Genomic DNA, 52,785 nt, shown 5'->3' on the forward strand with positions numbered 1-52,785 from the left:
AATTCGTTCAAAATTTTTCAATACACTGAAATTACAGATAAAAAGACGACTACCCGCTCGGCCGAAAAACACCTGGGGGACAAAACGGGTGGGGTGGACGGGATGACAGGGGGATTTGGGATTGCGGATAAATCGGGTCCGCCAACGATGCCAACAGGCATGGCCCGCTGAAAAAGGAAAAAGGGGCCAGGACCATCGGTCCTAACCCCTTGAAATTATGGAGCCAGCAGGGAGACTCGAACTCCCGACCTGCTGATTACGAATCAGCTGCTCTACCAACTGAGCTATGCTGGCAAATGTGAGGAAATGCTTGATACACGCGGGCTCCAGCAGCGTCAAGGGATTTTGACCATCGGTCGAACTCGAACGTTTACGGCCTGATACGCCCGCGTTTGGCGGTCAACAAACGACGCGATCGCGCCCCGGGGGACCGTGGCAAACCCGTTACCCCGACTCAGGAGCCGCCGCGCGGCGGCGCGTAGCGGTTGACGATGGGCAGACGCCAGTCCTTGCCGAAGGCGCGCGTCGTGATCTTCGGGCCGGGCGGACTCTGCCGGCGCTTGTACTCGTTGCGGTCCACAAGGCGCGTCACGCGGTCCACCACCGCCGGGTCCATGCCCGCCGCAACCATGGCCGACGGCGAAAGCCCGTCCTCCACATAGGCCGCCAGCACCGGATCCAGGGCGTCGTATTCCGGCAGGGAATCCGAATCCTTCTGGTTGGGACGCAGCTCCGCCGTGGGCGGCTTCACCAGCACCCGCGCCGGGATGAGGTCCCGGCCCGCCTGGACGTTGCGCCAGCGCGACAGGGCGTACACCAGCGTCTTCGGCACGTCCTTGATCACCGCGTAACCGCCGGCCGTGTCGCCGTAGAGCGTCGAATAGCCCACCCCCACCTCGGACTTGTTGCCCGTGGTCAGGACCAGGCGGCCGAACTTGTTGGACAGAGCCATCAGCAGCGTGCCCCGGATGCGCGGCTGGAGGTTCTCCTCGGTCACGTCGAAGGGACGGTCGCCGAAAAGCGGGGACAGCGCGCCGAGAAAGGACTTGAAGACCTCCTCGATGGCCACCACGTGGAATTCGATGCCAAGCGCCTCGGCCAGGGCCCTCGCGTCCTCCAGGCTGTCGTCCGAGGAAAAACGCGTGGGCATGGCCACGCCGAGCACGTTCTCCGGCCCCAGGGCGTCGGCGGCGATCACCGCCGTCAGCGACGAGTCGATGCCGCCGGAAAGCCCGATGGCCACGCCCGGAAACCCCGATTTGCGCACGTAGTCGCCCGTGCCGAGCACGAGCGCCCGGTAGACCTGCTCCAAGTCGCAAAGAACCGGCGGGACCGGTGCAGGGGCCAGCGCGGCCCGCACCGGCGCGCCCACGGCGGAAAGAAGCACCCGACGCGGACAGGCTTCCAGGGCCGGCTCCCACTTGCGGCAACGCGGATCGAGCAGCCGCCGACGCGTGGGCAGCCCCGGGTCGAGGTCGCACACCACCATGTCCTCGGCGAACTGCCGCCCCCGGGCCAGCAGCGTGCCGTCCGGGCCGAAGACCACGCTGTGGCCGTCGAAAACCAGCTCGTCCTGGCCGCCGACCATGTTGGCGTAGGCCACGAAAGCCCCGTTGTCCGTGGCCCGGGTGGAGAGCATCCGCTCCCGGGCCGCGCCCTTGCCCTGGTGGTAGGGCGAGGCGGAAATGTTGACGAGAAGGCGCGCCCCGCCTCCGTGGGCCTGCTCGGCCGGCGGGCCGCCGGGATACCAGATGTCCTCGCACACGCTCACGCCGAACACGAAGCCGTCGCGGTCGAAGACGCAGCTCCCCCGCCCGGCGGCGAAATAGCGGTTCTCATCGAAAACCCCGTAATTGGGCAGGTAGCGCTTGGCGACCACGGCGGCCACGGCCCCGTCGTGCGCGACCACGGCCGCGTTTTGCAGGTCGCCTTCCAGCCACGGGCAGCCGTACACGGCCGTGATGCCCCGGCAGCGCCCGGCGATGGTCCGGGCCCGCTCCATGCAGGCAGCCAAAAAATCGGGCTTGATGAGCAGGTCCTCGGGCGGATAGCCGGAAAGGACCATTTCCGGAAAGACCGCCAGGTCCGCCCCGGCCTGGCGCGCCGCCTCGAGGCCGGCCAGGACCTTGGCGGCGTTGCCGTCGACGTCTCCCACGGTGGGATTGAGCTGGCAAAGCATCACGCGAAAACCGGCCATGGCCGCCTCCTTTTCCCGCCCCAAATCGGCTGAATATCTAGCCCGTCTCGCCGCCGGCGGCAACCGCCGGATGCATCCGCCGAAGCGGGCCAGGCGGGCGTCGCGAAAGCCGGCGTCGTCATCGCGCCCCTCCGGCGCTTGAGCGACAGCCCGGGCCGGACTCGTCGGCGACTCTCCCCGCCACCGGCCCCGGACGGCGTGCCGGGGCCGGCCGGCACTTTCGGGCCGATCCTTCCGGCCGCCGGGACCGGACCTCTTGCCCACAAATCAATTGACAATGATTTTCATTATCGCTATAGACTGGCTCCAGCAAACCCGCCCGGCCGTCCGTGCCGGGCGAGAAGGAGCCGCCATGCTGTCTCATTCCTCGATTTCCTCGCGCCGCCAGGCCAAGGGCTGGGCCAAGAGCTTTTTCGGACCCTCGCGCCAAAACGCCGAAACGCCCGCCCGGCGCCAACCCTCGGAATTCGACCAACCCCCGGCCCCGCGAAGCCCGGAACCCGGAGAAACCAAATGAAACGCGACGCCCGGCGCGGCGCGCCCGCCGCCGGGGCACGGGAGACGCGGCCATGACCGACATGCGCTTTCCCTTCGGCGACGAAGCGGCCTGCATACGGACCCTGCTCGCCGGCTACGGCCTGCGGCCCGTGGCCGACCACAAGGGCCGCTGCTGCTACCAGGGCCGGGCCGTCTGGCGGGGCCGGCCCGTCATCTGCCGCATCGGCGCGGGCGACCTGTCGCGCCTGCCCGGGAGCCTCTACAAGGAGACCTGGAGCGGCTACTACGACGCGGCCGAGCCGGACAGCATGCTCTACGACGAGACCCACGCCAACATCCTGGCCTGCGTGAAAAGAGCGCTCGCGCCCGCGTCAAGGCCCTAAGGGAGGTCGGTTCGTCCCTGGGCGAGGGGCAGTTCCACGACGAAGGTCGTGCCCGCCTCGCTCGTGACGAAGCGTATCTCGCCGCGGTGGTCCTCGACGATGCGCTGGCACACGGCCAGGCCCAGGCCCGTGCCGGACTCCTTGGTGGTGCAGAAGGGGTCGAACACCCGGGCGCGCACGCTCTCGGGGATGCCGCCGCCGGTGTCGGCCACGGTGAGCCGGAACTTGCCGGCCACGGCTTCGGTGGCGACCACCAGCCGGCCGCCGGCCTCCATGGCCTCGGCCGCGTTCTTCATGAGGTTGAGCAGCACCTGCCGCATGCGGTCGGCGTCGTGGGGCACGGGCGGCAGGGACGTGTCGAGGCGGACCTCCGGCACGATCCCCCGGGCTTCCAGGGCCGGGCGCATCACGGCCAGGGAGCCGCGCACGGTTTCGTTGACGTCCCGGGCCTCGATGTGGGGCACGGCCGGGCGGGTGAAGTCGCGCACCTCGTTTAAAAGCGATTCCAGGCGTTTGGCTTCGGCCTCGATGATGGCCAGCTTCTCGGCGTCCTTGTCGTCCTCGGCCAGATGGCGCCGCACCTGGCCGGCGAAGCCGCCCATGAGCATGAGGGGATTTTTTATCTCGTGGGAGAGCCGGGCCGCCGCCTCGCCTATGGCCGCGAAGCGCTCGGAGCGGATGAGCTTCTCCTGGGCCCCGAGCAGCTCCCGGGCCGTCTTGTCCACCTCGCGGGAAAGGGTGGTGTTCCAGCGCAGGGCGAAATGCATCACCGTGGCGAAGCCCGCGAACACCATCAGCTCGAAAAGCCCCACCAGCAGCCACTGCCGCACCACCAGCCGGCCGATGAGCCCCTCGACCTCGTCCTGGGGCGCGGCCAGGGCCACGGCCCAGCGGTTGCCCGCGTCGCGGCCCGGATCCAGGGAGGCCGGGCAGAAGGCCGCGTACTTCTTGACCTCGCCGACCCGGCCCCGGTGCCAGCCCGACACGTACCAGTCCGTGCCCCGCTCGCCGGCCATGACCCGCTTCTCGATGAGCCAGCGCAGCCGCGACCAGTCGATGTCCGGGTTGCGCTCCCGGCGCGCGTCCAGGGAATCCCGGCCAATGAATTCGGTCTCGTAGTGGTCCAGGAAGACGCCCTTGTCGTCCAGGACCCAGGCGTAGCCGGTGCGGCCGGACTGCACGCCGTGGGCGTAGCGGGCGGCCACGGCCAGGGCGTCGGCCACGAGGATCAGCCCGCCCGGGCGGCCCTTGTCGCCGTCCAGGGAGACGGCCATGGGGAGCAGCCGACGACCGGCGAAAGAGCCTGCGGACGGCGTGAACGCCCGGCCCGTGGCCACGTGGCCGGGCCCGGCGGCCGCGGCCAGGACGTCGCCGCAGGCGGCCGGGCACAGGCCGGGGTCGTCCAGAGCCGTTCCGGAAGGATCGAAAAAGCGCGGCCGCGCCTCCCCCGGGGCCTGCACCCCGAGGGCGACCACGTTCCACCGGGCCAGGGGGCCGGAAACGGCCGGCGCGGGAAGCCGGGGTTTGCCGTCCGAGGCCGCGTCGCCCCAGCCCGCGGCCATGTCCTCGAGGCTCGTGCGCAGGAAGGCGAAGTGGTCGACGATGTCCTCGGCGATCTTCTGGGCCAGGAGCAGCTGCTGGGCGTTGAACTGCTCGGTGACCAGGGCCTCGACATCGGTCTTGGCCCGATACCCCATGCCGGCCACGGCCACGGTCAGCAGCGCGAACACCAGGCAGGCGACGAGGATGTGCTTGCGAGTCATCGGCCCTCCGATGCTCCTTCAAATAGCGGAATCCCCACGGCCGCGCAATGTGAGGTCGGGATCGCCGCAAGGCGAGGCGGTCGCGACGGTTTGGCGCTTTTCTTGCCTGAGGACTCCCAGCCAGGGTCGTCTCGGCAAAAATTTCCCATTGGAAAGGAAGACGCGCAGGCAAGGAGCAGGATCCATGACCGTCGCAACCATAGATACCTACACTCCCACCGCCATCTCGGCGCTGACCGCCACCCAGCTCAGAAGCCTTGGCGCGACAGGCTTTTCCTCCCTCGTCGAATCCCAGGTCGACGCCTTAAGCGCCTCCCAGCTCGCCGCCCTGACCACCTCACAGGCCGCCGCCCTGACCGTGGGCCAGATCGTCTACTTCAGCGCGGCACAGTTTTCCGCCCTGACCAAGACCCAGATCGCGGTCTTCACCCCGGACGAGATCGCTTCCCTGTCCCTGACCCAACTGGCCGGGCTCACGGCCGGCGACATCGCCGAACTGACCACCACCCAGGTCTCCAAGCTGTCCGCGACGCAGCTGGCCGCCCTGACCACCACCCAGGTACGGGGCATGACCTCCACCCAGGTCCGGACCCTTTCCGAGGACCAGGTCGCCGCCCTGTCCACCACGCAGCTCGCCGCCCTGTCCGCCACCCAGGTCAAGGCCCTGACCACGACCGGCGTCGCCGCGCTGAGCACCGACCAACTGGCGGCCATGACCACGACCCAGGTCGCCGCCCTGACCGCCTCCCAGATACGGGTCCTGTCCGAGGACCAGCTTGCCGCCCTGTCCGGCACCCAGATCGCGTGCCTCACGGGCACCGAGGTCGCGGCCCTGTCCACGACCCAGATCCAGCTGCTGTCCGCCAGCCAGCTCGCCGCCCTGTCCGCCACCCAGGTCAAGTCCCTCAACACGCTTTCCCTGGCCGGGCTGACCACCACCCAGATCCAGAGCCTGTCCACGACGCAGATCGCCGCCCTGACCGCCGCGCAGCTCAAAAGGTTCGACGGCGGCCAGGTTTCGGCCCTGAGCACGACCCAGATATCGGCCATGACCGGCGGCCAGTTGGCGGCCTTTTCCGCCACGGGCATCGACGCCCTCTCCGCCAGCCAGCTCGCCGTTCTGACCTCGACGCAGATCGCGTCGATCGGCGTGACCTTCATCAGCGCGCTCAACCAGACCCAGACCGCCTCCCTGTCCGCCGAACAGTTCCAGTCCCTGACCACGACGCAGATTCGCGGCCTGACCAGCACCGACGTCAGCGAACTGAATATGACCGACTTGGCCCTGCTGACGGAAACGCAGATCGCCGCCTTCACCAGCACCCAGGCCAAGGGACTGACCGAGGACCAGATCGCCGCCCTGACCACCACCCAGGTCGCGGCCCTGACCGTCACCGCGGTCACCCCCCTGGTGGACACCCAGCTCGCCGCCTTGTCGGCCGCGCAGGTCGCCGTGCTGTCCACCACCGCCCTGCGCGGCCTGAGCGCCCCGGAAATCGGCAAACTGACCGCGACGCAACTGGCCGCCCTGACCACCGCCCAGGTCGCCGCCCTGACCGTCACCCAGATCAGGGGGCTCACGGCCGACCAGATTCCCCTGCTGTCCACCGGCCAGGTCAGGACACTCACCACGACGCAAGTCGCCGCCCTGACCGCCACCGCCGCTTCGGCCTTGACCGGCGACCAGTTCGACGCCATGACGACCACGCAGGTCGCCAGCCTTTCCGGCGCGTCCCTGAGCGGTCTGAGCCAGGCCCAGTTCTCCGTCCTGGACGCGGCCCAGATCGCCGCCCTGACCACCACCCAGCTCAAGTCCCTCACCAGCACCGACGTTTCGGAACTGAGCCTGACCGAACTGGCCTGCCTGAGCCAGACGCAGATCGCCGCCCTGACCAGCACCGCCGTGTCCGGGCTGACCCAGGACCAGGTGGCCGTGCTGAGCACGACGCAGATCCGGGGGCTGTCCACGGTCGCCGTGGCCGGCCTTGTCGATACGCAGATCGCGGCCATGTCCGCCGCCCAGATGGCGGCGTTGGCCACCACCCAGCTGCAGCGGCTCGGCAGCGGCGCCGTCAGCGGCCTGACCGTGACCCAGTTCGCCGGCCTGACCACCACCCAGATCGCCGGCCTGACCGCCGCCCAGATCAAGGGCCTGACCGCCGCCCAGATCGCCGCCCTGACGCCCGCACAGCTGGACGTGCTCAGCTCCACCCAGATCGCCTCCCTGACGGCCACGGCCGTGGACGCCCTGTCGTCCACCCAGCTTTCCGCCATGAGCACCACCCAGCTGCGGGGCCTGACCAGCACCAACCTGGGCGAACTCACCACGACCCAGCTCGCCGGACTGTCCACGGCCCAGATCGCCGCCCTGACCACGGCCCAGATCCGCGGGCTCTCGGCCACGGACCTCGGCGAGCTGCCCCTTTCCGTGCTCCAGGCCCTGACCGCCGCCCAGATCGCCGGCCTGACCGCCGCCGGCGCTTCGGGCCTGACCGAGGAACAGCTGGCCGGCCTTTCCGACGCCCAGCTCAAGGCTCTGACCTCCACCGCCCTGTCCGGTCTGGCCGACACCCAGCTCAAGGCCCTGTCCGAAACCCAGCTCGGCAAGCTCTCCTCCACGGCCGTAACCGGGCTCACCTCCACGCAGATCGCCAGCCTGGCCGATACCCAGCTGGCCGCCCTGCAGACCACGCAGATCTCCGCCCTGACCAAGGCGCAGCTCGGGAACCTGAGCGACGCCCAACTGGCCAGCCTGTCCACCACCCAGATCGCCCGGCTGACCACCACCCAGATCGCCGCCCTGTCTTCCGACGCCGTGGACGGCCTGACCGAGACCCAGATCGCCGCCATGACGGTGACGCAGCTGCGCGCCCTGTCCGCCACGTCGCTGAGCGCCCTGACCGCCACCCAAATGGCCTCGCTGTCCCAAACCCAGCTGGCCGCGCTGACCACCACTCAGCTTTCGGGCTTAAACGCCGACGACATGGGCGAACTGACCACGACCATGCTGGCGCTGCTGAGCTCCACCCAGCTTTCGGGACTGACCGCCACCGCCCTGGCCGGCCTGGACACGGACAAGTTCGCCGCCCTGACCGCCGCCCAACTTTCCGGCCTGACCCGGACGCAGGCCGCGGCGCTCTCCACGGAGCAGCTCGCCGCCCTGTCCGCCACCCAGGTCGCCGCCCTGTCCACCACCGCCCTCGGCGGCCTGGGCAGCACGGCCGTGGGCGCCATGACCACCACCCAACTGGCCGGACTGACCTCGACCCAACTGGCCGGCTTGTCCTCCGCCGGCCTGGCCGGCCTGACCTCGACCCAACTGGCCGCCCTCGCCGTCACCCAGCTCGGCAAGCTGACGGCCACACAACTCACCGCCCTGTCCGACACGGCCGTGGCCGCGCTGACCGAAACCCAGCTGGCCGCCATGACCACCACCCAGCTCAAGGGCCTGACCGCGACGGACGTCAGCACCCTGTCCGCCACGCAGATGGCCGCCCTGTCCGCCACCCAGCTGGCCGCCCTGACCGCCACCCAGCTCAAGGGCCTGAGCAGCACGGACGTCGGCGAGCTGACCCTCACCGAACTGGCGGCCCTGACCTCGACCCAGATCGCCGCCCTGACCGCCACCGCCCTGGAAGGGCTCTCCGCCACCCAGGCCGCCGCCCTGACCGCCACGCAGATCAAGGGCCTGTCCAGTTCCATCGTGGCCGGCCTGGCCGACACCCAGCTGGCCGCCCTGTCGGCCGAACAGATTTCCGCCCTGACCACCACGGCCCTGCGGGGACTTACCGGCTCCCAGCTCGACGGCCTGACCGCCACCCAGCTGGCCGCCCTGTCCGACAGGCAGATGGCGGCGCTTACCGCCACGGCGCTCGGCAGCCTGACCGCCACCCAGGCGACGGGGCTGACCACCAGCCAGTTGCGGGCGCTCACCGCCAGCCAGGTGGCCGGGCTCTCCTCCACCACCGTGGCCGCCCTTTCCACCACCCAGCTGGCCGCCCTGACCACGGCCCAGGTCAAAGGCATCGGCAGCGAGGGCGTCAGCGCCCTGGACGGGACCCAGATCGCGGCCCTGACCACCAGCCAGATCAAGGTGCTGACCACCACGCAGATGGCCGGGCTGACCAGCACGGACGTGGCCGAACTGACGTCGACCCAGTTCGCCGCCTTAAGCGCCACCCAGTTCGCGGCGCTTTCCGCCTCGGCCGTGGCCGGGCTCACCCTCGACCAGCTGGCGCTGCTCACCACCACGCAGGTCCGTGGCCTGACGGCCACGGCCGTGGGCGCGCTGTCCGAAACCCAACTGGGAGCCCTGACCGAAACCCAGATCGGAGCACTGAGCGCCACCGCCCTGTCCGGGCTGACCGCCACCGAAGCCGCCTCCCTGACCGAGACCCAGCTGGCGGCCCTGTCCCGCACGCAGATGGCCGCCCTGCCCGAAGCGGCCGTGGCCGCCCTGTCCGCCACCCAGCTGGCCGACCTGTCTTCCGCCCAACTCGGGGCGCTCACGGCGAAGCAGCTCGGGGCCCTTTCCACCCAGCAGCTGGCGACGCTCGGCGCGACCCAGCTGGCGGCCCTGTCCGCCACCGCCCTGGCCGGCCTCGACGCGGCGCAAATCGGCTCCCTGACCACCAGCCAGTTGGCCACGCTGTCCACGAGCCAGATGGCCGCCCTGTCGGCCGCGGCCGTGGCCGGGCTCACCACCACCCAGGTGGCGGCCCTTTCCCCGACCCAACTGGCGGCCATGAACGCCACGGAGATAAGGGCTTTAAGCGACAGCCAGATCGCCGCCCTGTCCGCCACCCAGATCCAGAGCCTGACCACCACCCAGCTGCGGGCCATGACCGCGACGCAAATCGGCGACCTGACCACGGCGCAGATCGACGCCCTGACCACCACCCAGCTGTCCGCCATGACCGCCACCGGCATGGCCAGCCTGACCTCGACGCAAGTGGCCAGCCTCGACGCGACGCAGATCGCCGTCCTGTCCACGGCGCAGCTCGCCGCCCTGACCACCACCGCCGTGGCCGGACTCACGGCCACGGCCATCGCGGCCCTGTCCACCCGCCAGGTCGCGGCCATGACTTCCAGCCAGGTCGCCGCCCTGTCCACGGGACAGATCGGCGCCCTGACCGCCACCCAATGGGCGGCCCTGACCACCACCGAAATCGCGGGGCTCACGGACACGCAGCTGGCCGCCCTGAGCACGACCCAACTGGCCGCCCTGGCCGCCACGCAAATCGCCGCCCTGTCGCCGACCGCCATCGACGGCCTGACGACCACGGCCATGGCCAACCTGTCCGTGACCCAGATCGCCGCTTTGTCCGTGACGGACCTGGCCGTCCTTAGCAGCACGCAGATGGCCGCCCTGACCACCAGCCAATTGGCCGCCCTGACCGCCACGCAGATCGCCGCCCTGTCCGAAACGGCCGTCTCCGGGCTCACCGGCGCCGAGCTGGCCGCCCTGACCACGGACCAGTTCGCGGCGCTCACCTCCACCCAGATCGGGGCGCTGACCGAAACGCAGTTGGCCGGGCTGTCCACGACCCGCATGGCCGCCCTGACCCTGACCCAGATCAGCGGCCTGGAATCGACCCAGATCGCGGCCCTTTCCTCCACCCAGCTGGCCGCCCTGTCGGCGGACCAGTTGGCCGCCCTGTCCGTGGCCGGCGTGGACGGCTTCGACGCCACGTCCATCCGGGGCCTGACCACGACCCAGATCGGAGCCCTGTCGGCCGCCCAGATGGCGTCGCTCAACGAAACGCAGCTCGCGGCCCTGTCCGCCACCCAGCTGGCCGCCCTGTCCGCCACCCAGCTGCGGGCCATGACGAGCACCGGCATCGCCGCCCTGACCGAAAGCCAGGTCGCGGCCCTGTCCGCCACGCAGATATCCGCCCTGACCGCCACCCAGATGGAGGCGCTCACCACCGGCCAGGTCCAGGCCTTAAACGGAACCCAGCTGGCCGCCCTGACCACCACGCAAGTCGCGGCCCTGTCCACCACGGCCGTGGCCGGGCTCACCACCACCGAACTGGCCATGCTGACCACCCGCCAGTTGGCCGCCCTGACCGCCACCCAGTTCGGCGCGCTGTCCGTCACCCAGCTGGGCGCGCTGACCACGGCCCAGATCGGCGTGCTGACCACCACGGAGATCAGCGGCCTGACCGAATCCCAGGTGGCCGCCCTCGGCGCGACGCAACTGGCCGCCTTGAGCGCCACGCAGCTGGCCGCCCTGACCACGACCGGCGTCCAGGGCCTGACCGCCACGCAGCTTGCGGCCATGAGCGACACCCAGTTGCGCCAGCTGACTTCGACCCAGATCGGGGCGCTGACCACCACCCAGTTCGCCGGGCTTTCCGCCGGCCAGATCGGGACCCTTTCCACCACCCAGATCGGCGGCCTGACTCATACGGAAATCGAGGCCCTGACCACGACCCAGCTGGCGGCGCTCTCCGCTTCCCAGATCGGGGCGCTGTCGGCCACGCAGATGGGTTCGCTGACCAGCTCCGGCCTGGCCGCCCTGACCACGACCCAACTGGCGGCCCTTTCCGCCACCCAGATCGCGGGCCTGTCCACCACGGCCGTCACCGGGCTCACCACCACGGAATTCGCCGCCCTGACCACCAGGCAGCTGACGGCCCTGACCCCGACCCAGATCGGGGCGCTGACCACCACCCAGGCGGCGGCGCTCACGCGCACCCAGCTGGGCCTTTTGACCGTGACGGAGATCGGCGGTCTGACCGAGACGCAGATCGCGGCCATGTCCGTGGACCAGCTCGAGGCCATGAGCAAGACGCAGATCGGCGCGCTGTCGACGAGCGCGGTCAAGGGCCTGACCGCCACGCAGCTGGACACCCTGTCCACCACCCAGCTCGGGGCCTTGACGGCCACGGAAATGGCCGCCCTGACCACGACCCAGGTCCAGTCGCTGTCCGCCACGCGCCTGGGCCAGTTGACGGCCACCCAGTTCGCGGGGCTTTCCGCCACGCAGGTGGGCGCGCTGACCGCCACCCAGACGGCGTCGCTGTCCGCCACGCGCCTGTCCGCCCTGACCGCCACGCAGGCGGCCGGACTCACGTCCACCCAGGTGGCCGGCCTGACCACCACCCAGCTGGCCGCCCTTTCCACCACCCAGATCGCCAGCCTGTCGACCACGGCCGTGACCGGGCTGACCGCCACGGAATTCGCCGCCCTGACCTCCCGGCAGTTCGCGGCCCTGACCGCCGCCCAGGTCGCCGCCCTGACCTCCACGCAGGTCGCGGGCATGACCACGGCCCAGGTGGCGGCCCTGACCACCACGCAAATGGCCGGCCTGACCTCCACGCAGGTGTCCGGGCTGACCGCCGCCCAGCTGGCGGCGCTGTCCACCACGCAGGTGGCGGCCCTGTCCGCCACGGGCGTGGCCGGGCTCTCGGCCAGCCAGATCACCAGCCTGGCCTCGACCCAGGTGGGGGCGCTGACCGCCGCCGAGATGGCCGCGCTTTCGACCACCGCCCTGTCGGGCCTCACGGCCGAGGACGTGGGCGCGCTGTCCACCACGCAGCTGGCCTCGCTCTCGGCCACGGGCATGGGCGCGCTGTCCACGGCGGTCATCGCCGCCCTGACCACCACCCAGCTCGGCGTGCTGACGGCCACGGAACTCGGCGGCCTGACCACGTCCCAGGCCGCGGCCCTGTCCGTCACCCAGCTCGACGCCCTGACCAGGACCCAGGTCGCGGAACTGTCCACCTCGGCCGTGTCCGGCCTGACCGCCACCCAGGTCGCCTCCCTGACCACCACCCAGCTGGCGGGCATGACCGCCACGCAGATCGGGGCGCTTTCCGCTTCGGCCATCTCGGGCATGACGACCACGGAACTGGCCAGCCTGACCACCACCCAGTTCAAGAGCCTGTCGGCCACGGGCGTGGCCGGCCTGACCGCGACGCAACTGGCGAGTCTCACCACGTCCCAGATCCAGCAGCTCAGCACCACGACCATAAGCGGCCTGACGGCGACCCAGGTGGCGGCCCTGAGCCGGTCCCCGTTCGAGACGCTGACCTCCACGCAGCTCGCGGCGCTGTCCTCGGACGGCATCAAGGGGCTGACCGAGACGCAGATCGGGAGCATGACCCTGACCCAGCTGTCCGGCCTGACCTCGTCCCAGATCGGCGCCCTCACCACCACCGAGATCGCCGAGCTGTCCACCACCCAGATCGCGGCGCTCACCGCCACGCAGATCGTGGGCCTCGACCGCCTCCAGCTCCGGTCCCTGAGCGTCGCGCAGTTCGGCGTGCTCTCGGCCACCCAGGTCGCCGCCCTCACGGAGACCCAGGTGGCGAGCCTTTCCGGCACGGAACTGCGGGCCATGACCACGACCCAGTTCGCCGCCCTGACGCCCACCCAGTTCGCCGCCCTGACCCCCAACCAGTACGACCTGCTCACCAGCACGCAACTGGCCAACATCGCGGCGACCCAATGGTCGCAAGTGACCACCACGACCATCGGGGCCTTGTCCGAGACGGCTATCGACGGCCTGTCCACAACGGACCTGGAATGCCTCAACGCCACGCAGATCGGCGCGTTTACAACGACGCAATTGGCCAGTATGACCACGGAGCAGCTCAACGCCCTGGCCGCCGCGCTGGCCTGATGCACGGGCGGGAAGATCTTTTTCCGGCGACTAACGGCCGGCCGTCCCCCAGGCGGCCGGTTCCGCGATCCTGAAGCAGCACGAGGAGGGCACGCCAAGCGCCATGGCCACCGACATTCTTTCCCCGGCCCTGATCGCCTCCATGGTGGGGCATTTGAGCGTGTCCGACCTCATCCGGACCACCGAAACCTTCAAGCAGAGCGGCCAGCTCGCCTCCATCGAGGCGGCCTACGCGGCCTGGGTCGCGGCCAATCCCAACGATCCGCTGCTCTACGCCGTGCTCTTCAACTACTCCATCGCGCTCACCGACACGGGCAAGCTCGAAGCGGCCAAGGAGTGCCTGGAGCGGGCCATCGCGCTCAACGCGGACTTCATGCCGGCCTACATCAACCTCGGCCGCATCCTCGAACGCCTGGGCAAGATCGGCCTGGCCATCATCCAGTGGTCGGCCGGACTGGCCAGGATGGCGGCGGTGAGCGGCCAGGCGGTCATGCACAAGACCACGGCGCTCAACCAGAGCGCCCGGGCGCTGGAGGCCGTGAGCCAGGACGAGGCGGCCGAGAAGATGCTGCGCGAGAGCCTGGAGCTCGACCGGGACCAGCGCGAGGTGGTGCAGCACCTGGTGGCCCTGCGCCAGCGGCAGTGCGAATGGCCGGTGCTTTTGCCGAGCGAACGCGTGTCCCGGGAGACGCTGTTCATGGACATGTCGCCCCTGTCCGCCGCGGCCCTGGCCGACGATCCCCTCATGCAGCTGGCCCTGGCCGACCGCTACAACCGCCGCGACGTGGGCTCGTCCCAGGGAGCCCTGACCGAATGGCCCACGGCCATGGCCCATGACGGGCCGCTTCGCGTGGGCTACCTGTCCTCGGATCTGCGCGAGCACGCCGTGGGCTACCTCATGACCGAGGTCCTCGGGCTCCACGACCGGGAGAAGGTCGAGGTCCACGCCTACTACTGCGGCATCCCCACGGACGACGCGCTGCACCGGCATTTCAAGGAGACCTCCGACCGCTTCACCGTGATCACGGACCTCGACGACGCCGCGGCCGCCCGGCGCATGGCCGACGACGGCATCCAGATACTGGTCGACCTCAACGGCTACACCCGCGACGCGCGCCTGAAGCTCGTGGCCCTGCGGCCGGCCCCGGTCATCGTCAACTGGCTGGGCTACCCCGGCACCATGGCCAGCCCCTACCACCACTACCTCATCGCCGACGACTGGATCATCCCCGAGGAAAACGAGATCTACTTCTCGGAGAAGGTGACGCGCCTGCCCTGCTACCAGCCGAGCAACCGCAACCGCGTGGTCTCCCCGACGCGGCCGACCCGGGCCGAGGCCGGGCTGCCCGAGGAAGGCATGGTCTATTGCTGCTTCAACGGCAGCCACAAGATCCACCGCCACACCTTCGACCGGTGGCTCACCATCCTGGCCCGGGTGCCGGAGAGCGTGCTGTGGCTCCTCGGCGGGCCCGAGGCCACGGTCGGCCGCCTGCGGGACTACGCCGCCTCGCGCGGCATCGCGCCCGAGCGGCTGGTCTTCGCGGACAAGGCGGCCAACCCGGCCCACCTGGCCCGCTATCCCCTGGCCGACCTATTTTTGGACACCACGCCCTACGGCGCGCACACCACGGCCTCGGACGCCCTGTGGGCCGGGGTGCCGGTGCTGACCGCCTCGGGCCGGTCCTTCGCCTCGCGCGTGTGCGGCAGCCTCGTGCGCGCGGCCGGGCTGCCCGAGCTCGTGTGCGCCACGCCCGAGGAATACGTGGAGCGGGCCGTGGCCCTGGGCGCCGACCGCGACGCCCTGGCCGCCCTGCGCGAGCGTCTGGCGGCCGGGCGGGCGGACTGCACGCTCTTCGACATGCCAGGACTCGTGCGCGGCCTGGAGGGGCTTTACGCCGCCATGTGGCGCGACTGCCGGGAAGGCCGGCTCCCCCGGCCGGACCTGGCCAACCTCGAGGTCTACCTGGAGACCGCCGGCCAGGTGGACCACGAGGCCATCGAGGTCCAGGGCATCGCCGACTACCGGGGCTGGTGGACGGACCAGCTCGCCCGGCGGCACCGCCTGCGGCCCATCTCCAGGGACGCCCGCCTGGTCGCGGATCCCCTGCTTTTCCCGTAAGATCGCCAGCCGTTCGCCGCTTGGGACCGCAAGCGCGCATTCCGGTCTGGACGGCGGCAAGGCCGAAGGGTTATGCAACACCGTGGGCCGCCGCCTGCGGGAAACGACTTGGCTTGCCCAGGTCCCGACGGCGGCCCGCCCCTTTGCCTGCATCGCGCCAAACCGCCAATGCGCCCGACCGCTCGGGGCCCTGCTGTTTCGAAGGGATGCCCCCCTCGGGCATCTTGGCGAACTGTCGAGAGGATGCTTTGCTGTTATCCGGTCCGGACGATACGAGAGCTCGAACGCCAGACGCCGCTCCCGTCAAGCAACGCGCGTCGCGCCTGTGCTTGGCGTTGATTTTTTCCGTCGCGATTTCCTTTTTCCTGTACCACAAGGATCATTTCGTCAGCGCCCAGTATGCCGCGCTGCTCTCGTTGCTGCTGGTCGCCACGTCCTATGGATTCGCGACAAGGAACGGCGAAGACGCCCCCTATTTCCGGTGCGGCGCGGCCGGCATCCTCCTGACCCTGGCCCTGACCTGCCTGCCCCTGGCCGGCTACACCTGGAGCATGGCCGACGACTACGTCATCCCCATGATGCTCGGCCCCTCCGGCCGGATGGGGCTTTCGGACCTCGTCAGGCACCTCGGCAGCACGCAATCGCTGGCCGTGGTCTTCGACAACGCCTCGGGCCGGTTCCAGCCGGTGTTCGTGTTCATGTACGCCCTGAACGCCTTCCTTTTCGGCGACGCCATCGCGGCCTGGTACGTCTGGTACGGCTGCCTTTTCCTGGCGACCGTCGCCCTGTTCCTCCTGGCGCTGCGGCGCTGCTTCGACGGGATCACGGCGGTGCTGGCGGGCTGCCTGCTGCTCACCCAGCTCCAATGGCATTGGCTGTTTCGGGACACCGGCGTGGTGGAGGTCTACGGGCTTTTCGGCCTGGCCCTGGTCGTGCATCGCATGGCCCGCGACCACGACCGTCCGACCGTATCCTTCGGTTCCTACGCCCTGCTCACCCTGGGCAACATCCTGATGCTCGGGACCAAGGAGACGTTCGTCCTGGCCTGCGTCCTGCCCCTGGCCTTCCTCTACGACCGCTGGCGGCGGGAGACGGACGGCCAGCGGCCGCGAGCCCTCGTCTTTTTCGGTCTCAACCTGCTGTGCGACCTGTACGTCTTCCTCGGCATCTGGGCCGCCCTGTCCGTCACGGGCACGGACGTCTACGGCCGGGAGGTCGGCGTCGCGACCTTCTGCACGTCGCTTGACGAATATCTGAAGAGCTTCGGCGACCTGATCCGGTGGCCGTGGTACCTGGCCTGTGCGGCCGTCCTCGTCGCCGCCCGGTTCGTCCTCGGCCGGGGCAGGGAAAACCGGGCCGTCACGCGGCGCAGAACCCTCGCCTACGGCCTGACGGCGGCCTGGATCTTCCTCTTCGGCCTGTCCCTGTACGTGTTCTACCACGGCGAGGTCGACAACCAGCACTACTCCCTGCCTTTTTCCGCCACGCCCGCCCTGTTGTGGCTTCTCGCCGCTCGGTACTTCCTGGAAACGGCCGCTCTGGTCCCGGCCGGGGCGGCGCGGGCGGCCGCCGGCATGCTCGTCGGCTTCCTGTGCGCCTACGGCTTTTTGACCACGCCGCTTTTCGCCAAGGACTTCATTCGCATCTTCGGCGAGTCCAACGCGGCCTACCGCGCCGCCCTGGAAAGGATCGCCGCCATGGCGGCCAAGGAGCCGGACAGGCCGCTGGTCCTGGTCGTCGGCGACACGGACAACGACGAACTCGTCGTCAGCCCGGCCGTGTACCTCAAGATGGTCCTGCGCATCCCCAACGCCATTTTCGTCAAGCCGGCCGGTCCCGAGGCCGACCCCATCCGCCGCCTGCGCCAGGAAGGCTTCGTCGACGCCCTGGCCCCCGGAGAGCCGCCCCAGGACGCGCCGGCCTTCGTGGTCGGCATCCTGGCCACGCCCGAGGGCGAGGCCGGAAACCTCGGCCGGCTCCTGCCCGTGCAAACGGGACAGCCCCAGCTCAAGCTCTTTCCCGTCCTTTCGCGCAATATCTGGTAAGCCGGCGCTCCCCCGCCCCTGCCGCTCCTTCGGGAAAAGCGGACCGGCCGGATGCGACGCCGCGACCGCGGACGCCCCCGGCGCGATTCCACAAGCATCAGCAACGACGGCCGCCGGTCGCGTATGGTCCCGCCGAGGGCCTGCGGCCAAGCGCCGGACGCTGCGGGTTCGTGGCCAAAGCCGGCGCGGCGGTGCTCATGGGCCGGGCGCTTCCGCGCCCAGTCGACTCAGCGGACGCGGGTTAGGCGGTTTTCGTCGCCGCCCCGGCGGGCGCGTCGTGCGTCGGCGCGTCTTCCCGGGCCATGGCCGCCGCCGGCGGCGCGGGCGTGGCCGCGGCCGGCTGCATCAGTTCGGGCTGCGCAGCGGCCGGACTTGCCTCGGCCGGCGGGGCCGAGGGCGTCTCCTCGTGCATGGCCTTCTTGAAGTCGCGCACCGCCCGGCCGAGGCTCCCGCCCAGGTCGCCGATCTTGCCAGGCCCGAAGATCACCAGCGCGATCACCAGAATGACGATGAGGTGCATCGGCTCGAACAATCCCATGGTTGCCCTCCCGCGAGTCAGGCTCGCATCCGGCCATATAATCCATGGGGTCAGGCGGAACAAGACAACCTGGAAATACTGAAATCCAACGGCGCGGCCGGACGGCGCGCCTCCGGAAACGGATGCGCTCGGTCCCTGGGGCGACGGCCGCTTCGGGTGCGCGCCTTCGTCGATTTCACCGTCGCCTCCATGACCGCAATCCTCGAGGCCGGCTGATTCGGCCGGCCGCTTGCATAGGCTGCCGTCGCCACGAAAACGGACCAAGCCCCGTCCCCGAAACCCGTTCCCGCCCGGATGGACGCCGCTGAGGCTAGCATTTATCTCTTTGAAATTCATGTATTTTTAGAACTAAAACGATCTTTCATACGGAACAGCGGAAATTCATCGTCAACAATGATTTTTCGTTGATTCCCGTTTCCTCCTTATTTTTGAATCTGCAACACCCCGTAACAGCAAGATATTTTTGTGAACACATCCTGGCACAGGACTTGCCAAACTTATTCCACGCAACCGCGAGGCCAGGCGTTTACCGCCTCTCTGGCGGGGACGGCCCCGACAGCCCACGCGCCGCAACGCGACGGCGCAAGCCGCCGCCAGTGCGCGTGCCGCCAAACAACGAACCGGAAAGAGCGGAGCCATGACGGACATCAACCAGGAAATGCGGGTCATCAATATCGGCCTGGAGGGTTTTTACAACGAACTCCTGGAGCAGGGCGTCAGCGGCGTCCAGGTGGACTGGCGTCCCCCCGCCGGCGGCGACCCCGCCCTCATCGACAAGCTCGCCCGGCTGCAATGCCCCGAGGTCGAGGAGGCCAACGCCCGGACCGTGGCCCGGCTGAAGGACAGCCGGCCGCTGTGGATCGACGTCCAACCGGCCATCGAAGCCATCCCCGGCATGGAGGGAAACTTCCTGCTCCATTCCGGCCCGCCCATCGATTTCGGCGACATGTGCGACCCCCAGCAGCGCGCCGTGGAAGCGGCGGCCGTCTTCGAGGGCTGGGCGACCGACCGGGCCGGCCTGGAAGCGAAGCTGCGCTCCGGCGACATCAGGCTTCGGCCCAACTACGCCTTCGGCAGCGTCGGGGCCATGTGCGGCGTCATCTCGCCGTCCATGCAGGTGATCGTCACCGAGAACGCCACTTACGGCAACCGTTCCTGGTCCACCTTCAACGAGGGCAAGGGCAACGTCATCTGGATGGGAACCTACGACGCGGGCACCATCGAGCGGCTGCGCTGGATGCGCGAGGTCCTCGGCCCGAGCCTGCGCGCCGCCTTGCGCGTGCGGGGCGAGGGGCTCGACATCTTCAAGATCATCGCCGAGGGCACGCTCATGGGCGACGAGGTGCACGCCCGAAGCGCCGCCTGCACCCTGCTGCTCCTGCGCCAGCTCACGCCCCTGCTCCTGGCCTCGGACGCCTCTCGCGAAACGGTGGCCCGGATCGTGGACTTCATCGGCCAGAACAACCATTCCTTCCTGAGCCTCACCCTGACCGCCTGCAAGGCCGCGGCCGACGCCGCCCACGGCATCCCCCATTCCACGGTGGTCACGGCCATGAGCCGCAACGGCGTCAATTTCGCCCTGCGCGTGGGCGGCCTGCCCGACGCCTGGTTTATCAGCCCCACCGCGCCCATGGACGAGGCCATCTACTATTCCGGCTACGGCCCCGAGGACGCCGCCGGTGACATCGGTGACAGCGCCATCGTGGAAACGGCCGGCCTCGGCGGCATGATCATCGGCGCGGCCCCCAGCATCAGCTCCTTCGTCGGCGGCTCCATGCGCCACTCCCGCCAGGCCATGGCCGTCATGCGCTCCATCTGCGCCGGGGAGAACCCGGCCTTTGCGCCGGGCGCGGTGGACTTCACCCCGGCACCGCTGGGCATCGACGTCCGCAAGGTCGTGCGCCTGGGCGTCACCCCCATCATCGACACCGGCGTGCTGCACAAGGCCTCGGGCGTGGGCCAGATCGGCACGGGCATCGCCCGCGCCCCCATGGCCGCCTTCCGCCAGGCCCTGGCCGCCATGCCCGTCCCTCGCTGAAGCCGACCGCCAGAGAACATTTCACAGGCAGGAGACGCGACCATGACCAAACCCATCGCCGTGGTGGCCTTCGGCGGCAACGCCATCCTGGACGCCGGAGACGACGGCTCCTTCACCACCCAGCTCGAAAAGGCCAAGGCGGCCTGCCGCCAGATGCTGGCCATCCTGCACAAGGGCTACCAGCTCATCCTGGTCCACGGAAACGGGCCGCAGGTGGGCAACCTGCTCATCCAGTTCGAAAAGGCCAGCGACATCATTCCGGTCCCTCCCCTGGACGTGGCCGTGGCCTCGTCCCAGGGCCTGCTCGGCCACATGCTCGAAATCAGCATGCGCACCGTGCTCGAGGAGGACCGCATGCAGCGCGAGGTGGCCACCGTGCTGACCCAGGTGGTGGTCAGCCCCGACGATCCCGCCTTTTCCCGGCCGACCAAGCCCATCGGCCCCTTCTATACCCAAGAACAGGCCGAGCATTACCGCCTGACCGAGGGCTGGCACGTGACCGAGGACGCCGGCAGGGGCTGGCGGCGCGTGGTCTGCTCGCCCCAGCCGCGCAAGGTCCTGGAACTGAGCACCATCAAGTACCTGGCCGAAAACGACACCGTGGTCATCACCTGCGGCGGCGGCGGCATCCCGGTCAACTACCTGACCGACCGCGTGGTGGGCACCGACGGCGTCATCGACAAGGACGCCACGGCTGCCCTGCTCGCCTACAACATCGGCGCGGAACTCTTCATCATCCTCACCGGCGTGGCGCAGGTCTGCCTGGACTTCGGCAAGCCGACCCAGCGCAGCCTGGACGAGGTGACCGTGGCCGAGGCCCGGCAGTGGCTCGAAGAGGGGCAGTTCCCGCCCGGCAGCATGGGCCCCAAGATCCGAAGCGCCGTCGAGTATGTGGAAAAGGGCGGCAGGGAAGCCGTCATCACCTCCCAGGACAACCTCAAAGCGGCCATGCAGCGCACCGGCAAATGCACCCGGATCGTCAAATAGGCATCCTCAAAACACCGATCGAGGCGAAGACATGCACGCGCAAGCCATCGTACGCAAGAACCAGTACCAGGACTCGGTCCGCTTGATGCAGATCTCCCGACAGGCCGGCGAGCTGCCCGGCGTCGTCAAGGTCCTGGCCCTGCTCGGCACGGACAGCAACAAGAAAGTTCTGGCCGACCTCGGCCTGCTGGAAGACACGGTGGCCGCGGCCACGGCCAACGACCTGGTCATCTGCATCGAGGCCGAAAACGAGGAGGCCTTCGCCGCCGCCCTGGCCGACGTGGACGCGCGGCTGCGCAGCCGGGCCACGGCCGACGACGCGGCCGAGGCCAGGCCCCGCTCCCTGGAAGAAGCCGTCTCGCGCCTGCCCGGGGCCAATTTCGCCATGATCTCCCTGCCCGGGAGCATGGCCAAGCTCGACGTGGCCGAGGCCCTGGAGCGGGGGCTTCACGTCATGCTCTTTTCCGACAACATCTCCCTGGCCGACGAGGCCGAGCTCAAGGCCAGGGCCGCGGAAAAGGGGCTCCTGCTCATGGGGCCGGACTGCGGCACGGCCATAGTGGGTGGCGTGGCCCTGGCCCTGGCCAACGTGGTGCGCCGGGGCGACATCGGCCTGGCCGCCGCCTCGGGCACGGGCATCCAGGAGGTCACCTGCCTCATCGACCGCTTCGGCGGCGGCGTCTCCCACGCCATCGGCGTCGGCGGGCGCGACCTGCGCCGCGAGATCGGCGGGACCATGATGCTCCAGGCCATCCGCACCCTGGCCCGGGACCCGGCCACCAGAAAGCTCGTCATCCTGTCCAAGCCGGGCGCGCCCGAGGTCAGGGAGAAGGTCATGGCCGAGGCCCGGGCCAGCGGCCTGGAGGTCGTGGCCTGCCTGCTCGGCGACGACGGCGCGGCGGCAGGCGGAGACGGGATCACCCGCGTCGCCACCCTGGAAGAGGCGGCCTTCGCCGCCTTGGGCCGTGAGGTCCCCGAACCGCACCTGCCCGAGGAGCTGCGCGCCCGGGCCGCCGCCCTTTCCCCGGACCGCCGCTACCTGCGCGGCCTCTACAGCGGCGGCACCCTCTGCTACGAGACGCTTTTCCTGCTCAAGGACGCCATGGACATCCAGTCCAACGTGGCCGTGCGGCCCGAGCTCAAGCTGGCCTATCCGGTCAAGGGCGCGGCCCACTGCTGCGTGGACCTCGGCGAGGACGAATTCACCCAGGGCCGGCCCCATCCCATCATCGACCTGGGGCTTCGCCTGGAACGCCTGGCCGAGGAAATGGCCGACCCCACGGTCAAGGCCGTGCTCCTCGACCTGGTCATCGGCTACGGCGCGCACCGCAACCCGGCGGCCGAACTGGCCGAGGCCCTCGACGCCGCCCGCCGGGGCCAGGCCGACGGCGGCCCGGTGGCGCTCGTCCACGTCTGCGGCACGCAGGCCGATCCCCAGCAGCTCCAAACCCAGGAAACCCTGCTGGCCGAGGCCGGGGCGTTTCTTTTCCCGACCAACGCCCAGGCGGCCAGGGCTGCCCTGGCCGTGGTCTCGGGGACCCTTTGAGCAAACCCCGCGCCCGCCGGCGAGGAGGCCGTCCATGACGTATCAGGAAGAATTCGCCCAGCGGTTCGGCGAGGCCGTGTCCTTCGATCCGCAGATACTGCGCAGCTACGACCACGACCTGGGCGAGATGCCGCGCCCGCTTTTGGCCATGATCCGCCACCGGCCGGACGTCGTGGTCGTCGCCCGAAGCGCCGGGGACACGGCCGACGCCCTGCGCCTGGCGGGCAAGCATGGCCTGCCGGTCACGCCGCGCGCCCAGGCCTCCTCGGGCTACGGCGGTGCGATCCCCTGCCGGGGCGGCCTGGTGCTCGACCTTTGCAATTGCAACCGGGTCCTTTCCGTGGACGCCGCCAATGCCACCGTGGACGTGGAGCCCGGCGTGGTCTGGGAGGACCTGTCCCGGGCCCTGGCTCCGCATGGCCTGGGCAACCGCGTCTGCCCCACCAGCGCCCCGTCGTCCACGGTGGGCGGCTGGTTCGCCATGGGGGGCGTGGGCATCGGCAGCCTGCGCTACGGGACCATCCGCGACAACGTGCTCGAAATCGACGTGGCCGGCCTCGACGGCGCGGTGCGGACGTTTCGCGGCGAAGCCATGGAACCCTACTCCCAGACCTGCGGCAGCCTCGGGGTCGTCACCCGGCTGCGCCTGGCCTGCCGGAAAGCCGAAACCCTGCTGCCCCTGGCCGCCAGAATGCCCGACGCCCCGGCCGCCGTGCGGTTCCTGGAACTTCTCGAAGCCTGGCCGGACGTCTATTCGGCCAGCCTGCAATCCGCCGGCTACTGCGCCATGCGCGCGGCGGCCGAAGGCCACGCCCCGGCGCTTGCTTCGGGCTTTCTGGTCTCCTTCGCCACGACCGCCAAGGAGACGGCCACGGCCGAGGCGACGCGCCTGGCCGCCCTGTGCGGCGGCGCGCTCCTGGACGACGCCGTGGCCGAGGCGGAATGGAACGGCCGCTACTATCCCATGCGCATCCGCAAGGTCGGCCCGTCGGCCCTGGTCGGGGAATACCTCGTGCCCATGCAGGGCTTCCCCGCCGCCCACGCCGCCCTGACCGCCGCCCTGAAGCGGGACGCCCTGGGCGTCGAGGCCTTCGGGGTACGCGGCGGCGGGCTGGCCGTGCTGGTCTACATCCTCGACGACGCCCGCGCCCTGCTCTACCCGCTGCGCATGGCCAAGGCCATGCTCCCCATGCGCCTGGCCGCCCGCTTCGGCGGTCGGCCCTACGCCACGGGCATGTGGTTTTCCGCTTTGGCCGGGGAGGTCTTCGGCCCGGACAAGCTCGCCCTGGTCCGGCGTTTGAAAGCGCAGCTCGACGCGCGCGGCCTGCTCAATCCCGGCAAGCTCTCCGGCCCAGGCCTGCCGCTTGCGCCCTTCGTGAGCCTTTCCCGCTGCATCCTGGCGGGCACGGCCTGCCTGGGGCCCCTGGCCGCCCTTTTGCCCTCCAAACCCCGCCGCACCTCGTAAGGCCCCCGGAGGCACCATCATGAGCACACAGGCGTTTTCCCCGGTCGCCCCCGACCGTTTCCCGGCCAGCGAGCTGGCCGAGGCCGTGGCGAGCTGCGCGCGGTGCGGCTTCTGCAAGGTCGCCTGCCCCACCTTCCCCTTCGGCGGCGGCTTCGAGACGTTCTCCCCGCGCGCCAAGGTCTATTTCCTCAAGGACTATTTCGAGGGCCGCGACGTGCTCACCCCGGAGTGGGTGGACCGGCTCTACCGCTGCACCACCTGCGAGCGCTGCCAGGCCGTCTGCCAGACGGCCATCCCCCTGGTGCCGCTGTGGGAGGCGGTGCGGGCCGACGTGGTGGCCAGGGGCCTCGGGCCCATGCCCGCCCACAAGAAGCTGCGCGCCCTGGCCGAAGCCCACGGCAATCCCTACGGCGAGCCGGCGGACAAGCAGTCCCAGTGGCTTTTGCCCGAGCACAAGCCCGTGGAAGCGGCCGACATCCTCGTCTTCGGCGGCTGCACCGCCTCCTACCGCATGCCGTCCATGCTCCAGACCGGCGTGACCATCCTCACGCGCCTCGCCATCCCCTACGCCTACGCCGGGGGCCTGGAGAACTGCTGCGCCAGTCCGCTGTTGCGCACGGGCCAGCTCGACGTGGCCGGAGAGCTCATCGGCCGCAACCTGGATCTTTTCGCCCGCACCGGGGCGCGCACCATCGTCACGCCCTGCGGCGGCTGCTCCAAAACCCTCAAGCACGACTACCCGCAGTGGGCGCGAAAGCTCGGCAAGCCCTTCGACGTCACGGTGCGCCATTTCAGCGAAGTCTACGCGGACCTGCTGCGCCAGGGGCGCATCCGGCCGTCCGTTCCGGTGGAGGCGACCGTGACCTTCCACGATCCCTGCCACGTCGGGCGCTCCCAGGGGCTTTTCGACGAGCCCCGGGAGATCCTGGCCGCCATCCCGGGGGTCAAACTCGTGGAAATGCCCCGCTGCCGGGAGTCCTCCCGCTGCTGCGGGGCCGGGGGCGGGGTCAAGGCCAACTACCCGGAGATGGCCGCGGCCATCGCGAAGGACCGGCTGGAGGAGGCCGTGGCCACGGGCGCGGACACCCTCGTGACCATGTGCCCGTTCTGCCAGGGGAGCTTCAGCCAGGCCATCAAGGAAACGGACGCCTCCATCGGGCTTTGCGGCCTGGAGGAACTGCTTCTGGCCTCGTTGCCGGAGGCGCGATGACGCTCGGGACCGTAGGCTGCCTGGCCGCACCGCCGGGCGGCGCGGCGCGCCGGGGGCGCATCCGGGCCGTGTTCGCGCGCTGCGTCCACGCGGCCTGCGACGACTGCTGCCTGACGCTCGGCCAGGCGAGCCTGCCCGCCCACCCCTACTCCATCCTGTGGCGCGGCTTTCCGGGCGGCTGGCGCGTCGGCGAGGAAGTCGCCGTCACGGCCGAAGGGGTCTTCGCCAAGGGCGGGCTCGTCGTCGCGACCGCGGCCCTTGCGCCCTTTTCCCCGCCGACCTCCCGCCGGCCCATGGCCGGGCCGCCGCGCATCCGCCAGGCCCTGGCCGTAAGCGCCGCAGCCGCCCGGGCCATTCCCCGGCGCGGCGGCTTCCACGATCTTCTGCACGACTTTCCGGGGCCTGCTCCCTCGGAAGCGACCGGCCGGCTCTCCGGGGCCATCGACGGCCTGGAGCGCCGGCTTGGCGCGCGTCTGGCCCGGGCGCTGGGCCGTGGGGATTGGGATGATTTCGTCGTGGCGGCCCGGGACCTGGCCGGACTTGGCCAGGGACTCACCCCGGCCGGCGACGATTTCCTGGCCGGCGTGCTGGGGGCGCTTCGCTTCCACGGCGAAAGCTCGGGCGCGCCGATTTTTCCCCGGCTTTCGCTGGCGGACCTGGCCGGGGAGCTGGTCGGGCGCACCACGGCCTTTTCCGGTTTCCTGCTGCGCTGCGCCGCCCGGGGACTCGTGGCCGGACCGGTCGGCGACTGGCTCGCCGCCGTGCACGGCGGCGAGGCGGCCGAGGCCGGCCGGGCCGTGGCCTCCCTGGCCGCGCTCGGTCACTCCAGCGGCCTGGACGCCCTGGCGGGTATGTGGCTGGCGATGCGCACCGTCACCGCCAGCGTCACCGACACGGGGGAACCGACATGGCTCGAGCACTGAACCTGGAGGCGCTGGCGCGGGAGCTTCGCGACTCCGAGGCCTTTCGCAACAAATGCCGCATCCGGCCCATGACCGAGGCCTTCGCCGGGCTCACCCGCGCCAGCGGCATCCGCAACGGCGACGACGCCGCCGCCATCCCGGACGGGGACGGCTGGCTGCTCCTGGCCGCCGAGGGCATCGTCGCCTCCATCGTGCGCCAAAACCCCTACCTGGCCGGGAAATGCGCCGTCCTGGCCAACGTCAACGACATCTACGCCATGGGCGGCCGCCCGGTGGCCATGGTGGACGTCATCGGCACGCCGGACGGCGAAGCCGCCCGGGAAATCTGCCGGGGCATGCGCGAAAACGCCGAACGCTACAAGGTGCCCGTGGTCGGCGGCCACCTGCTGCGCACGACCACGGACGCTTCCGTGGCCCTGGCCATCCTGGGCCGGGCCAGGCGCTGCCTCACCAGCTTCGACGCCAGGCCCGGCGACCATCTCGTGCTCGTGGCCCGCAAAAACGGCCGCTGGCTGGCCGACCTCGGCTTCTGGAACGCCACCCTGCCCGAGGATGACGCCGCCCTCCTGCCCGACCTCGAGCTGCTCCCGGCCTGCGCCGAGGCCGGCCTGGCCGCCGCCGGCAAGGACGTCAGCATGGCCGGCGTTTCCGGCACGGCCCTCATGCTGGCCGAGTCGTCGGGCCTGGGCGTGACCCTCGACCTGGGCCGCCTGGTCCCGCCCGAGGGCGTGCCCCTGGCCCCGTGGCTCCTGGCGTTCATGTCCTACGGCTTCCTTCTGGCCGTTTCGCCCGAAAACCTGGCCGCCCTGACCGCGCTTTTCGCGGCCCGGGGCCTGACCGCCACGCCCATCGGCGACTTTTGCCGGGAGCGCCGGGCCGTGCTTCGCCAGGGGGACCGCCGGGCCGTGCTGTGGGATTTCGAGGCCCGGCCCTTCGTCGGAGGCGGCGCATGAGCGCGCCCCGCCCGGACTGGGGCAACGCCAGCCGCTTCTACCTGCCCAACGAGGACGCGGCCGTGCTGCGAGACGCCCTGGGTCGCCTGGGCAACCGGGCGCGCCGTCCGGTCTTCGTCGGCGGCTCGGGCATGGCGCTGCTCGAGGCGGCCGGCGTGCTGCCGGAACTTGAAGCCGCCACCTTCGTGGACGTCGCCCCCTTCCAGGTCGCGTACTTCAGGCGGCTGCTCGACGCCGTGCGCGCCGCCGGCACGCCCGGGGGACTGCGCGCCTGGTTCGCCGAGGCCGTCTATCCCGAACTGCGCGCCCACTACCTGGCCCGGGGCCGGGACTACCCCTTGCCCCGCGTCCTCGACGCCCTCGAAAACATTTTCGGCATCGACTTCTTCTTCGATGCCGCGGCCCTGGCCCGGGCCAAGGCCGCGGCCGGGCGCACCGCAGTCGTGCAAGGCGACGTCGCCGCCCACCTGGCCGCCTCGACCGGGCACGACTGCATCGTCCTGAGCAACGTCCCCGACTACCTGGACGCCGCCGGCCTCGCCGGGCTTTTCGCCGCCTGCCGCCGCCACCAGGCCCCGGTCTATCTGTTGCTGACCAGCGCCTGCCCGGACCGGGACGCGGCCCGCCTGGCCTGGGAGCGGGCGGAATTCGCCGCGCACCCGGACGCGGCCGCCCTCGACGCGCGCAATCGCGGCCTGGGCTCGCCGACCCTGTGCGCGCCCTGGAACCGGCCCGGAACCATCCATCTCCTCGTCCCGAACGCCCAAAGGAGCGCCTTGCCATGACCCTTTCGCTTCGACTCCCCGTCCGCCCCCTGGGCCGCGCCGCCCTGGCCCTGGCCGCCGCGCTGCTCTTCGCGTCCGTCGCCGCGTTCGCCGCCGGCCCGGCCGCTCCGGAGGCGGACAAGCCCGTGCGCATGGCCTCCCTGCAAAACGACCTGCACCACCTGGCCCTGTGGGTGGCCCTGGACAAGGGGTTCTTCCAGGAAGAAGGCGTGGCCGTGGAAACGGCCGGCATGTTCCGGTCCGGGCCGGAGCTCATGACCGCCTTCGGCGCGGGCGAGCTCGACGCCGCCTATGTCGGCGAAGCGCCGGCGACCATCGCCGCGGTGCGCGGCACGGCCGGGGTCAAGGTGCTGGCCCAGGCCAACACCGAGGGCTCGGCCCTGGTCGGCTCCAAGGCCCTGGCGGCCGGCGAGGTCAGCCATCCGACCCTGGCCATGCCCGGCAACGGCAGCGTCCAGGACTTCCTGCTGCGAAAGGCCCTGCCCAGGCTGGGCCTGGCCCCCGAGGCCGTGGACGTCATCGTGCTCTCCCCGCCGGAAATGCTCTCCGCCCTGCAAGCCGGCCAGATCGACGGCTTCATCGCCTGGGAGCCCTACCCCTCCCGGGCCGTGCTCCAGGGCCTCGGCCAGGTCCTCGCCTCCTCGGCCGACATCTGGACCGGGCACCCCTGCTGCGTGCTGGCCGCCAGCGACGCCCTGGTGCGCCGGCGCCCGCAGGCGGCCCAGGCCCTGCTTCGCGCCCACCGCAAGGCCACGATCTTCATCCACGAGCACCCGGACGAGGCCGTGGCCGTGGCCGTCAGGCACACCGGCATGGACGAGGCCGTGGTCCGGCGGGCTCTTGGCCAGGTGACCTACACCGAGACCCCGAGCGTGGCCGGGGAGGAGGAATACGTGCGTTTCCTCAATACCCTGGGGGTGATCAAGGTCCCGGACGAGGCGGCCTTCACCCGGGAATTCATCGCCGGCCCCCTGCGGGAGGCGGCCGGGCAATGACTCCGCGCGCCCTGGTCCCCGCGCTTGCGGCCCTGGCCGTCTGGCAGGCGGTCTGCCAGGCGGGCCTGGTCGCGCCGGCCATGCTCGCCTCGCCCGTGGCCGTGGGCGCGGCCCTGGGCGAACTGTGGACCCGGGGCATGCCGCCGGGGAAAACCCTGCCCCTGCACGCCTGGCACAGCCTGATCCGCGTGCTGACCGGCACGGGTCTGGCCGTGGCCCTGGGGCTGCCACTGGGGCTGGCCCTCGGGGCCAGCCCGCGTTTTCGCGCCGCCTGCATGCCGCTGGTGGATTTCCTGCGGCCCATTCCGCCTTTGGCCTGGGTGCCCATGGCCATCCTCTGGTTCGGGCTGGGGCTGGCCTCGGCGGCCTTTCTCATCTTCCTCGGGGCGCTTTTCCCGGTGGTGCTGTCCACCTGCGCCGGGGTGCGGGGAGTGGACGCGCTCTACGTGGACGCGGTGCGGGCGCTCGGCGGCGGCAGGGCGGCGGTGTGGGGCAAGGTGCTGCTGCCCGGGGCGCTGCCGTCGGTCCTCACCGGCGTGCGGGTGGGCCTCGGCATCGGCTGGATGACCCTGGTCGCGGCGGAATTCACCGGCGTGCGCGGCGGCTATGGCCTGGGCTACATGATCATGAGCGCCCGGGACCTCCAGCGCACGGACATGGTCATGGCCGGCATGGCGGTCATAGGCCTGATGGGGCTCGGCATGGAGTGGGGCATGAAGCGCCTGGCGGCAAGACTGCTGCGTTGGCAATGACCATGGCCGCGACGCTTAGCATACGCGGTCTCGGCAAGGCCTACCCCGGCAAGGGGAACGGGCCGGAAACGCCCGTGCTCGACGGCATCGACCTGGAGGTCCCGGCCGGCTCCCTCGTCTCCGTGGTGGGGCTCAACGGCTCGGGCAAGACCACCCTGCTGCGGGTCATCGCCGGGCTGGAAGCGCCAAGCCGGGGGAGCATCCGCATCGACGGCCGCCCGCCCGCGCCCGGCGGCCCGGCCGCCGTGGGTCTGGTCAGCCAGGAGCTGGCCCTGCTGCCCTGGCGCACGGTGCGGGGCAACATCGCGCTCGGGCTCGAGCTGCGTCGCCTGCCCGCCGCCCGGCGCGACGCCCTGGCCCGGGAATACGAGGAGGCCTTCGGCCTTTCGCCCGTCAGCGACCGCTTTCCCCGGGAGCTTTCCGGCGGCATGCGCCAGAAGGCGGCCATCGCCCGCACGCTCGTGGCCGGACCCGGCGTGGTGCTCATGGACGAGCCCTTCAGCGCCCTGGACTGCCAGACCAAAAACCGGATGCAGGCCTTCCTCCTCGACGTCTGGGAGCGCCGGCGCGACACCATCGTGTTCGTCACCCACGACATCGAGGAGGCGGTGCTTCTAAGCGACCGCATCGCGGTCATCACGCCCCGGCCGAGCCGGGTGGAGGAAGTGTTGGACGTGGACCTGCCCCGCCCGCGCGTGCGCACCGACGCGGGCGTCAACGCCCTGCGCGCCAGGATCGTCGCGATCCTGCGGCGGTTGTGCCGCGAGGGGCGTTGACCCGGGTCGCCACGGCTCCGTATGGTCGCCTGAAGGGAGTGCCACCGCGGCGGGCAAGGGCATGTCCGCCGCACGTCCGTCAGGCCCGATTCGCCGATGACGCCACGCGCCGAAAGGATGCCGTCGCCATGGCCATACTGGGATTCGTCAACGTCAGAAAGCTCCTTCTGGAACTGGCCCAGCACCACTCCGTGGACGAGGTGCTGCGTATCGCCGTGCAAACGCTCGGCAGCGTGTCCAGCGTCGCCCTGGTCCGGGCCTGGCTCATCGAGCCCGGCGACGTCTGCGCCGCCTGCAAGGACGCCTTCCAGTGCCCGGACAAGAGCCGCTGCCTGCACCTCAAGGCCAGCGCCGGCAGATCCCTGGCCAGCGAGAAGGTCTGGGACTACGTCGAAGGCTCCGCCTTCAGCCGCTTCCCCCTCGGCATCCGCAAGGTGGGACAGATCGCCGCCTCGGGCACGCCCCTGGAGGTGGACGAGATCAACGTTCGCGACAGGTGGCTGGCCGATCCGGGCTGGATCAAGCGCGAGCGGATCGTCGGCTTCGTCGGCCAGCCGCTGATCTGCCGCGACGAGGTGCTCGGGGTGCTGTCGGTCTTCACCCGGTCGCCTCTGGAGCAGGGCACCCTGGAGATGCTGCGCATGGTGGCAGACCATCTGGCCTACGCCATCGCCAACGCCCGGGCCTTCCAGATGGTGGACCAGCTCAAGCAGCAGATCGAGTTGGAAAACGCCTACCTGCGCCAGGAGATCAACGAAGTCCATTCCTTCAAGGGAATCATCGGCAAAAGCGAGGGCATCGAGCGGATCAGGAAGCTCATCCGCATGGTCGGCCCCACCGACGCCAACGTGCTCATCTACGGGGAGTCCGGCACGGGCAAGGAAATGATCGCCCGGGAGATCCACGACCAGAGCGACCGGCGCGACAAGCCCATGATCAAGATCAACTGCTCGGCCATCCCCCGCGAGCTGTTCGAGAGCGAATTCTTCGGCCATGCCCGGGGGGCGTTCACCGGGGCGGTCAAAAACCGCATCGGCTATTTCCAGGCGGCCGACGGCGGCACGCTGTTCCTGGACGAGGTGGGGGAGATTCCGGTCTACCTGCAAAGCAAGCTTTTGCGCGTGCTCCAGGAGGGCGAATACCAGCGCGTGGGCGAGGACGCGGTCCGCCAGGTGGACGTGCGCGTCATCTCGGCCACCAACCGCAACCTGCAAGCGGAAATCCAGTCCGGCCGCTTCCGGGAGGACCTGTATTACCGCCTCCAGGTGTTTCCCGTCGTGGTGCCGAGCCTGCGCGAACGCAAGATGGACGTGGCGCTTCTGGCCGAGCATTTCATCAAGCTGTCGAGCAGGAAGATGAACCGGCCGCGCGTGCGGCTTTCGGACGAGCAGCTGCAACGCCTCGTGGCCTACGACTGGCCGGGCAACATCCGGGAGCTCCAGAACATCGTGGAGCGCATCGTCATCACCGCCCAGCCCGACCAGGTGCTGCTCGAACTCGACCGCGCCCCGGACACGGCCCGGGAGGAAGTCCCGGCCCAGGCGGCCGTGCCCCTTCCCCTGCGCATCCTCACGGAAAACGAACTGCGCGACCTGGAAAAGACCAACATGGAAGAGGCGCTGCGCCAGACCAACTGGCGCATCTACGGCTCGCGCGGGGCGGCCAGGCTTCTTGGCATAAACCCCACCACCCTCATCTCCCGCCTCAAGAAGCTCGGCATCTACCAGCCGCGCGCCCCGGCCGAGGAGATGTAGGCCGGCGGTCCGCCCCGCGCAGGGGAAAAGGCGTCACAGAAGGCCGAGCAGCCGCACGGCCAGGGGCGCGAAGGCCGCGGTCAGCATGCCGGCCAGGATCATGGCCAGTCCGGCCATGGCCCCCTGCCGCTCGCCCTCCATCAGGGCCGTGGCCGTGCCCTGGGCATGGGACACCGTGCCGAGCGCCAGGCCCCGGGCCACGGGATGGCCGATGCCGCTGCGGGTGAGGAGCCACCCGCCGAGCAGGGAGCCCAGGGTGCCCGTGGCCACGACGAAGGCGGCGCTGAGCGCCGGAACCCCGTCGTAGAGGCGGGAAATCTCCACCGCGAAGGGGATGGAGACGCCCTTGGGCAGGATGGAGACCACCACCTCCCGGGGGAGCCCGCCGGCCTTGGCCGTGAGTCCGGCCGAGAACATGGCCAGAAACGCCCCCAGGGCGACGCTGGCCAAAAGGCCCGGCCCGTGGCGGCGCAGGATGTCCCGATGGCGGTAGAGCGGCACGGCCAGGGCGACCGTGGCCGGCCCCAGCGGCGCGGTCATGAGGTCCTTGGCCGGCGCGTAGGCGGCATAGGGAATATCGCAGGCCACGAGCAGCGCGATGACCGCGCCGGCGCTTAAGGCCACGACGTTGAGCAGCGGATGGTTGAAGCGCAGGTACAGGCGACGCACGCCCAGGTAGGCGGCCATGGTCGCTCCGACGCAGCCGGCGAGGAAAAGCAGGCGCTCCATCAGCGCGCCCTGTGCAGGAAAAGGGTGAGAAAGCCCACGGCCAGCAGGGGCAAAAGCGAGCTGACCAGGATGGCGGCCAGAAGCACCGCGCCGTACCTGGCGAAGACCTCGCCCCAGTCCATGAGGCCCACGGCGATGGGCACGAAAAAAAACACCAGATGGCGCAGCAGGAAATCCGCCACGCCCTCCACATGCTCCAGCCGGACCACGCCCAGGCACAGCAGGACGAACAGCACGACCACGCCGAGGACGTTGGCCGGAATGGGCCAGCCGAGCCAGTCCACCAGCCGGGCGCAGCCGAAATACACGCCCCATAAAACGCCGAACTGCCCAAGACTCTTGACGATCCGCCCGGGAAGGCCGGCCCGGGCGATGACCCCACGCAGCATACCACCCCACTTGTCCGTTCGTTTCATTGAAGGGAAGGCCCTGGCCATACCGCCGCCCGCCTCAGCCGGCAAGAGCCCGCGGCCGCAACGACAGGGCGTCGGCGCTGCAATGCCCGAGGCAGGCGCCCCGGCCGTCGCAGCGCGAGGCATCGACGAGGCAGGCGCTGTGCTCCCGAACGGCGAGCAGCCCCCTGGGACAGCTGCCCAGGCACTGGCCGCAGCCCAGGCAGCGCTGCCGGTCCACATGGAGCACATGGCGCGGCGGCGCGGCGGCGGCCTTACCGTCCACGGCCGGCCGCCTCTTCCTTGATCGCCAGGACTTCCTGTTCGAGCCGCCCGACCAGGGTGCAGATCCGGGCGAAATGCTCCTCCAGGCGCGACAGCCGCGCCGCCAGGGCCGGCAGCGAAGCCCCGGCCGGAGCCTGCGCCGGCGACGGTCCCCCCGCCAGACCCGACAAGGCCGCCATGTAGGCCTCCATGTCGAGGAAGGCGTCCCCGACCTCGCTTTGCGACGGCGCGCCCGGTACCGGTTCCTGTCCGGCCCGGGGCGAGGGTTGGCCGGGTTGCGCCTGATTCTCGCGGTCGATGTCCGGCATGGTTCACGCTCCTTGGGTTTCAGGGTTGGGGGCGATGGGAAAATCCGCCTGTTCGGACAGAAAGCGCAGGATGTCCGCCACGGTGCGGGCCCGCAGCGCCTCGTCGCCGCCGCCGGCGTGGCCGCCCCGGGTCAGGAAGGCCTCGCGGCGGCGGTAGAAGGCGTCCAGGGGCAGCCGGTGGCCGGACAGGGGCTCGACGAGGCCGCCCGCGTCGTCCACGAAGAAGCGGCAGCGGGAATAGTTCTCGACGTCCGGCAGCCATACGGGCGGCCCGGGGCGCTCCCAGGCATGGTGCGCCTCGGCATAGACCGCCAGGGAGACGTCGGCGCGCCCGGCGGCGCGCAGCCGCAGGACATAGTCCCGGGCCGGGGCCAGACCGGCGTAGTCGTCCCGGCCGGCGAGCAGGACGAGCACGGGGCCGGGTTCGGTGCGGGCGTCGCGCTGCTGCAGATGGGCCGGCGGGCACAGGGCGACACGGGCGGCGAAATCCGGCCGGCGGCGGGAGAACCAGGCCCGGCGGACGCACAGGGCCGTGCCCAGGGCGGCCAGGCCGCCCTTGGAGACGCCCATGACCGCGACGCGCCGGGGATCGATGCGGCCGTCGGCGGCCAGGACGTCGTAGGCGGCGTAGGCGTCGCCCTCCATGGCCGCTTCGGGCAGGCGGCTCTGGTCGGTCATGGTCTCGGCGATGCCGCGCGGCCCGAAGCTGTCCACCACCAGGGCGGCCAGGCCACGAGAGGCGAAGCTGCGGGCGTAGAAGCGCTCGCGCACGTCGCAGACCCCGGCGCTGCTGGAAAGGATGACCACGGCCGGCAGGGGGCCCCTGGCCCGGGACGGCAGGTATAGCTCGCCGCGCACCCCGGGCGTGGCGACAAGCTCCGTCACGGCGCGCCGTCCCCGTCCACGCGCAACAGCGCCGCGCCCCAGGTGAATCCCGCGCCGAAGGCGGCGAGCAGCACCCGCTGCCCGGGCCGAAACCGGCCCTGGGCCCGGGCCTCGGCCATGGCCAGGGGGATCGAGGCGGCCGAGGTGTTGCCGCAGTGCCCGAGCGTCACCACGGTCCGCTCCGGGCCAAGGCCGATCCGCTCGCCCACGGCCTCGATGATGCGCCCGTTGGCCTGGTGCGGCACGAACACGTCGACGTCGTCCGGCGACAGCCCGTTTCGGGCCAGAAGCGCCAGGCAGGCCTCGCTCATGCGGCCCACGGCATGGCGGAAGACCTCGCGGCCCTGCATCTTGAGGAAGTAGGCCTCGCCCACGGGGCTGTCCGGCGAGGCGTAGGCGGCCCGGCTGCCGCCGCCGTCGGCGGTCAAAAGCGCGCCGTGGGTCCCATCGGAAGAAAGCAGGATGTCCGTCACGGCCAGGCCGCCGCCCTCGCCGGCCCCGAGCACGGCCGCCCCGGCGCCGTCGCCGAAGATGACGTTGACGTTGCGGTCCCCGGGGGCGCAAAGCCGCGACATGGCCTCGGCCGCGACCAGCAGCACGCGCGCCTGCGGCTCCAGGCGCAGTATGCCGGCGGCCAGGTACAGGCCATAGAGGAAGCCCGAGCAGGCCACGTTGAAATCCATGGCCGCCAGGCCCGACAGGCCGAGCTTGCGGGCCAGGGTGCAGGCGGTGTTGGGCACGAGCCCGTCCGGGGCGCAACTGGCCACCAGCAGATGGGTGACGGCCCCGGGCGCGAGGCCGCTGTCGGCCAGCGCCGCCCGGGCGGCGGCCAGGCCCATGTCCGAGGTGTCGAGGCCCGCGGGCAGGATGCGCCGCTCATGAATGCCCGTGCGCGAGGCGATCCACTCCGGCGTCACCCCGAACCGGCCGGCCAGTTCCTCGTTGGTCAGCACGCCCTCGGGCAGATGCCCGCCCAGGCCCAGGAGGCGGCACAGGGTCTCCTGCCTGGGGCTCGGCCCCACTCCCACGTTCCCGATTCCCGTCCGGCAACTGTCGTAATTCATGCGGCACGCTTCCCGTCGGCTTTCTCGCCCTCCCGGAAAACGCGGCGCAAACCGTTCGCCGCCACGCTCCGGGACGATGTCCCTGAAGCAAACATGGGGCCGATTCGGTCGGATTGTTGCACGGGGAAACGCAACTCCCTCAAGCGCGGCTGGAAAATTCCGCCGATTCCCTGGCGCGGACGGCCGCCCGCGAGGCGAACCGATACGGCGCCCGGTCGGGTGAAGCGAAATTTCGTCGTTTTCAGTGAGACATCGCGCCGTTTTCCACGAGATTCCGCTGCAACGGCCGGCTCACCGCCCCGTTTCGGTCTCCACCTGCCGCAAATAGGCCGTCATTTTACAAAAACAGAAAAAGATTCCGACGGCACGGCGCTTGCTTTTTCAAGAAAAGTTTCGGCATTCAAACCTCTTACCAAGGAGTTCCCCATGCCCATGGTATCCATTCCGCCCATCGCCATCGGTGACGAAATCGTCAATCACGGCCCCAAAGTCTACGAGGACATCAAGGCCAATCCCGGCGAAAAGGCGCTGATCTGCATGCATACCGTGCCCTTCGAAGGGTCTGTGGGCCTGATCAACATGCTCACCGCCACCCGCCTGGTGCGCAAGGGCTACGAAGTGACCTTCCTGCTCTACGGCCCGGGCGTGCTCATGGCCTCGGCCACGCGCGGCTTTCCCAAGGTCGGCGACGAGGGCTTCGCCGGCAACCTGGCCTACAACAAGCAGCTCACCACCATCATGAACGAGGGCGGCAAGGTCGTGGCCTGCCGCTTCGCCATGTCCGCCCTGTACGGCATGCGCGAGACCGACCTGCTCGCCGGCGTCCAGGCCATCCATCCCCTGGACGTGCTGGACTGCATCCTCATGCACCAGCGCGCCGGCGCCCTGATCCTGTCCACCTGGACCGTCTAGGGTCGCGTCCCGAGGGAGGCGAGCGGACGGCGTCGCGGCAGATACGGACGTATTCCCGGCGACGCGACAGGCGGCAATCGCCGCATGGCCCCATTTCCGCAACGAGGAGACACGAATGGAACGTTTCAACCACGGCGACAAGGTCAAGCGCAAGGTCTTCGACGTCCACAACCACATCGGCTTCATGGACGGCTTCAAGTACTACGGCCTGCCCGAGCCGGTGAACCCCACGGTCTACTGCGACAACGACCGCGCGGCCAAGATCGCGATCATGGACGGCCTGGGCGTGGACCGCGCCATCGTCATGTCCAACTACGGCATCCCCGATGCTTCCCAGCCCTTCGGCCTCAACCCGGTGGTGCTCGACGCCTGCGGCCACCCGGACAAGCGCATCCTCGGCGGCGTCTGGTTCTCGCCCTCGATCAAGATGAAGGAAGCCAACGAGGCGGCCATGAAGCTGGCCGGCGAGCCGGGCATCAAGGTGCTCAAGGCCACCTGCCTGCTCGGCGGCACCTGGAATCCCGAGGAATGGGACGAGGACACCAAGAAGATGTGGGAAGGCATCATCGACGTCTGCGAAAGCCACGACCACGTCTTCCACCTGCACACCAGCCCCGGCGGCGGCTCCGACGTCGGCAACGCCATCAAGTTCGTCAAGGCCTTCGGCAAGCGGGTCAAGGTCCACGTGGTGCACTGCGGCGGCGGCGTGTCCGGCCACATCAAGTTCATCCCCGAGTTCCTGAAGTTCATCAAGGAAGGCTACAAGGTCTATACCGACACGTCCTGGTCGGTGGGCTTTTGCAACCGCTACCTGTTCGACGAGATCGAAAAGCAGGGCATCGGCGACGACCGCGTCATGTTCAGCTCCGACGAGCCCTGGAGCGACTTCTGGAGCGAATACTACAAGTTCGAGGGCCTGGGCATTTCCGAGGAGATGAAGAACAAAATCTTCTGGGAAAACGCCGAGAAGCTCTACGGCGTCTAGCCTGGCCTCGCCCAAGGAATGCGACGGCGTTTCCTCAGGCCCGACGACCGTGCGAGTCCGTCGTCCGTGGAATGCGCGCGGACGTGTTTCGCGGGTGCGACAAAAGCCGCGCACCCCCTCCGGGAAGCGTCGCCGGCCCAGGCGGCGCTTCCCGCCAACGGCCCGGGCCGGACGGACGAGCCGGCCGGGCCATAACCGACAAAACGGACGCCACGCCATGACCATGACGCTCGCCGACTACGTGGCCCTGCAAAGTTACGGGGCCAGAATCATGGATCGCGGGGCCGTGCGCCGGGGCGGGGCCGGCCCGGCCGACGCCGGGGCCTACGTCATCGACGGCCACCCGGTGATGATCCCGGCCCTGAGCCGCGCCGCACAGGCTTCGGATTACGCCTTCGTCCCGGACGGCGACGCGCTGCGCCTCGAACGCGACGGCCGGGCCCTGTGCCGGGCCCGGGCGGTGCCCACGCCCCGCTTCTACGCCGGCCAAACGGCCGACGGCGTGCCCTACGCCAAGATCGCCCGGCTCCACGGCCAGGACTGCCTGGCCTCCACCGTCATCCAGGAATGCGCGCGCTACAACAGCCGCCGCACCCGCTGCCGGTTCTGCGCCATCGGCGCGTCGCTGGACCGCGACGCCACCATTCACACCAAGACGCCCGAACAACTGGCCGAGGTGGCCCTGGCCGCCCGGGACCTCGACGGCGTGCGCCACGTGACGCTCACGGCCGGCACCACGTCCTGCCCGGACGACGGCGCGCTCTACCTCGGCCGGTGCGCCGCGGCCGTGGCCGCCGCCACTGGCCTACCCGTGGAGATCCAGTTCGAGCCGCTTCGCGACCCGGGGCTCTACGCCCGGCTGCGAGCCATGGGCGCAACCGACGTCGGCATCCACGTGGAGAGCTTCGATCCGGCCGTGCGCCGGCGCATGACGCCGGGCAAGGCCGACGTGGACCTGGAAGCCTATTTTACGGCCTTCGCCCGGGCCGTGGCCGTGTTCGGACGCAACAAGGTCAGCACCTACGTGATCCTGGGGCTCGGCGAAGACGAGACCCTGACGCTCGACGGCTGCCGGCGGGCGGCGGCGCTCGGCGTCTATCCGGTGGTGGTGCCCCTGCGGCCCCTGCTCGACTCCTGCCTGGCCGAAGCCAAGTCCGTGGACCCGGCCTACCTGGGGCGCATGTACCGGGCCATCGGCACGATGCTGCGGGACCAGGGCCTCTCGGCCGAGGCGAGTTCGGCCGGCTGCGTGCGCTGCCGGGCCTGTTCCCTGCTCCAGTTCACCGAAAGCGCCCCGGTCCTGCCCGAGACCGTGGCCGACGCCGGGGCCGTAACCCTTCGGCTGGCCCAAAGCCCGGAGGAGATCGAGGAATACCTGCGGGTGCGCCACGAGGTGTTCGTCTCGGAGCAGGGCATCTTCCCGACCAGCGACCGCGACGCCCACGACGACGGGGCGCTGCCCGTCATCGCCCTGGTGGCGGGCAAGGTGGCCGGGGTGGTGCGCTGCTACCGGCACCGGGGCGGCGTGTGGTACGGCGGAAGGCTGGCCGTGCGGCCGGAATTTCGCACCGGCGTCAACATCGGGGCCCTGCTCGTGCGAAAGGCCGTGGACCTCATGCGGGCAAGGCCCGACGTGCGCCGCTTCCTGGCCACGGTGCAATGGCAAAACGTCCGCTTCTTTCAGCGGCTGCACTGGTCGCGGCTGGGCAAGCCCTTCCTGCTGCAAGGCAGGAAGCACCAGCTCATGGAAAAAAACCTGCGCCGGGAGGAGCCGTGATCGTCACCGCCGAAAGCCTGAGCGAAACGGCCTTCACCCTGCGTTCGGACCTGCACGACCTGGTCTCGGACCAGTCGCCGGACTACGGCGGCCAGGGGCTCGGCCCCATGCCGAGCGAGCTGCTCCTGTGGTCCGTGGCCGCCTGCTTCGGCCAGTCCATCCGCTACGTGGCCGCCAGGCGGCGGCAGTCCGTCGCGGACCTGTCTCTGGAGGTCTGCGGAACGAAAGACCCCGAACGGTTCCGCTTCGGCGAGATCGTCGTCACGGTACGGTGTTCCCTGGACGCGAAGGCGCTCGAGCAGATCATCCGGCAGGCAAAAAACTACTGCTTCGTCACCAACAGCCTGGACGTGCCGGTACGGGTCGAGACGGCGTCCGAGGGACGGGAGACGGCCTGAAGGAAGAAGACTTTCGGCCGACGCCGGACCTTGGCCGAAGAGGCGGCCCGGCGATCCTATGGCCCTTAACGCAGCAAGCCGCGTCGCGGGATGGTGCGCTCCCGCGACGCGGCTCGATGTTGTTCCAGCGATCCGATGCCGGTCAGGCTACTTCTTGAGCGCCTTCCATTCGTCGATGACCTGTTTGCAGGCCGGGGTGGCCTTTTCCAGGTTCTCCGGCTGGGCCACGCAGCCGCGTCTGCCGCCGCCGCCCATCTTCACTTCGGCGCAGGGACCGCCCGGCGCGATCAAAGCGGCGCATTCCTTTTCGAACTTCGCCCTGTTCGCCAGATCGGCGGCATCTTCGGCGGCGAACGCACTGCCAGCGCACAGCAACAACGAAACCAGGAGCAGCACAATCCTCATTTCCTTACCTCCGGACCTTGTTGAAGTTCACGGGGCGTCGAACCACTCACGCGATGTACCGTTACAGGCCAAAGTCATCTGTTGGAGGGACGGACTTGCACGCAAGTTCAAAAAAGCACATTTACATGACATTGTCTACACCAAAAAACGGCCGCACAACCCACCGCGCTGTCGTTTTCTGAAGAAAGAACGGTCCCGGGCAGGGGGTTTGTAAAGAGGCGTCGGCGCTTCGGCCGGTCGCTGCCCCGAGACCCGGCGCTGGCCGGCGCGAAACGCGGCAGCGGCAAGCGACCTCATCGAGGCCTGCGCCGGGCTTTTCCCGCCGACAAAGGCGTCCGGCGTCTTCCGCAGCCGGCCCGAAGCGTTCGCTGCGAACACCCGGGCGAGAATCAGGCACGAATCAGAGGGGATCGTGTCTTTCGCCCAGCCCCGGACGCGCGTATGGGAGACGAGGCTGGCGACCGGCCCGGAAAAAACCGACCGCTCCTCCGGGCCGTCCGCGCCGCACGAGCCCTTCGACCTTCCACAGGCCGTTCCCGACGGATCGCCGCCGGGGGTTCAGGCCGGCCCGACACCCATGAAAAGACGGATGCGTACCATGCTGCTGTGCTTTCTGTTCCTCGCCGCCCTGGGCGCGACGGGCGCCGTCGTCCTGCTGCGGCAACCGGAATTCGGCGCGCTCCCCGAAGGCGCGCGCCTCGAGGCCGTCCGACGCTCGCCCCACTATGCCGACGGGCGATTCGCCAACCTGATCCCCACGCGATCCTTCTCCAAGGACGGCAACCTGCTCTCCACCCTCGTGAAGAACTTTCTCCTCGAAAAGAAGCGCACCAGGCCGTCCAGGCCGCTGCCGGCGGTCAAAACGGATTTCGCCGGTCTGGCGGCCGCCGGCGACGTCCTCGTGTGGCTGGGGCATTCCTCGTATTACCTCCAACTCGACGGCAAACGCATCCTGATCGACCCAGTGCTGAGCGACCATGCCTCGCCGTTGGGCGGCATCAACACCGCCTTCCCCGCCGCCGTGCGCTTCACCGTCGCGGACCTGCCCGTCATCGACTGCCTGCTCGTCTCCCACGACCACTGGGATCATCTGGACTACCCGACGGTGGCGGCCCTCAGGGACAAGGTGCGCGACATCGTGTGCCCCCTGGGCCTCGGCGCCTATTTCGCCTATTGGGGCTACCCCGAGGAGCGCATCCACGAGGCGGACTGGTTCGAATCCGTCGCCCTGGCAGGCGATCTCGCCGTCCATGTGCTGCCGGCCCGGCACTTCTCCGGGCGCTTGCTGCGAAGAAACAAGACCCTTTGGGCGGGATTCGCCCTGACCACGCCCCGGCAGCGCGTCTTTTTCAGCGGGGACAGCGGCTACGGGCCGCATTTCGCCGACATCGGCGGGCGTTTCGGCGGATTCGACGCGGTCATGCTGGATTGCGGCCAATACGACCGCCAGTGGGCCTTCATGCACATGACGCCGGAAGAAGCCGCCCAGGCGGCCGAAGACCTCGGGGCCCGCGCGCTCTTCCCCGCCCATGTGGGCAAGTTCTCCATCGCCTTCCACCCCTGGGACGAACCCCTCGAGCGCATCGCCGTGGCAAGCCGGGGGAGGTCCTACCGGCTGCTGACGCCGATGATCGGGGAGGCGGCCAGGCTGGACGACGCCGCAGGCGCGTACGCCCAATGGTGGAAAGGCGTGGACGAGGGCGCAAACGTGGCCGCGCGCGGCTTCTGACGCCTCGCCGTGGGCCGGGCTGGACGCGGTTTTGTGTCGAGCGGTCGGTGGAGGGCACGGCAGGGAAAGGCAGCTTTTCTAATGTGGCCTTGCTCGGGTGTCGAAGCCGTAGCCGCAAACCCCGCCGCACCGGGCCACGTCATCGATATCCTTCTGGTCGAGGGGAAACAGACGGCAGGCCTTGGGCCGGCATTTGCCGTACACGCGGCACAAATGGTCCCGGGTCAGCATCGGGCAAACGATGGTGAAGTGGCAGCATGTCCCGCACTGGTGGCAGTCCCCCTGGCGGTCGCGCAGTTGCCGAGCCACGTAGCCCTTGCGGAAGTGGACCGCGAAAAGTCGCCTGACCTTACCGATGAAGATATGTGATTCGTGTTTGATCGTTGCCATGATCGTTCCTCGAAATTCAAACAAATTTCCCTGCCACCTAACACGGGATTGCCGCCACTTTCCATCCCTGCGGGCCTGGGCTATTTTCACCTCAATGCATTTGTGGGGAGTCAGGCAAAATGAGAAATGGCGTGGGGCCTGGATCGGGTAGGCTCAACGTGGGCTAAACACAGGCCGGACGTGGGCTTCCGGGCGTCGGCCAGGCGCGCGGGGCGGGCGGAAGGCAAGATGAGAAATCGGGCTGAAATGGGGGTGAAAATATCAACCAAAATGAGAGAACGGGGGGGTTTGAGTCTTCTCACTTTGCTTGCAACGATTTCTCATTTTGGTTGAGCGCTCACAGCATTCCCCATCATTTTCAAAGTGGGGAGAGAGTGGGGAGAAAAACATGAGGCAAAAAGAAAAAAGGGCCAGCTTTGCAGCTAACCCTTTGATTTCTGTGGTGCCGAGGGACAGAATTGAACTGCCGACACGGGGATTTTCAGTCCCCTGCTCTACCGACTGAGCTACCTCGGCGCGGCGAGAGACGGTATTTATACCACGCCCTTGGGCTTGGCAACCTTTTTTTTGGAGTTTCCCATGCCACGAAGCGATTTCGTTTTTTCCCTTCTCGGGTTATCCTTTTATCTCTTCGTCCTGTTCTACCTTTAGGAGACCCCACATGTCCGAACTCGACGCCTTTCTCGCCGACTGGCAAGACGACCCAAACGGGGTCAAGGCCGCCTTCATGCGCCTCAGGTCCGCCCTGGAAAGCCTGAACGAAGCCACCGTCTCCTTCGTGCCCAGGCCGCCCGCGACCTACAGCCTGCGCGCCGAACCGCCCCGCGGCCGCCCCGTCATCGCCATGGTCGACGTGGCCAGCCTCGACGGCGAACGCTTCCTGTCCGTATGCTTTTACGCCGACACCATCACCGACCCCGAGGAGCGCGGCGACCTGATCCCCGACGGCCTGCTCTCCAAGGACGGCTACTGCTTCGACCTCGAATCCGGCGACGACGACAGCGTCAGTTATGTCGAAGCCCGCATCTTCGAGGCCGCCGCCTCGTTTTCCCTCTCGGAAGACGACTCCTGCGCCGAAGTCGACGACAACGACTAGGCCCCAGCGCCCGCACCCCCGGCAACGCCGTTTCGGTTCAAGGGAAGACTGATCGTTCAGGCGTCATGTCCCCGGCCTCCGTCCGGACGGAAGCCGGGGACATGACGTCAGCCGGGCTGGTAGAAACTCCCCGTGCCCAGGCCGTCCTCCAGGACGAAGGCGTCGGGCAGATGGCTGGCCGAGAGCCCCTTTCCCGTCGCGACCACGGCAACAACGTCGAACCGGCACGGCCGGTCCCACAGGTCCCGCTCGGACAGAAAGGCCGCCGCCGCCCGCACGAGCCGGCCGCGCTTGGACGCGGTCACGGCCTGGTCCGGCCGGGCCAGGCTCCCCGACCGGCGCGTCTTCACCTCCACGAACACCACCGTGTCCCCGTCCCGGCAGACGAGATCCACCTCGCCGCCGCGCGTGCGAAAGTTGCGCGCCAGCACGGCGTAGCCCTTGCCGGCAAGCAAGGCCTCGGCCGCCGCCTCGCCCGCGCGGCCCAATGCCAAGTGGGGCGCGGCAGGCATCAGGAAGACGCCTCCGGCGGCCAGGAGGGGCTTTGCCCCTCCTGGCCCTCCCCACCGGGGGGGATCATCCCCCCCGGACCCCCTGGAAGGGGGGAGGACAGGGGTGAAAGGGAAACGATGGGCATGGGGGGTCAGATGCCGGGCAGGCCGAGCTGACGCGAGGTTTCGGGCAGCACGCCGCGAAAGGTCAGGCGGTGCAGGCGGCACGGCCCCAGGCGGCGCAGGGCCTCGAGATGGGCGGCCGCGCCGTAGCCCTTGTGGCCGGCGAAGCCGTAGCCCGGATATTGGCGGTCGAACACGGTCATGAGCCGGTCGCGGCAGGTCTTGGCCAGGATCGAGGCGGCGGAGATGGCCGGCACGCTGGCGTCGCCGCCGACGATGGCCCGCTGGCGCGGCGAGGCGGTCAGGATGACCAGATGGCCGGCCGGGATGCACTTGTTGCCGTCGACGGCCAACGCCGTGGGCATGAGCCCCATGGCCCGCACGGCCCGGGCCATGGCCGCGAAGGTGGCCTGGAGGATGTTGATGCGGTCGATCTCCGTCGGCCAAGCCATACCCACGCCCCAGGCCACGGCCTGCGCCTTGATGGCCGGGGCCAGGGTCTCGCGCCGGGCGGCGGAGAGCTTTTTGGAATCGGTCAGGTACGGCAGGTCGTAGTCCCGGGGCAGGATCACCGCCCCGGCCACCACCGGCCCGGCCAGGCAGCCGCGGCCGGCCTCGTCCACGCCGGCCGCGAGCGCGACGTCGGTCACGGACATGGCAAAAGACGACCGCGCCTGCCCGCTTCCCTTGGGGGAAACGGGCAGGCGGCGGCCGGGAAAAGGGGTCCGAAGCGGGCCACGGCGAAGCGCCGGGGGCCTAGGATTCCCAGGCGGTCTTGGTCTTGATGCGGGCGGCCTTGCCCCGGAGGCTGCGCAGGTAGTACAGCCGGCTGCGGCGCACCTTGCCCTGGGAGACCACTTCCACGCGCTCGATGAACGGCGAATGCATGGGGAACACGCGCTCCACGCCCACGCCGTCGGACACCTTGCGCACGGTGAAGGTGGAGTCCACCCCGCCCTTGCGCAGCCGCAGCACCGCGCCCTGGAACACCTGGATGCGCTCTTTCTCGCCCTCGATGATGCGCAGGTGCACCTTGACGGTGTCGCCGGGGCGGAAGGCCGGCATGTCCAGGCGCATCTGCTCCTGCTCGATCTGCTTGATCACGTTCATGACGCTTTCTCCTCAGGTAAGGCCGCCGGACGCGCGCGTCCCGTGGGGCCTTGGAATGTCGTTGTCGTCGCCGGCCGCCCCTAGAGGGCATCGCCGAGCAGCCTGTCGGTGAGAATGCCGGCCGCGGCCCGCACCGAGAGGTGGTTGTAGTCCGAAAACGGCCGCAGCGGCGGCAATATCCCGTCCGCCCGCTCGAGCACCGCGTCCGCCAGCCCGTGCCCGGTCCCCAGGACCACGAGCGTCGGCCGCGAACAGATAAGCTCCCGCGCCGCGGCGAAGGACAGGGTGGCCGGCCCCTTGGCGCTGGTGGCCCCCAGCGCCGGCCGGCGGCCGTGGTCGGCCGCGACCGCGTCCAGGGCCGCATCCAGCCCCTCGTGCAGCCGCACCAGGGACAAGGCCTCGGTCCGGTCGGGATTGGCGGCCAATCCCGGCCCTTCCCGCCAATGGCCCACGATGCGCGCGGCCAGGGCCAGTTGGTCCCGAAGCGGCGACACCACCTCGAACCCGCCCAAGCCATAGGTACGGGAAACGCGCGCTATATCGTGAACGTCAAGGTTTGTCAAAGACACCGTGCCGACTTTCCCGTCCTTGAGCACCACCGGCCCGTGCACGAGGCCGAGGTGCATGTTGCGCCCGGCCCGGGCCCGGGGCAGGCGGCGCAGGCGGGCCGCTTCCTCGCGCGTGATGGTCGCGGCGTCGAAGAGGTCCGGCCGCCGGGCCAGGGTCGTCTCCAGGGAGCGCTCGCGCCGCCAGGCGGCGATGGCGGCGTGGTTGCCGCTCAGCAGTTCCGTGGGCACGGCCAGGCCCTCGAAGACCTCCGGCCGGGTGTAGTGGGGGTATTCGAGCAGCCCGGCGGAAAAGCTCTCCTCCTCGGCCGAGGCGTCCTTGCCCATGAAGCCCGGGGCCAGGCGGGAGACGGCCTCCATGAGGCAGGCGGCGGCCGATTCGCCGCCCGAGAGCACGAAATCGCCCACGGAAACGGGCGTGATGTCGAAGAGATCGAACAGCCGGGCGTCGATGCCCTCGTAGCGGCCGCAGAGAAGCGTGAGCGCCTCCTCCCCGGCCAGCTCGGCGGCGAATCGCTGGGTCAGCGGCCGCCCGGCCGGCGAGAGCATGAGCAGTCGGCCCGGGCGTTCGAGGGAGCGCAGAGCGGAAACAAGCGTCGGCAGGCCCATGACCATGCCCGGGCCGCCGCCGTAGGGGCGGTCGTCCACGGTGTGGTGCCTGTCCGTGGCGAAATCCCGAGGATTGACGCGGTCAACGGACACCACGCCCGCCTCCACCGCCTTGGCCATGAGCCCGCAGGACAGGAAGGAATCGAAAAATTCCGGGAAAATGGTCAGGACCGTGAAGTGCACGGGAACGTTGCCTCCGCCGCCGGAAACGCGACCGGCGATGCATGCCCGATAATCCCTCGCGGCGCAAGGGCGCGCCGGCGCGGCGCGGGGAAAGCCGGGCCGGCAGCCCTGCGCGCGCTCCGGGCCGGCCCGGTTCACAAGCCGAGCCACAGCGCCAGGGAACGATTGACCTGGACCATCACGGCATCGTCGAGCCTGCCGATCACATCGCGCAGCCGGTCCCGCCGCACGGCCGAGATCTTGTCGATCATGACCTGCGAGGCCGTTTCCAGCCCGTTTTCAGGCGACGGGTCCACACTGATCCGAAAAAGCGGCGCATCGACCAGGTGCGAGGACAGCGGGCACACGACCACGCTCGCGTGGGTCGCGTTCACCTGGTCGTGCTGGATCACCACGGCCGGCTGCATCTTTCCGTAGTCCCCGGACATGGACACGACGACCAAATCGCCGCGTTTCACGCGTCATCCCAGGCGCGGACGTCGTCCAGGAAGGCCATGACCTCCCCTTCCTCAGGAGCGCGGCTGGCCAGGACGGACTGCCGGGCAAGCTCCCGCGAAATCGCCGGGGAACGCGTATCGGGCACCCATATCTGAACGGAGCGCAGTCCCTTCAGCTTCATCTTGCAGCGGTATTGCCGCATCTTCTGGCTTGGCGTGAGCGGATCGGATTGCATGGCGAAGCCTCCGCGAAGTAACGTAGTTACCTCTCCCCGGCCTGTCAAGCCGGCCCACACGCGCGATGCTACCGCAGGTAGGCCGGCAGGCCGAAGTCGGCGCAGGGGATGGGGCTGGCCCGGGCGACCAGGTCGGCCACGACGCCGATGTCCAGGTCGTATTCCTCGAAGTAGCCGTCGGCGTTGTAGGCTTGCGCCTTGGACGCGATGAAGTCCACTTTGCCGTCCGGCGTCACGGCCAGATCGACGATGAGAAAGCTCCGGGCCGCCCGGGCCAGGCCCGCCGCCAGGGGCGGACAGCCGGCCGACGCCCGGGCCGGGTCGTATTCGGCGGCCAGCCGGACCACGGTCCGGCCGTCCACGCCGGCGAAGGATTCCCAGGTGGCGGTCCTTATGCCGGGAGACAGGGCGATCAGCCGGCCAAGGGGCAGGGAGCTCCCGCCCATGGGCCGCCAGTTGCGGGCCGCGACCTCGGCCTTGGGGGCGAAGCAGCCGGAAAGGGCCAGGGCCGTCGCCAGAACAGCCAGCAGCATCCCGCGCATGCGCCCTCCTCCTTGCCGCCCGATCCCCGGGGCGGACGTTCCCGCTTCGCCTTTACGCCGGGCCCGCGCACGCGTATCCCGAACGCTCCGGGAAACGCCAACCGCCACGGAGGCCGGCCATGTTCATCCCCCCGCTTTTTCGCGAGGAGCGCCTGGAAGTCCTTCACGCCCTGCTCCGCGCCCATCCCCTGGGGACCCTCGTCACCCACGGCGAAGAGGGCCTTCGCGCCGACCTCGCGCCCTTCCTGCTGGCCGAGGACGGCGGCAAGGGCGTGCTGCGCGCCCACCTGTCCAGGGCCCACGACCGGCTCGACGCCCTTCGCGCCGGCGGCGAGGCGCTGGTGCTCTTCCAGGGGCCGCAGGCCTACGTCACCCCGTCCTGGTACACGTCCAAGGCCGTGGACGGCAAGGTCGCGCCGACCTGGAACTACGTCGCGGTCGAGGTCCGGGGCACGCCCCGCCTGGTCGAGGACCGGGACTGGCTGCGCGCCCAACTCGACGCCCTGACCGCGCTCCAGGAGGCCTCCCGGGCCGCGCCCTGGGGCCTGGGCGACGCGCCGCCCTCCTTCGTAGAGGCGCAGCTCGCCAAGATCGTGGGCCTGGAGATCCCCATCCGCGCCATCACAGGCAAATGGAAGGTCAGCCAGAACCGGACCGAGGCCGACAGGCAGGGCGTGGCCCAAGGCCTGCGCCACGACCGCGCCGACGAGGCCATGGCCCGGCTGGTCGAAGGAGAACGCGAGGGCGCGCCCTCGAAAAACGACCACCCTTTGAAGGCAATAAACTGATATTATTATTTTTCCGACTACGAGGCGAGGCGGTCTCGAAGATAGCGCCGTCGCCCGGCCGGCTTTGGCGGCGCGTCGGCCGGCCGGTCCGAGGGGCGGAACACGAGTCGGCGCACAGGCCGGTCCGCCGGGGGGCGAAACGGCGGGCGGCGCTTACGCCGGCGGGCGCACTTCCACGCGGTTGCGGCCGGCGCTCTTGGCCTGGTAGAGGGCCGCGTCCGAGGCGGCGAGCAGGGCTTCGGGCTCGATGTCCATGTTGGGCACCACGCCCGAGACGCCGATGCTGACGGTGACCACGTCGGCGACCGTGGAACTGGCGTGTTCGATGCCGGCGGCGCGCAGGTTGGCGCGGATGTTCCCGGCGATGGACAGCGCCCCGGCCAGGTCCGTGCCCGGCAGCAGGGCCACGAACTCCTCGCCGCCGTAGCGGGCCACGAAATCGCCGGGCCGCTTGAGCGCGGCCTCGATGCACTCGGCCACCTGCCGCAGGCACATGTCGCCCTGCAGATGCCCGTAGGTGTCGTTGAAATCCTTGAAGCAGTCGATGTCGATCATGAGCGAGGACAGCGGCGTGCCCTCGCGGCGCGAGCGCAGCCATTCCTTGCGGAAGACGTCCTCGAAGCAGCGGCGATTGGCCACGCCCGTCAGGCCGTCCTGGTTGGAGAGCTGCTCGAACTTGCGGGTCAGCGACTCGAGCTCCCGCTCGCGCGCCTTGCGTTGGTCCATCTCTTCCTTGAGCTTGAGCGCCGAGCGGACCCGGGCCCGCAGCTCCATGCTGTTGACCGGCTTGGCCAGAAAATCCATGGCCCCGGCCTCGAAAGCGCGCTCGAGGCTGGCCGCGTCGTCCTTGACCGTGACGATGATGACCGGGATGTCGCGAAGCCTTGTGTCGGCCTTGATCAGCCGCGTGGCGTCGATGCCGTCCATGTCGGGCATGACCACGTCCATGAGGACCAGATCCACGTCCGGGGCGTCGTACTGCCGGCAGCGATCGTCGAGCAGCGAAAGGGCCTCGCCGGCGGAACCGGCGCTCAAGGGCTCGACGTACCCGGCCCCCTTGAGGATGGTGGAGAGCAGCAGACGTGAGGAGTCGGAGTCGTCCACAATAAGGATGTTCATGCCGATCCCGGTAACGCTTCCCTGGCCATTGTTGGACGGCGTCCAGGCGGCGCGGCCGCCGCGCTCCCGTCCGAATCCCCAGGCGCCCGAAACGGCGCGATGCCAACCCTCTCGGCCGGAAGCCCTGTCCGTTACGGATGCGATCATGCCTTAATGCCGGAAAAAAGCAACCGTCAGCCCGTGACGGGCGCGCCCAGCCGGGCGGACAGGCTGGCCATGGTCTCGCGGTCCGTGAAGTCGAAGCGCAGGGGCGTGAGCGTCACGTGCCCCTGGGTCAGCATGGCCCGGTCCGTCTCCGGGGACAGCGCCTCGGGCGGGATCGCGCCCGTCAGCCAGTAGTAGTCGCGGCCGCGCGGGTCCTGGCGGGTGACGTACCAGTCGTTGTACACGGCGGACGTGGGCGGGCAGAGCCGCAGCTCCTTGGCCTGAGCCATGGGCACGGCCGGGAAATTGAGGTTGAGCACGCAGCGCGGCGGCGCGGCCTCCCACGGCCGGGAGGCGATGAACTCGGCCACGTACCGGCCCTGCTCCGTGAGGTCCTTGGGCGCATAGTCGTCGGCCGAGACCGCCACGGCGGGATAGCCCATGAGCGCCCCTTCGGTGGCCGCCGAAACCGTGCCCGAATAGAGGATGTCCACCCCGACGTTGGCTCCGGCGTTGATGCCGGACACCACCAGGTCGGGCGGCGTATCGCAAAGGGTCGTCAGCGCGAGCTTGACGCAGTCCGCCGGCGTGCCGGAAACGCCCAGGCCCCGGAACCCGTTCTCCTTGAATTCCTTGACCCGAAGCGGCATGGCGATGGTGATGGCGTGGCCCACGGCCGACTGCTCGGAAATGGGGGCCGCCACCAGCACGTCGTGCCCGGCGGCCGTCAGCCCCTTGTACAGGTCGCGGATGCCCACGGCCTGGATGCCGTCGTCGTTCGTCAACAGGATGCGCATGCGCCCTCCCCGGGATGCCCCGGCCGTGCACCTAGGACGAGGCTGCCGCGATGTCAAGACGGCCGGGATTGACATCCGCCCCGCCCCCGTGCACCTTCCGATCTTCTCCAAGCACGGTGACCGCCTCGTGACCGCGAAGACACAGTACGTCAAAGACCTCACGCCCGGACAGCCCGCCGCAGACGTGTTCTGCCTCGGCGCGGCCCGGCTCGCCCAGGCCAAAAACGGCCCCTTCTGGACGCTCGTCCTGGAGGACGCCACCGGCCAGATCGAGGCCAAGATCTGGAGCCCGGCCGCCGGCAACTACGCCGACCTCGCCCCGGGACAGTTCGTCTACGTCGAAGGCCAGGTCGGAGCCTACCGCGACCGGCCGCAGATCAACGTCGAACGCCTGCGGGTGCTCCCGCCCGAGGAATACGCGCCCGACCTGTCCCAGTTCGTGCCCACGAGCGCCGAGCCGCCGGAAGCGCTCCTCGAACAGCTGACCGAATTGTGCCGGGCCGAAATCTCCTATGCCCCCTGGCGCAAGTTCTGCGCCAAGGTCCTCTCCCACCCCGACTTCCGCGATCGGCTCGTCGAGGCCCCGGGCGCGAAGAACGTCCACCACGCCTACCGGGGCGGACTGCTCGAACACACCCTGTCCGTGGCCCGGCTCGTGCTCGCCATCTGCGAGCGCTACCCGCACCTCGACCGCGACACCCTCGTCGCCGCCGCCATGTGCCACGACCTCGGCAAGGCCTGGGAACTCACCGCCGGCCCGGCCCGGGACTACACCGACGAAGGCCGCCTGCTCGGACATATCGTCATCACCCTCGAACTGGTGGAGCCGCTGCTCAAGAAATGCGGCATCGACCCGGAACTGGCCCTGCACTTCAAGCACATCCTCCTGGCCCACCACGGCGAATACGAATACGGCTCCCCCCGCCGGCCCAAGACCGCCGAAGCCTTCGTGCTCCACTTCGCCGACAACATCGACGCCAAGATCAACCAGATCTCAAACGCCTTCGAATCCGAGGAACCCGGCCAGTGGTCCCCCTTCGCCCGCACCCTGGACCGCTACCTCTACAACCCCAGGCGCACCCCGCGCGAGACCAACGAAAAATCGCCACGGCCACGGGAAAAGGACGCCCAGTGTTTATTACCTTTGAAGGCGTAGAAGGCTCGGGCAAGTCCACCCAGATCAAACGCCTGACCAAACGCCTGGAAAAAGCGGGCAGGACCGTCACCGTCACCCGACAGCCCGGCGGCTGCGACCTCGGAACCACCCTGCGCGCCATCCTGCTCTCCACCAAGACCCAAAACCTCGACAGCCGGGCCGAACTCTTCCTCTACCTGGCCGACCGCGCCCAACACGTGGCCGAAATCATCCGCCCCGCCCTGCTCGCCGGACACGTCGTGCTGTGCGACCGCTTCGCCGACTCCACCGTCGCCTACCAAGGCTACGGACGCGGCCTCGACGTCGCCCTGCTCAACTCCTTAAACGACGTGGCCGTGGCCGGAACCTGGCCCAACCACACCTTCCTCCTGGACATCGACCCCGAACAAGGACTGCGCCGCGCCCTGGCCCGAAACATTGAGGCCGGAACCGCCGTCAACGAAGGCCGCTTCGAAGCCGAACACCTCGACTTCCACCGGCGCGTGCGCCAAGGCTACCTCGCCCTGGCCAGCGCCCACCCGCGCCGCTTCCGCATCGTCGACGCCGCCAAAGACCCTGATGCCGTGGAAACGGACATCTGGCGCGTGCTGGAACTGGATACGGAGATCGGATAGGCGCGCAGGGACGAAGGACGAAGGGAAGATGCCTCCGGCGGCCGGGGGGCATGATGCCCCCCGGACCCCCTCGATGGGAGCGGAGGGAGATGGGTAAGCGGGTGGGCAGGTGGTTGTGGGCGGGAGTGCGTCGGCGAGGCCGGAATCGGCCCGGCGATG

46 protein-coding genes and 2 tRNA genes are annotated in these 52,785 nt (G+C 69.7%); 26 read left to right on the forward strand and 22 right to left on the reverse strand.

What is annotated here, in order from left to right:
- Positions 1 to 218 precede the first annotated feature (218 nt).
- Together Q1K70_RS14570 and Q1K70_RS14575 are read right to left on the reverse strand one after the other, a co-directional pair.
- Positions 219 to 294: transfer RNA gene (locus tag Q1K70_RS14570), tRNA-Thr, on the reverse strand.
- 160 nt (positions 295 to 454) lie between these two features.
- Complete coding sequence (locus Q1K70_RS14575; RefSeq protein WP_300160993.1) at positions 455 to 2,197, reverse strand: NAD+ synthase; 1,743 nt, start codon at positions 2,195 to 2,197, stop codon at positions 455 to 457.
- A gap of 352 nt (positions 2,198 to 2,549) precedes the next feature.
- Here Q1K70_RS14575 and Q1K70_RS14580 point away from each other — a divergent pair, with 352 nt between their 5' ends.
- Positions 2,550 to 2,714: a hypothetical protein gene (locus tag Q1K70_RS14580; protein ID WP_300160995.1), complete on the forward strand. Its 165-nt coding sequence runs from the start codon at positions 2,550 to 2,552 to the stop codon at positions 2,712 to 2,714.
- 52 nt (positions 2,715 to 2,766) lie between these two features.
- On the forward strand, positions 2,767 to 3,078 hold the full coding sequence (locus tag Q1K70_RS14585) for a hypothetical protein (protein ID WP_300160997.1): 312 nt from the start codon (positions 2,767 to 2,769) through the stop codon (positions 3,076 to 3,078).
- On the opposite strand, the gene Q1K70_RS14590 is transcribed toward Q1K70_RS14585, so the two are convergent.
- Positions 3,075 to 4,841, reverse strand: a complete 1,767-nt coding sequence (locus Q1K70_RS14590; protein WP_300160999.1) for an ATP-binding protein — start codon at positions 4,839 to 4,841, stop codon at positions 3,075 to 3,077. The two genes, Q1K70_RS14585 and Q1K70_RS14590, sit on opposite strands and share 4 nt — an antisense overlap.
- A gap of 184 nt (positions 4,842 to 5,025) precedes the next feature.
- On the opposite strand from Q1K70_RS14590, the gene Q1K70_RS14595 reads away from it, so the two are divergent.
- The 3 genes from Q1K70_RS14595 (at position 5,026) to Q1K70_RS14605 (ending at position 17,634) form a co-directional block, all read left to right on the forward strand.
- On the forward strand, positions 5,026 to 13,470 hold the full coding sequence (locus Q1K70_RS14595) for a hypothetical protein (RefSeq protein ID WP_300161000.1): 8,445 nt from the start codon (positions 5,026 to 5,028) through the stop codon (positions 13,468 to 13,470).
- 103 nt (positions 13,471 to 13,573) lie between these two features.
- Entirely contained in the window at positions 13,574 to 15,589 is a 2,016-nt protein-coding gene (locus tag Q1K70_RS14600; RefSeq protein ID WP_300161002.1) for a glycosyl transferase, read from the forward strand.
- A 329-nt stretch (positions 15,590 to 15,918) separates the two neighbouring features.
- Complete coding sequence (locus Q1K70_RS14605) at positions 15,919 to 17,634, forward strand: hypothetical protein (RefSeq protein ID WP_300161004.1); 1,716 nt, start codon at positions 15,919 to 15,921, stop codon at positions 17,632 to 17,634.
- A gap of 241 nt (positions 17,635 to 17,875) precedes the next feature.
- On the opposite strand, the gene tatA is transcribed toward Q1K70_RS14605, so the two are convergent.
- Positions 17,876 to 18,172 carry a twin-arginine translocase TatA/TatE family subunit gene (gene tatA / locus Q1K70_RS14610; protein WP_300161006.1) on the reverse strand — a complete coding sequence of 99 codons (297 nt, stop codon included), beginning with the start codon at positions 18,170 to 18,172 and terminating at the stop codon, positions 17,876 to 17,878.
- 637 nt (positions 18,173 to 18,809) lie between these two features.
- On the opposite strand from tatA, the gene Q1K70_RS14615 reads away from it, so the two are divergent.
- From Q1K70_RS14615 to Q1K70_RS14670, 12 genes are all read left to right on the forward strand, one after another.
- Complete coding sequence (locus Q1K70_RS14615) at positions 18,810 to 20,210, forward strand: DUF1116 domain-containing protein (protein ID WP_300161008.1); 1,401 nt, start codon at positions 18,810 to 18,812, stop codon at positions 20,208 to 20,210.
- A 42-nt stretch (positions 20,211 to 20,252) separates the two neighbouring features.
- Positions 20,253 to 21,197 carry a carbamate kinase gene (gene arcC, locus Q1K70_RS14620; protein ID WP_300161010.1) on the forward strand — a complete coding sequence of 315 codons (945 nt, stop codon included), beginning with the start codon at positions 20,253 to 20,255 and terminating at the stop codon, positions 21,195 to 21,197.
- A 31-nt stretch (positions 21,198 to 21,228) separates the two neighbouring features.
- Positions 21,229 to 22,743: an acyl-CoA synthetase FdrA gene (gene fdrA, locus Q1K70_RS14625; RefSeq protein ID WP_300161012.1), complete on the forward strand. Its 1,515-nt coding sequence runs from the start codon at positions 21,229 to 21,231 to the stop codon at positions 22,741 to 22,743.
- A 34-nt stretch (positions 22,744 to 22,777) separates the two neighbouring features.
- Complete coding sequence (locus tag Q1K70_RS14630; RefSeq protein ID WP_300161014.1) at positions 22,778 to 24,208, forward strand: FAD-binding oxidoreductase; 1,431 nt, start codon at positions 22,778 to 22,780, stop codon at positions 24,206 to 24,208.
- Positions 24,209 to 24,227: 19 nt separating this feature from the next.
- Positions 24,228 to 25,418 (forward strand): (Fe-S)-binding protein, encoded by a 1,191-nt coding sequence (locus Q1K70_RS14635; RefSeq protein ID WP_300161016.1) that lies wholly within the window; start codon positions 24,228 to 24,230, stop codon positions 25,416 to 25,418.
- Positions 25,415 to 26,341 carry a DUF2877 domain-containing protein gene (locus Q1K70_RS14640; protein WP_300161018.1) on the forward strand — a complete coding sequence of 309 codons (927 nt, stop codon included), beginning with the start codon at positions 25,415 to 25,417 and terminating at the stop codon, positions 26,339 to 26,341. Before Q1K70_RS14635 ends, Q1K70_RS14640 begins: the two co-directional genes overlap by 4 nt.
- Positions 26,326 to 27,294, forward strand: coding sequence for a sll0787 family AIR synthase-like protein (locus Q1K70_RS14645; protein ID WP_300161020.1), 969 nt, complete (start codon positions 26,326 to 26,328; stop codon positions 27,292 to 27,294). Before Q1K70_RS14640 ends, Q1K70_RS14645 begins: the two co-directional genes overlap by 16 nt.
- Positions 27,291 to 28,079 carry a hypothetical protein gene (locus tag Q1K70_RS14650; protein WP_300161022.1) on the forward strand — a complete coding sequence of 263 codons (789 nt, stop codon included), beginning with the start codon at positions 27,291 to 27,293 and terminating at the stop codon, positions 28,077 to 28,079. The genes Q1K70_RS14645 and Q1K70_RS14650 overlap by 4 nt, the downstream gene beginning before the upstream one ends.
- Complete coding sequence (locus Q1K70_RS14655) at positions 28,076 to 29,074, forward strand: ABC transporter substrate-binding protein (RefSeq protein WP_300161024.1); 999 nt, start codon at positions 28,076 to 28,078, stop codon at positions 29,072 to 29,074. The genes Q1K70_RS14650 and Q1K70_RS14655 overlap by 4 nt, the downstream gene beginning before the upstream one ends.
- Entirely contained in the window at positions 29,071 to 29,826 is a 756-nt protein-coding gene (locus Q1K70_RS14660; RefSeq protein ID WP_300161026.1) for an ABC transporter permease, read from the forward strand. Before Q1K70_RS14655 ends, Q1K70_RS14660 begins: the two co-directional genes overlap by 4 nt.
- 2 nt (positions 29,827 to 29,828) lie before the next feature.
- Positions 29,829 to 30,602 carry an ABC transporter ATP-binding protein gene (locus Q1K70_RS14665; RefSeq protein WP_300161028.1) on the forward strand — a complete coding sequence of 258 codons (774 nt, stop codon included), beginning with the start codon at positions 29,829 to 29,831 and terminating at the stop codon, positions 30,600 to 30,602.
- A gap of 128 nt (positions 30,603 to 30,730) precedes the next feature.
- Positions 30,731 to 32,356, forward strand: coding sequence for a sigma 54-interacting transcriptional regulator (locus Q1K70_RS14670; RefSeq protein ID WP_300161030.1), 1,626 nt, complete (start codon positions 30,731 to 30,733; stop codon positions 32,354 to 32,356).
- A gap of 33 nt (positions 32,357 to 32,389) precedes the next feature.
- On the opposite strand, the gene Q1K70_RS14675 is transcribed toward Q1K70_RS14670, so the two are convergent.
- The 6 genes from Q1K70_RS14675 to Q1K70_RS14700 all read right to left on the reverse strand — a co-directional run bounded on the left by Q1K70_RS14675 (position 32,390) and on the right by Q1K70_RS14700 (position 35,977).
- Positions 32,390 to 33,085: an LrgB family protein gene (locus Q1K70_RS14675; RefSeq protein WP_300161032.1), complete on the reverse strand. Its 696-nt coding sequence runs from the start codon at positions 33,083 to 33,085 to the stop codon at positions 32,390 to 32,392.
- Complete coding sequence (locus tag Q1K70_RS14680; protein WP_300161034.1) at positions 33,085 to 33,474, reverse strand: CidA/LrgA family protein; 390 nt, start codon at positions 33,472 to 33,474, stop codon at positions 33,085 to 33,087. The genes Q1K70_RS14675 and Q1K70_RS14680 overlap by 1 nt, the downstream gene beginning before the upstream one ends.
- Before the next feature lie 61 nt (positions 33,475 to 33,535).
- Positions 33,536 to 33,763 (reverse strand): 4Fe-4S binding protein, encoded by a 228-nt coding sequence (locus Q1K70_RS14685; protein WP_300161036.1) that lies wholly within the window; start codon positions 33,761 to 33,763, stop codon positions 33,536 to 33,538.
- Positions 33,753 to 34,070, reverse strand: coding sequence for a hypothetical protein (locus tag Q1K70_RS14690; RefSeq protein ID WP_300161038.1), 318 nt, complete (start codon positions 34,068 to 34,070; stop codon positions 33,753 to 33,755). Before Q1K70_RS14690 ends, Q1K70_RS14685 begins: the two co-directional genes overlap by 11 nt.
- Positions 34,071 to 34,073: 3 nt before the next feature.
- Complete coding sequence (locus Q1K70_RS14695; protein WP_300161040.1) at positions 34,074 to 34,955, reverse strand: dienelactone hydrolase family protein; 882 nt, start codon at positions 34,953 to 34,955, stop codon at positions 34,074 to 34,076.
- Complete coding sequence (locus tag Q1K70_RS14700) at positions 34,952 to 35,977, reverse strand: beta-ketoacyl-ACP synthase 3 (RefSeq protein WP_300161081.1); 1,026 nt, start codon at positions 35,975 to 35,977, stop codon at positions 34,952 to 34,954. Before Q1K70_RS14700 ends, Q1K70_RS14695 begins: the two co-directional genes overlap by 4 nt.
- A 468-nt stretch (positions 35,978 to 36,445) precedes the next feature.
- Here Q1K70_RS14700 and Q1K70_RS14705 point away from each other — a divergent pair, with 468 nt between their 5' ends.
- The 4 genes from Q1K70_RS14705 to Q1K70_RS14720 all read left to right on the forward strand — a co-directional run bounded on the left by Q1K70_RS14705 (position 36,446) and on the right by Q1K70_RS14720 (position 40,091).
- On the forward strand, positions 36,446 to 36,931 hold the full coding sequence (locus Q1K70_RS14705; protein ID WP_300161042.1) for an MSMEG_0572/Sll0783 family nitrogen starvation response protein: 486 nt from the start codon (positions 36,446 to 36,448) through the stop codon (positions 36,929 to 36,931).
- A 115-nt stretch (positions 36,932 to 37,046) separates the two neighbouring features.
- Positions 37,047 to 37,916 carry an amidohydrolase family protein gene (locus Q1K70_RS14710; RefSeq protein WP_300161044.1) on the forward strand — a complete coding sequence of 290 codons (870 nt, stop codon included), beginning with the start codon at positions 37,047 to 37,049 and terminating at the stop codon, positions 37,914 to 37,916.
- A 217-nt stretch (positions 37,917 to 38,133) separates the two neighbouring features.
- Positions 38,134 to 39,693: an MSMEG_0568 family radical SAM protein gene (locus Q1K70_RS14715; RefSeq protein WP_300161046.1), complete on the forward strand. Its 1,560-nt coding sequence runs from the start codon at positions 38,134 to 38,136 to the stop codon at positions 39,691 to 39,693.
- Entirely contained in the window at positions 39,690 to 40,091 is a 402-nt protein-coding gene (locus Q1K70_RS14720; RefSeq protein WP_300161048.1) for an OsmC family protein, read from the forward strand. Before Q1K70_RS14715 ends, Q1K70_RS14720 begins: the two co-directional genes overlap by 4 nt.
- Positions 40,092 to 40,238: 147 nt before the next feature.
- On the opposite strand, the gene Q1K70_RS14725 is transcribed toward Q1K70_RS14720, so the two are convergent.
- Positions 40,239 to 40,496, reverse strand: a complete 258-nt coding sequence (locus Q1K70_RS14725) for a hypothetical protein (RefSeq protein ID WP_300161049.1) — start codon at positions 40,494 to 40,496, stop codon at positions 40,239 to 40,241.
- A 598-nt stretch (positions 40,497 to 41,094) separates the two neighbouring features.
- Here Q1K70_RS14725 and Q1K70_RS14730 point away from each other — a divergent pair.
- Entirely contained in the window at positions 41,095 to 42,225 is a 1,131-nt protein-coding gene (locus Q1K70_RS14730; protein WP_300161051.1) for an MBL fold metallo-hydrolase, read from the forward strand.
- 78 nt (positions 42,226 to 42,303) lie between these two features.
- Here the strand turns inward: Q1K70_RS14730 and Q1K70_RS14735 are convergent, their stop codons facing one another.
- Positions 42,304 to 42,615 carry a hypothetical protein gene (locus Q1K70_RS14735; RefSeq protein ID WP_300161053.1) on the reverse strand — a complete coding sequence of 104 codons (312 nt, stop codon included), beginning with the start codon at positions 42,613 to 42,615 and terminating at the stop codon, positions 42,304 to 42,306.
- A 440-nt stretch (positions 42,616 to 43,055) separates the two neighbouring features.
- A tRNA-Phe gene (locus Q1K70_RS14740) sits at positions 43,056 to 43,131 on the reverse strand.
- Positions 43,132 to 43,276: 145 nt separating this feature from the next.
- Between Q1K70_RS14740 and Q1K70_RS14745 the strand changes: the two genes are divergently transcribed.
- Positions 43,277 to 43,711: a hypothetical protein gene (locus Q1K70_RS14745; RefSeq protein WP_300161055.1), complete on the forward strand. Its 435-nt coding sequence runs from the start codon at positions 43,277 to 43,279 to the stop codon at positions 43,709 to 43,711.
- Positions 43,712 to 43,818: 107 nt separating this feature from the next.
- Here Q1K70_RS14745 and Q1K70_RS14750 read toward each other — a convergent pair whose 3' ends face one another.
- From Q1K70_RS14750 to Q1K70_RS14780, 7 genes are all read right to left on the reverse strand, one after another.
- On the reverse strand, positions 43,819 to 44,223 hold the full coding sequence (locus Q1K70_RS14750; RefSeq protein ID WP_300161057.1) for a YraN family protein: 405 nt from the start codon (positions 44,221 to 44,223) through the stop codon (positions 43,819 to 43,821).
- 131 nt (positions 44,224 to 44,354) lie between these two features.
- Entirely contained in the window at positions 44,355 to 44,981 is a 627-nt protein-coding gene (locus Q1K70_RS14755) for a ribonuclease HII (protein WP_300161059.1), read from the reverse strand.
- Between the two features lie 100 nt (positions 44,982 to 45,081).
- Positions 45,082 to 45,435, reverse strand: a complete 354-nt coding sequence (gene rplS / locus Q1K70_RS14760; RefSeq protein WP_300161061.1) for a 50S ribosomal protein L19 — start codon at positions 45,433 to 45,435, stop codon at positions 45,082 to 45,084.
- Between the two features lie 80 nt (positions 45,436 to 45,515).
- The gene (trmD, locus tag Q1K70_RS14765) at positions 45,516 to 46,793 is read right to left on the reverse strand and encodes a tRNA (guanosine(37)-N1)-methyltransferase TrmD (protein ID WP_300161064.1); all 1,278 of its coding nucleotides are present in this window, start codon (positions 46,791 to 46,793) and stop codon (positions 45,516 to 45,518) included.
- A 134-nt stretch (positions 46,794 to 46,927) separates the two neighbouring features.
- On the reverse strand, positions 46,928 to 47,251 hold the full coding sequence (locus Q1K70_RS14770; protein WP_300161066.1) for a type II toxin-antitoxin system PemK/MazF family toxin: 324 nt from the start codon (positions 47,249 to 47,251) through the stop codon (positions 46,928 to 46,930).
- Positions 47,248 to 47,466 (reverse strand): antitoxin MazE family protein, encoded by a 219-nt coding sequence (locus tag Q1K70_RS14775; RefSeq protein ID WP_300161068.1) that lies wholly within the window; start codon positions 47,464 to 47,466, stop codon positions 47,248 to 47,250. Before Q1K70_RS14775 ends, Q1K70_RS14770 begins: the two co-directional genes overlap by 4 nt.
- 68 nt (positions 47,467 to 47,534) lie before the next feature.
- Positions 47,535 to 48,008: a hypothetical protein gene (locus Q1K70_RS14780; protein WP_300161070.1), complete on the reverse strand. Its 474-nt coding sequence runs from the start codon at positions 48,006 to 48,008 to the stop codon at positions 47,535 to 47,537.
- A gap of 119 nt (positions 48,009 to 48,127) precedes the next feature.
- Here Q1K70_RS14780 and Q1K70_RS14785 point away from each other — a divergent pair, with 119 nt between their 5' ends.
- On the forward strand, positions 48,128 to 48,796 hold the full coding sequence (locus Q1K70_RS14785) for an FMN-binding negative transcriptional regulator (protein WP_300161072.1): 669 nt from the start codon (positions 48,128 to 48,130) through the stop codon (positions 48,794 to 48,796).
- 153 nt (positions 48,797 to 48,949) lie between these two features.
- On the opposite strand, the gene Q1K70_RS14790 is transcribed toward Q1K70_RS14785, so the two are convergent.
- Both Q1K70_RS14790 and surE read right to left on the reverse strand, forming a co-directional pair.
- The gene (locus tag Q1K70_RS14790) at positions 48,950 to 49,915 is read right to left on the reverse strand and encodes a diguanylate cyclase (protein WP_300161074.1); all 966 of its coding nucleotides are present in this window, start codon (positions 49,913 to 49,915) and stop codon (positions 48,950 to 48,952) included.
- A gap of 173 nt (positions 49,916 to 50,088) precedes the next feature.
- Complete coding sequence (surE, locus tag Q1K70_RS14795; RefSeq protein ID WP_300161076.1) at positions 50,089 to 50,856, reverse strand: 5'/3'-nucleotidase SurE; 768 nt, start codon at positions 50,854 to 50,856, stop codon at positions 50,089 to 50,091.
- 127 nt (positions 50,857 to 50,983) lie between these two features.
- On the opposite strand from surE, the gene Q1K70_RS14800 reads away from it, so the two are divergent.
- Complete coding sequence (locus tag Q1K70_RS14800) at positions 50,984 to 52,012, forward strand: HD domain-containing protein (RefSeq protein ID WP_300161077.1); 1,029 nt, start codon at positions 50,984 to 50,986, stop codon at positions 52,010 to 52,012.
- Entirely contained in the window at positions 51,988 to 52,626 is a 639-nt protein-coding gene (gene tmk / locus Q1K70_RS14805; RefSeq protein ID WP_300161079.1) for a dTMP kinase, read from the forward strand. Before Q1K70_RS14800 ends, tmk begins: the two co-directional genes overlap by 25 nt.
- Positions 52,627 to 52,785 lie beyond the last annotated feature (159 nt).

It is taken from the genome of Solidesulfovibrio sp. (assembly GCF_029978005.1).
GTDB lineage: Bacteria > Desulfobacterota > Desulfovibrionia > Desulfovibrionales > Desulfovibrionaceae > Solidesulfovibrio.

What these genes read in the sequence shown, in the direction of transcription:
- Q1K70_RS14575 (WP_300160993.1), bottom strand. Translation starts at nt 2,197, where the DNA reads ATGGCCGGTTTTCGCGTGATGCTTTGCCAGCTCAATCCCACCGTGGGA.
- Q1K70_RS14580 (WP_300160995.1), top strand. Translation starts at nt 2,550, where the DNA reads ATGCTGTCTCATTCCTCGATTTCCTCGCGCCGCCAGGCCAAGGGCTGG.
- Q1K70_RS14585 (WP_300160997.1), top strand. Translation starts at nt 2,767, where the DNA reads ATGACCGACATGCGCTTTCCCTTCGGCGACGAAGCGGCCTGCATACGG.
- Q1K70_RS14590 (WP_300160999.1), bottom strand. Translation starts at nt 4,841, where the DNA reads ATGACTCGCAAGCACATCCTCGTCGCCTGCCTGGTGTTCGCGCTGCTG.
- Q1K70_RS14595 (WP_300161000.1), top strand. Translation starts at nt 5,026, where the DNA reads ATGACCGTCGCAACCATAGATACCTACACTCCCACCGCCATCTCGGCG.
- Q1K70_RS14600 (WP_300161002.1), top strand. Translation starts at nt 13,574, where the DNA reads ATGGCCACCGACATTCTTTCCCCGGCCCTGATCGCCTCCATGGTGGGG.
- tatA (WP_300161006.1), bottom strand. Translation starts at nt 18,172, where the DNA reads ATGGGATTGTTCGAGCCGATGCACCTCATCGTCATTCTGGTGATCGCG.
- Q1K70_RS14615 (WP_300161008.1), top strand. Translation starts at nt 18,810, where the DNA reads ATGACGGACATCAACCAGGAAATGCGGGTCATCAATATCGGCCTGGAG.
- arcC (WP_300161010.1), top strand. Translation starts at nt 20,253, where the DNA reads ATGACCAAACCCATCGCCGTGGTGGCCTTCGGCGGCAACGCCATCCTG.
- fdrA (WP_300161012.1), top strand. Translation starts at nt 21,229, where the DNA reads ATGCACGCGCAAGCCATCGTACGCAAGAACCAGTACCAGGACTCGGTC.
- Q1K70_RS14630 (WP_300161014.1), top strand. Translation starts at nt 22,778, where the DNA reads ATGACGTATCAGGAAGAATTCGCCCAGCGGTTCGGCGAGGCCGTGTCC.
- Q1K70_RS14635 (WP_300161016.1), top strand. Translation starts at nt 24,228, where the DNA reads ATGAGCACACAGGCGTTTTCCCCGGTCGCCCCCGACCGTTTCCCGGCC.
- Q1K70_RS14640 (WP_300161018.1), top strand. Translation starts at nt 25,415, where the DNA reads ATGACGCTCGGGACCGTAGGCTGCCTGGCCGCACCGCCGGGCGGCGCG.
- Q1K70_RS14645 (WP_300161020.1), top strand. Translation starts at nt 26,326, where the DNA reads ATGGCTCGAGCACTGAACCTGGAGGCGCTGGCGCGGGAGCTTCGCGAC.
- Q1K70_RS14650 (WP_300161022.1), top strand. Translation starts at nt 27,291, where the DNA reads ATGAGCGCGCCCCGCCCGGACTGGGGCAACGCCAGCCGCTTCTACCTG.
- Q1K70_RS14655 (WP_300161024.1), top strand. Translation starts at nt 28,076, where the DNA reads ATGACCCTTTCGCTTCGACTCCCCGTCCGCCCCCTGGGCCGCGCCGCC.
- Q1K70_RS14660 (WP_300161026.1), top strand. Translation starts at nt 29,071, where the DNA reads ATGACTCCGCGCGCCCTGGTCCCCGCGCTTGCGGCCCTGGCCGTCTGG.
- Q1K70_RS14665 (WP_300161028.1), top strand. Translation starts at nt 29,829, where the DNA reads ATGGCCGCGACGCTTAGCATACGCGGTCTCGGCAAGGCCTACCCCGGC.
- Q1K70_RS14670 (WP_300161030.1), top strand. Translation starts at nt 30,731, where the DNA reads ATGGCCATACTGGGATTCGTCAACGTCAGAAAGCTCCTTCTGGAACTG.
- Q1K70_RS14675 (WP_300161032.1), bottom strand. Translation starts at nt 33,085, where the DNA reads ATGGAGCGCCTGCTTTTCCTCGCCGGCTGCGTCGGAGCGACCATGGCC.
- Q1K70_RS14680 (WP_300161034.1), bottom strand. Translation starts at nt 33,474, where the DNA reads ATGCTGCGTGGGGTCATCGCCCGGGCCGGCCTTCCCGGGCGGATCGTC.
- Q1K70_RS14690 (WP_300161038.1), bottom strand. Translation starts at nt 34,070, where the DNA reads ATGCCGGACATCGACCGCGAGAATCAGGCGCAACCCGGCCAACCCTCG.
- Q1K70_RS14705 (WP_300161042.1), top strand. Translation starts at nt 36,446, where the DNA reads ATGCCCATGGTATCCATTCCGCCCATCGCCATCGGTGACGAAATCGTC.
- Q1K70_RS14710 (WP_300161044.1), top strand. Translation starts at nt 37,047, where the DNA reads ATGGAACGTTTCAACCACGGCGACAAGGTCAAGCGCAAGGTCTTCGAC.
- Q1K70_RS14715 (WP_300161046.1), top strand. Translation starts at nt 38,134, where the DNA reads ATGACCATGACGCTCGCCGACTACGTGGCCCTGCAAAGTTACGGGGCC.
- Q1K70_RS14725 (WP_300161049.1), bottom strand. Translation starts at nt 40,496, where the DNA reads ATGAGGATTGTGCTGCTCCTGGTTTCGTTGTTGCTGTGCGCTGGCAGT.
- Q1K70_RS14730 (WP_300161051.1), top strand. Translation starts at nt 41,095, where the DNA reads ATGCTGCTGTGCTTTCTGTTCCTCGCCGCCCTGGGCGCGACGGGCGCC.
- Q1K70_RS14735 (WP_300161053.1), bottom strand. Translation starts at nt 42,615, where the DNA reads ATGGCAACGATCAAACACGAATCACATATCTTCATCGGTAAGGTCAGG.
- Q1K70_RS14745 (WP_300161055.1), top strand. Translation starts at nt 43,277, where the DNA reads ATGTCCGAACTCGACGCCTTTCTCGCCGACTGGCAAGACGACCCAAAC.
- Q1K70_RS14750 (WP_300161057.1), bottom strand. Translation starts at nt 44,223, where the DNA reads ATGCCTGCCGCGCCCCACTTGGCATTGGGCCGCGCGGGCGAGGCGGCG.
- Q1K70_RS14755 (WP_300161059.1), bottom strand. Translation starts at nt 44,981, where the DNA reads ATGTCCGTGACCGACGTCGCGCTCGCGGCCGGCGTGGACGAGGCCGGC.
- rplS (WP_300161061.1), bottom strand. Translation starts at nt 45,435, where the DNA reads ATGAACGTGATCAAGCAGATCGAGCAGGAGCAGATGCGCCTGGACATG.
- Q1K70_RS14775 (WP_300161068.1), bottom strand. Translation starts at nt 47,466, where the DNA reads ATGCAATCCGATCCGCTCACGCCAAGCCAGAAGATGCGGCAATACCGC.
- Q1K70_RS14780 (WP_300161070.1), bottom strand. Translation starts at nt 48,008, where the DNA reads ATGCGCGGGATGCTGCTGGCTGTTCTGGCGACGGCCCTGGCCCTTTCC.
- Q1K70_RS14785 (WP_300161072.1), top strand. Translation starts at nt 48,128, where the DNA reads ATGTTCATCCCCCCGCTTTTTCGCGAGGAGCGCCTGGAAGTCCTTCAC.
- Q1K70_RS14790 (WP_300161074.1), bottom strand. Translation starts at nt 49,915, where the DNA reads ATGAACATCCTTATTGTGGACGACTCCGACTCCTCACGTCTGCTGCTC.
- surE (WP_300161076.1), bottom strand. Translation starts at nt 50,856, where the DNA reads ATGCGCATCCTGTTGACGAACGACGACGGCATCCAGGCCGTGGGCATC.